This is a genomic window from Ruminococcus sp. Marseille-P6503 (genome assembly GCF_900604945.1).
Classification (GTDB): Bacteria; Bacillota; Clostridia; order Oscillospirales; family Ruminococcaceae; genus FB2012.
The window spans coordinates 1,036,249-1,093,919 of the sequence record NZ_UWPB01000002.1 but is presented as its reverse complement, the minus strand read 5'-3'; the positions used below and the strand labels follow the sequence as shown (position 1 = coordinate 1,093,919).

Sequence of the window (57,671 nt, the reverse complement as noted above, 5' to 3'; positions counted from 1 at the left end):
GTCCCATTTTCCCCTCCTATATCAGACAGAGATCGGCATATGCGCATTTTCTGCAAATACTTTTTTTATTCATTTCAGGCGGAAGCTTCAGACTGACCGTTTCCTTTATGTCAGCGATCACTCCTTCAAGCTTGATCATATCCGATTCTGAAAGCTCAACGTCTACATTTTTATGCAGCAGCGGATAATCTATCCTTGCGCAAAGACCGCTCAGTCCTTTTTTCTTCAGATAGTACAGATAATACTTAACCTGCCATATAGAAGCCTCTTCAATCGAACGGCTTTTCTTTACTTCGTGAAGCATATTTTTATCTCTGATAAAATCAATATTTATCACATTGTCTATATTTATATGCTTTTGTTCCCTGCTGTAGGAATTCTCGTCAAGTATTTTGCCAAGCACGACTGCGTCGTAATCCGCTTCCATCCGTATCTCATTTGAAAAATACCACAGCTTTCTTCTGCATACAAAATAATAATATATCATCATGCCGGAAATGTTTCTTTCCATTTCACTGTCCTCCGTCAGATTATCAGCTCGTCTATTGGGAAGCTGCTGTTCGCATTCTTTCCGTCGGCAAAAGCTTTGATAAGCCCCATGCCGGAGGAAGACGCTTCGTCGAAATCATAATCTCCATTATACAGATAAATACCGCTGTGCTTATAAAAAAGCTGATTCGATCTGTCATAATCAAGCCGATGATAGTAAGAAACGTTTACCGTATAGCTTAGTATTTCATCTCTTACCCTCTGCTTTTCTTCGCTGATTCTCCGCTTTTCCTCGTCTGTAACCTGATTCTTCAGCTTAACCGAAAGCTTTTCCCTCCATTCTGCAAGCCTGCCGCTTTTTTTAAGCCGTTCATATACCTCTCTGGGACAAAGAGTAATGGAATCAATGTTTCTTAACTTCTCCTTTACCTCCCTCTTATCTTCTTCATACCACGACAGATTTTCCAGAAACCTTATCTGTTCCTTTACGGTATTGTAATATCTGCTGTCCCTGCGGTTTTCATTGTAAACATAATCTATCATTTCCGACTTATCATCCCGCTGTTCACATTCGTAAAGAAGCGCGCATTTATTTCCGCCGAGCTTGCTTTTCACCGCTTCAAGGGACCAGTCATAAAGCTCCTCGTCAATAAACAGCTTAGTTCCGTTCCGGCTGTCCAGTATAAATACGTTAGCCTCGCCGGCGTCGTTCTCACGGGAACGGTAAACACGTCCCATGCGCTGTAGCAGCGAATCTATGGTGCACATTTCGGTGTAAAGCACATCAAAATCAATATCCAGGCTTGCCTCTACTATCTGGGTAGATATCCAGATACCGCATTGCCCGTTAACTTCTCCTGTGTTAGGCGCAAAACTGCATATATCCTTCTCAAGCGCTTTTCTGTCCTTAGCAAGAAACAAGCTGTGCAGCAGGCGGCAGCTGCAGGACGCCGTTTCACTCAGTATCTCAAAAACCTTTTGCGCCTTCGCAACGGTGTTTACGATAACAAGCACCTTCTTTGCGTTTCCCTCAGAGGCAATACGTTCGTAGTCGAACTCGCAGCCTTCCAGCAGCGATATGCTGTGCCTGTGGGTACAGCTTCCGTAAAAGGACGGCGACATTTCAAAGGATATCCTGTTTTCCTTAAAAAAATCCTTAAGGAGCAGCGGAAAGGTCGCCGTAGTAATTAGAAAACGTCCCCCAAGCTCTGTTATCTGCTTAAGCGCGTAGATTATAGTACCCAGCAGACGCGGTGAATAAGACTGTATCTCGTCTATTATAAGCTTTGAATATGAAAGCGTGGCAAGACTCATTTCACAGCCGTTGTATTTATATGCAAAAGTAAGCAGCTGGTCTATCGTGCATACCGTCAGGGGAGCGGTAAGCTTTTTTGCCTTCTGATGTAAAGTATCGGCGTCCTCTCCCCCGTCGACGCGGTTTGCAATGTAGTACGAACGCGCGTCAGAATGAAGCAAAGCGCAGGGAGCATATCCAATTTTAGTTTCAGCTATGATCCTCCTGTAAATCTCATTGATAGAAATTTTAAGCGGCAGCGTATAAAAACCCTTTTCTCCGTTGAGCCATAGCAAAGCTCCCTCCGTTTTACCGCTTCCGGTAGCGGCTGTTATGATAAGATTTTTATCACAGTTTTCCGCGGCATACCGCTGCAGACCGCGCTTCGAGCCGTAGCGTGTCTTAAGAAACCTGTCTGTCATCTGTGTAACAGTGCTGCCGTTATATTCCGCCGGCGCCTCAATATCTATTCCCGCAGAAGCGCAATAATCCGCCTTGTTAAGCAAGCCCTTAATTTTTATGTAGCGATTTGTAAAATTATCGTTCTGCGGTTTTCTCAGCGTGATATACTTAAGGTAAGGCTGCCGAGGACGCTTATAGCCGTTAAAGCTGTAGCCGGCGGCGTTTTCCCACAGGTTATCCGCAACATATTCCTCAATCTCGTCACTTTTGTATTCAAATTTTCCTCTGTCATGGTGAAACATAATTGCCATAAATATGGCATTTTTGTCCTGCTGATCCTTAAAGCGATTGATAAAATCATTTTTATTTATCATCGCGCAGCTTAAAAAGCCATGAGGAATGCTTTCCTCTCTGACCTGTTTTCCGCTTATCGCTCCTTTTATTTTATTCTGAAACTTTTTATCAAGCTTTCCCAGGTCATGACTTTCCGCAGCAAAATAAAGCATTTCCCATTCATAATCGCTCAGCGCTCCTTCATAGCGCTGTCTGAGCAGCTTACACTCGTCAAGCGTTTTCCGCGTATGCTCCTCCAGAGATTCCGGGGGATTTGATTTTGCATATATCATAAGCTCGTCCATACAAATTCAAAGCATATTTTTATAAAACAAGCGCACATTTTTTATACGGACGCTTGGCTTTATGCCGACACGCTCTCTGCCTCCTTTTGTTCTTAAATAAAACAAGCCGCCGTTTTTACGGCAGCTCTGAGTTTTATGCCGGAAAAACCGGTAATATATTTCCATTTATATTGTCGGTCAGAATTTCAGCGTCCTCCGCTATAAGGTTGTTTTTAGACATATGAATACATTCTACCTTCTTGATCCAGCGGCGGAAGCCGGAAGCATTTACTTCAAATACCTTGCTGAGCCTGTATCTTGAAGCATTCCAATCCTCCAGATCGGTTCCAAGGGACTGTTTTACCTCCACCGGCACATACATATCATACTGAAGCGTGAGGTTATTGTCAAGCATAACCTCGTTCAGCTCAGTTATCTCTGCCTCGTCCACCCTCAGCAGATCCTCATGTCTGCCAAGCGATAAATAGTTTTCCGGATAAAGCAGTCCGTTTTTTATTTCCTCCAGCCTGCTTTCGTCCTCGGGTATAATATGTATCAGCAGCTCCATGTCAACAAGCAGCTGAACCTGACCAAGACCTCTGTTTATTCCCACCAGCTTGCCGCCGGACTCCACGCTGAGCTGATGACGACCTGCTTCATATTTCATATTTCCGAACTCATATTTCGTATAAGCGTCGCTTACCGAGGAATAGTATCTTCCGGCAACCGATAGCTTCATCGGAACATAATCCTTATATCCGCAGGCGCTGTGAATCATGCCTATAACGGTGGAGTAAGGAGGCAGCGGATAGCTTTCCCTGATTATAAGACTGGTGGGCATACGGTAGTTAGCGGTTTGCTGATACGCCTTAAGCCTTATTGCTTTCATTATAATACTCCTTAACCTGCCGCGACAGCCTGTCAAACATTTCGGATATTGATATTGTTTCAAGATTTTCCTTGATAGCTGCGTCGTTTTTAAACACTCCGCTTACATAGCCTGCAATAGTTCCGTCCTCTCCAATACCGTTTTTAGTGTCTATGATGGTATCCAGATTGAGCGACTGTCCACGCAGTTTCAGCCGATTCTCAAAGAAAGGAGTTTTCCTGCTGTAAAGTCCTCCTATTGCAAATACGGGAGAAAGATTTTCGCTTCTGCCCCTTATATCTCGGTAAAGATACTGTACCGCCTTTAACAGCTGGCATACCCTTTCAGCTTTCTCCTCCTGAGAAATCTCTACATCCATTTTATCATCGACGCCGACCCTGTTAAGGTCTACCGTCAGAGTATAGGCATAGAAAGATTTGTGAATCTCGCTCTGAGCAATAGAGTTATTGACTCCTTCCTTTCTTTGGGCAAGACCCATATTGGTCAGAAAGTCAAGATCGGAAGAAAACGGCTCAAGCGAAACAGCGTTGCTTAATCTTGCAGCGGCGTTTCTAGTCAAAGCATTGTTTCCTTTTAGAGTTTTCATATAGCCGAAGAGATCGATCTCAGGATAATCAGCTATAGATGTATCGGGAGCAAACTGAATAACCGTTTTATCACCAGAACCGCTCGGCTCTATAGGAGTTTTGTCCCAGCCAAGCTGACTGACGATATTATATCTGAGCGCCTGACGGGAAATATATGTATATCCGTCGCCGCCTGCTCTGCTTATTTTTTTAAGCGACGCTATATTTCCCATTGCTTCTCCGTAATTAGCGCTGTTAGCCTCTACGATTACGCTTAACGTAAGTCCTTTATTCATTTGTTTTTTCCTCCTCTGATTTTTCATTAAAGCTGTTCAGCCCGCTTACAAAAGCATAGCCGTAATCCAGAAATCTGTCTTCATATTTGATAACATTGCAGAAGTCCGCCGGCATTGATTTTCCCTCAGACTGGTACTGACGCATTAGGCAGTCAAGAAAAATCTGCTTGTTTCTTCCCTTGAGAGCATTGATAAGCCTGTATGAAAGACTCCTTATTTTGTTCTCATTCCTGTCTGGACCTATCATAGCCATTCTCAGACTTTTACCGTCTCTGAATCCGTTATCAACTAAATTTTCTGCCATATTTATATCACCCTTTCTATGAATCCTTATTTGTATCCTGCTTAACGACAGCAAATAAGAATAGCTTCTTCCGTTTATTGTCCTGACCGGCACCGGCGTCTTATTTTCATTGAAAAGATAGCTGCTGTTATCATACATCAAGCCATACATATTCTCATGATTCATTATGCGTCTTAAAGCTTCGTCAAAAAGATTTAAATACTCATTGTTTTTTTTAAAACTGCGATTAATAAGGTTCTCCAGTTCACCCTGACATTCCTTAATACCTGCCAGAACATCCTTCGATAAAATATTCCGACTGAGCGTTTCTCCTTTTCTCCGCAAAACCTGAATATTCTGAATTTCATTTTCAGCCGCTTGCTGTTCCTTTTTATCAATGAATTTTCTGATTACCGCATAATATCCTTGGTTCCCGTCAAAATCGTTCAAATTAAAGTTATTGACCGATTCAAGATCGTTTATGCTGCTGTTTTTATTAATAAAATAACCCTCGTCTTTATATGCGGAGAATCCCAGAGGAATACAGCTATAGATTATACTACAGACAGGACACAAAACCAAATCGGGCTTGAAATTCCAATAAGGACTTGTTTTTTTATTCATATCAACACCCTGATTATTGATCCAGGCCATATTAAAACTATCTTTTCCCATCAAACTACAGCCGCACTGACAGCAACTCAGTTCGACCTTACGCCTTTTCCCTTCTTTAACGGCTTTTACATAAGTCCGCAGAGGCTTTACAAAAGTATCTTCATACGCTTTGACATATTCGCTCTTATTCTGGGTCTTATGAAGAAAGCTTATTCCGCCCCAGTAATACTGTACCTGCGTATAAATAATATCCTTTATAATAAAAACGTCTTTATATTCCGACATTTTATCTATGGCGGCAATCATTTCATCTCTGAGCTTCTCCGGCTCTTTCGTCTCTTTTATTCTTGCGAGCGACGTCAGAAAATCGTAGCTCTCTCCCCTGCCGCGTATTATTTCATACGCAGATTTATAGGAAGCGCTGCTCATTTTCTTTACAACCAATTCTTTGGCGTCAGCAACAGCACTGATAAACTTGTCCTGATTTGTTTTATCGAGATTTTCAAGCCTATCCCTGAAAGCCACAAGCTTGGAAAAAGCAGCGTCTTTTCCAAGGAAATATTTCAATCCCTCCAGGTAACATTCAGCAAAATTTTCATATATACTGTCGTCGAAGCTTAAACCTGTTCCGTTCTTAGATTCGTTTCCATCGTAATCCACTATCTTGAAATCCAACTTTGAATTTTTAAGAATCCTGTGAAATCCAAGCATTCCCGCATTAAATAATGCATCGTTGAGATAAACCGTAAAATTCAATTTATCGCCTCCTATCATTTCACAATGTTAAAGTACCCAAATCCTTCAGAACGTCTTGAGCCCACCCCCGCCTGATAAAGATACCTGATCAACTCCGGACAACCTTTCATGCAGAATAAGCCCAGCGCACCGGTTACATAGGTATCTTTGAATTTCACCACCGACTTTTTGTACTCCGGCATTGCAAAATCGAAGCCTTCAAGCAGCGATCTGTCAAATCCGGCTGAATCCAGCTGGCACAAAACGATTTCCTTAAGCTTAGGCAGAAACCTTTCATCATCAGGCAGATAATATTTATCCTTATTGGTACTGCGGTCGTGATCCCGAACCGCCAAAGGCATTGCCGTCTGGCAAATCATCTCACCCGCGCGCACATCCTTTTCATGCTCCATAAAAATATTCTTCAGCGTAAGCTTATTGTTCATAGGCAGCGGAAATTCCTTGTACCTCTGGCCGTTCAGCGCATTATACAGAATTACCATATCGGAAAGATCATAAGACGAAAGATACATCTCCACAGTCATTCCGTCAAGCAGAATTTTGTCTTTGACAAAGCTGCACCTTGGAAGCTTTACAGCAAAAGAAAAGCTTTTCTGCTTACATTCGCCGTAAAACTCTTTATAAAAACTTCCGCCGCTGTACTGTTTGAGAGCGCTTTTCAAAAAGCTTATCAAACACTCCCGATAATTAACTGTAAGTACATTATCCTCAAGCTGAAAAATCAGTTTATACCTCATTCTACCTCCTCCTTTCAAATCATATATTTTGTTGTTTCCCTAAATTATCATTATCTGTTTTTCTTTGTCATTTATGATTTAAGCAAAAGCAAAAAATAATGATAATACACATCATATTTTTATTTTACTTAAAGCATAATATAAATTTATGTATATAATAGCACATTTTCTCGGCAATTACAATAAATATTTTCAAAAAACGCTGTTTTTGTATGTAGAAAAATTACAAATTAATTTGGTTAATTTGCACAATTTGTATTTTTGCGACATTTTTCGACTTGTAATACTGACAGACATTTCAAATATAAACGTATTATACAAATAAACGCCAGTTGTTTTATTCAAAAAGACAATTGAACTGAATATAATTTTATGATATAATATCTAACAGTGTTAGATATTGATTTTTAAGTGATTTAACGGTGATTTATTATGGATTACAGCAAGCTGGTGCGGCAGTTGTTTGAGGTTCTGAGCATTTCATATTACGGCAAACCTGATTTAAATTTCAGCGAGTTTTTTCAGGGCGAGCTTAAAATGCTGAATTATCTGTCGTCAAACGGTTCTGACAATATTTCTCCGTCCGACCTGTGCCGGAACTTGTATATGACCAGCGCCCGGGTTGCCGCCGCTTTAAAGTCCGCCGAAAGAAAGGGTTATGTAAAACGGCGTATTTCCGACTCTGACAGGCGCGTTGTTATCGTCAGTCTAACCGAAGAAGGACGCCGCTATGCACAGCAGAAAAAAGACGGGCTTTCAAAAAAACTCTATCGTTTGCTGGAACAGCTGGGAGAAAAGGATTCAGCCGAATTGATCAGAATAATAAGACGGCTTACGGAAATCTCCGGAAGCCGTGATACTGAAGGTGAAGATATATTATGAATATGCATGATTTTTATATGGGAAAGGTTTTTGACGCCTATAATTATTTCGGCGCGCATAAAGAAAACGGAAAAATGGTTTTCAGAACCTTTGCTCCCGCCGCTTCCAAGGCGGCAGTTATAGGAGAATTTAACGGCTGGACGGAAGAGTTTATGACAAAAAACGGAGACGTCTTTGAGCTTTGCTCCGATGAGGCGGACTATAATCAGATGTACAAATACGTTATTTATTCCTCCAATGGCGAGCGCCGGGAGCACTGCGACCCATACGGCTTCGGCATGGAGCTTCGTCCGGCCTTTGCGTCAATTACAAGGAATCTGGACGAATACAGCTTTACTGATGATAAATGGCTTGCAAGCCGCGGCAAAAACTACGACCTTCCCATGAGCATATACGAGGTTCATTTAGGCTCGTGGAAAACCGATCCTGACAACGAAAACGGCTGGTATACCTACGATAAGATCGCGGATAAGCTTATAGAATACGCTTTAGAAAATCATTTTACTCATATTGAATTTCTTCCTCTGAGCGAGCATCCCGCAGACTGCTCATGGGGATACCAGAACACAGGATTTTTCGCGCCTACCTCGCGCTACGGAACAGCGGCTCAGCTTATGGAGCTGGTGGATAAATGCCATAACGCGGGAATAGGAGTGATAATGGATTTTGTTCCTGTGCATTTCGCGCTGGACGGCTACGCCCTTGCAAAATACGACGGAACCTGTCTTTACGAATACCCCAGCAGCGACGTTTCCGTAAGCGAATGGGGGACCTGCAACTTTATTCATTCTCGTCGGGAGGTCTGCTGCTTTATCCAATCTGCGGCGGATTACTGGCTGGAAAAATATCACTTTGACGGACTCCGCATGGACGCTATAAGCAGAGCGATATACTGGCAAGGGGATCCTGCCAGAGGAGTAAACGGCAATACAGTGGATTTTCTGAAAACCATGAACAGCGGACTCAGACGCCGTCACCCCAGCGCTATGCTTATAGCCGAGGATTCCACATCTTTTCCTAAAATCACCGCTCCGACAGAATACGGCGGCTTGGGCTTCGACTATAAATGGGATTTGGGCTTTATGAACGACACGCTTGACTATTTCCGCACCCCTCCTGCGCAGCGTCCGCAATGCTATCATAAGCTTACCTTTTCAATGGCGTATTTTTATAATGAGCTGTACATTCTTCCCTTTTCACACGATGAAAACGTACACGGAAAGGCTGCCGTAATCCAGAAAATGTGGGGAGATTATGAGGACAAATTCCGGCAGGCCCGCGCTTTTTATATGTATGTTTTTACTCACCCCGGCAAGAAGCTTAATTTTATGGGCGGCGAAATCGCTCAGTTCCGCGAGTGGGACGAAGCTAGGGAGCAGGACTGGGATCTGCTGAAATATCCTCTTCATGACAGCTTCCGCAAATACATGATAAAGCTGGGCGATCTTTATACCTCCCGTCCGTCACTGTACGACGGCGAATACAATGCGGCGTCTTTCAGATGGCTTATAGCCAACGGAGAGAAGCAATGCGTGTACGCCTATGAACGTATCTGCAAAGAAGAAACGACCGTTTGCTGTTTTAATTTCTCAGACATACCGCAGAAAATCTCTCTTTGCTTTGACAATCCCTGCTCGCTCAGCGAGCTGCTGAACAGCGACTGGGATATATACAGCGGAGAAAGCAGAACTCCTGAACGAATCTCAACGCTGACAAGCAGTCAAACGAGCGGAAAATATACTGTATCGCTGAACCTTCCTCCCTTCAGCGGCAGGATATTTTCAAAAGCTTTTCAGCGGACAGACAGCGGAAGGAATCCCGCAAAAGCTCAGACCGCCAAATAAAAAACGCGCTTTTTCCGAACTAACGCTGAAAAAGTACGTCTGTAACACTAAAAATCAATATTCACTAACAAAAGCCAAAGAAGCCTGACATATCTAACAGACTTCTTTGGCTTTGTATGTTTTCAAATTATTAACACAGGCTTGCTGCCGGTAATATTATCTTACAAAGACGTTCAGGTCTTTTGGGACATACGCGCTATATTCTCTTAAAATGCTGAATTATAAGCGTCAGCAGCACAAACGCCATGTTATAGCCGATAACAAGCGACGGCGTGATCTGTGAAAACGCTCCCAGCAAAGTCATTATAAGCGCGAGAACACCGCCCAGAACAGTCGCTCCCATCTGTACGGCGACTCCAAGACTGGAAATAAATTTCAGCTTTTTAGCTCCCGTTATAAGCATTGCAAAGGACGGAAAATGTCCCGAGCAGAGAATCGAGGACGAAACCTCCGGCACATATTCCGTTTCCTTTTCAAAATCCTTGTGGAAGCGGAAAGACAGAAGCTTCATGCTGGTCGGCATAACTCCGAAAAGCTCGGAAAGGAAGTTTACGCTGATAAATCCGTCAACCGTTCTTACAACGGCGATAATTCCCTCGTTCTCAAGCTCCTGAAGCCATCTGGTGACAGAAAGGCTTGCGTTTGCCCTGACCACAAAAAGAGTAGTTACGACGCCGGACACAGACAGATAAAGCACTATATTTCCCTTTGCGTATTCGGTTTCCTTCGCCTTGGTCGGTATACCCTCTATCGAATGGTTTTCCATCAGCTCTCTTGTGCCCAGCAGCACTCTCTTGTTTTCGATCCAGCCGGAAAGTCCCAGACCGTCCTCATAAATATAGCTTTCAACGGGATAAAGCATTTCAGTCTTTCCCCTTAGCATTTTATAAAAAGTAGGCTTGAGAACGCTTCCCGCCTGACAGGCAAGACTTGCCGCCATCAGTATACAGTCCTCTATCCTTGCGGAGCTTAAAAGCTTGAGATTAACAAAATCCACCATGCCGTTAGGAAAAAGCTGCTCCGCGTCAACCAGAACGGAATTGGTGTCGGCAAATTCCTCAACCGAGGAATAGCCGAGCATTACGCCGGAATACTGCAAAAACTTTTTCTGCGCCCTGCCCATAGGAACGTTTACCACCAGCATAAGCGCCAGCGACGAGCACATTGACACTGTACCGGACATTACCGCAAGCAGATTGAAAAACTTTTCAGCGCTTCCCGACGCTCCCTTTTCAAAGATAAGCGACAACAATCCGACCGCCAATCCGGCAAGCAGTATGAACGGAGCGGTTTTCTTGGCAAACGAATCTGATATATCCGACGAATAGGAATTTTTCATAAAATCCTTTACGAATTCCGTCTTTCTCATTGCCGCAAGCTCAGGAAAATCATTGAGCGCGCCCTTTGTAAGCTTGCCGGCTACGTCCTCGTTGTCAACGCTGACAAGTGCGTAGCGCTCGTAATCTCCGGCGGCAAAACGGAAATTGCGTTCCGTTCTCTTGACTATCATAAGCTTTCCGAGCGTGTTGAACAAAAGCCCCAGAATACCCGCCGAGGTATAAACGTGATAAAAATTTTCCCTCACAACAGACGGCTCAAAAAGCGTTATGATCCCTGATACTACAGATATCAGTATGCCTACAGCCGCAATGCTGTCGCAGTCCGCGTTCCGCTTGAACAGATTTTTCAGACCGCCGGACAGAACGGTATATGAAACGGCTATGGAAATAAGCCCCATCAGAGTGTTGGTGAAAAGATACGCGGACGGGCTCATAGTTTTATCAAATACTTTTACCAGCGGCAGAGAAAAATCATTGGCAAGAGTTATCAGAAGGCTGAACACGCCGGTAAACATCAGCACGCACATACGCATTACAAGATTGTTTTTCACCTGAAGTATGTCGCTGAGAACGGCGGGAGCCTCGTCAAAGCTTTCAAATTCCCTCTGAGCCGTATTGCCGCTTCTGCTGTCGGACGCAGCTTCACTCTCATCGGTTTTAAGCCGGAAGCTGTCGATTTTTTTCTTTCTTCTCTGTGAAAGTATCGCCGATTTTTCCTCATATGTAGCGTTATCAGGAATATCCGCAGCTTTATCAAACTCCTCGGTTTTGGGAATTATCTTTCCGGTGAGCCCCATATCTATATCCCTGACGTTAGGACGGCTTACGGGAGAAACATCCTCGTTCTTCTTTACCGTTCCCCGCTCCTTTTTTAGCTTCATAAGGCTTTCAATAACCTGAGCGTTTTCCTCGCTGCGTTTCATATTGCGTTCCTTTTCCGCCCTTATCGAAGCCTCAAGCTCTTTGATATTGACTCTTTCCTGCTCGCTCTTTCTGCCGAAAAGCTTTTTCGCAGGATTTTCAAAAGACTTTACCTCTTCGTCACGGATAACCGCGTTTGCCTGAACCGCGGCATTTTTGCCCTCGGCAGCCTGACTCTCCTTCGCGGTAAAAATGCTTTCCCGCTTCTCCGTTACGCTTTCCGCCAAAGGCGCTCCGGAGGTATGCAGAATTTCGTCATTTGTTTCTTCAACTATTTCGTCAACACTGATATCGTCATTTTCATTTCCGCTTCCGGCGGATTTATTGGAATACTCAGCCACTATATCTTCCAATGAAAATTTATCAGCCAAAATCCTCACTCCTTAATCTTTAACCTGATCAGCTCTGCGCTGTCTTACAATTTCATACATAAATATTCCCGCCGCTACCGAAGCGTTAAGAGATGTAATTTTCCCCGCCATCGGAAGCTTCAGCAGAAAATCGCATTTTTCCTTTAAAAGCCTGCCCATTCCGAAGCCCTCGGAGCCTATTACAAGTCCTGCTGGACCAGTCATGCTGACTCCGCTATAATCCTCTCCTCCGCCGTCTGTACCGTATATCCATACGCCGTTTTCCTTAAGCTTGTCCACAGCGGACGCGAGATTTGCCACCCTTGCCACCGGCAGCCAGCTTGCCGCCCCGGCAGAAGTCTTAAACACGGTATGATTAAGCGAGGCGCTCCTCCTCTTGGGAATAATGATCCCATGCGCGCCGGCAGCCTCAGCCGTTCTTATAATTGCTCCCAGATTATGCGGATCCTCTATTTCATCGCATATGATAACAAAGGGATCCTCGCCCCTTTCGGCGGCAATTCTGAGAATATCCTCGATCTCTACATACTCGGCGCAGGCGCCTACGGCGATAACTCCCTGATGAGATGAGCCGGAGCACATACCGTCAAGCTTCTGCTCGTTCACCTGCTTGACAGGTATTCCCTTTTCACCCGCCATTGAGCAAATTAGCGAAATTGACCCGCCCGCCTCCGAGCTGACAAATATCAGATCAATAAGCTTGCCGGCTTTTAAAGCCTCTATAACGGGATTTCTGCCTACGATAAGACTGCCTTCCCCGTCAAACCGGCGTCCTCCGGAATATTCCGCGGTTCTGCCTTTAAAACGCCTGTCAGGCTTTCTGTCAAAGCTGTTTTCTTTTTTATTCATATAACACTGCTTTCCTGTAAGAACAAATTATATTTAACTTTCAAAAGACATTATATCAAAGTAAATTATAACACAAAAATCCTCAAAAGCCAATAGCATTTGAGGATTTTTATTTTACTTTATACATTTTGAACAAAAATTCACCTGAAACTTTGACAAAACCATTCCGCATAAAGAGAAAAAAAGTCGCCGCAAGCCGATTGCCGACGTACAGCGTCTACAGCAGCAAAGCGGCAGCAGTAATTCCGACAGCCAAACCAAGCAAGCACAGCAGCACAACAACCGCCGCGGTTTTTGTATAATTCCAGCGTTTTCTTTTAGGATATACTGACGTAAAGACGCTGCAGCAGTTCATAGCCTGACCGCGAAGAATTTCACTGGGTAAATCTGACTTTTCACCCTTTACAAATAACAGTATTTTTTCAAAGTATTCATTATTTGTGCATTTAACTTCAATGATTTGTTTATTAATACCTCTCAGCATTTTTTATCAACACTCCATTTTACATATTTTTGGATTACAAAGCTATTATTGACACAAAAATTAAGTTTAAACCACAAGTTTTCAAATATTTGTTGAAAACTCTGTTGAAAACATAAATTCAGCCTTAAAAAGTGTTGATAAACCTGTTGAAAACGTTGAAAACTACGGCTTTTTATGGACTTGTCTTAATGTTGAAAAGCTTTGCAGTCTGAAAAACCGTACAAATCCGCAGCCGAATTTCTATTTTATGGAATAAAATTCAGTTACAAATGCAGACAAAATATTAACAAAGTAAAACGCAGTATTTTTCGCTTCCAGCTAATCTGAATTTTACGGCGGTTCACCGCTTTTATTAATTTGTTTTTACGAAACTTACGAAAATCAATTTAAGCTGTACAAAAAAACAGTCTTAAAATCGTTTAAGTATGCAATAGTCTCACGTTTTCAAAAGCTGTACATAAAAATGTACTTTTATTCGCGGCAGGCGAATAAACTGAAGCGTTACCTTTGTAACCGAAACGTAATTATCTGGAGGTAAGAAATTTTATCGACCTCTCTATGGAATCCTTTGAATTTCCCCAGTCGGCGTCCTTGCCGGTATTCCTGTAGTCGTACATCTTACAATAGTGCGACACGTCCTTTTCAAGGAGGTCAAGATATTTCTTTGTCAGCGCCGCGCAGTCGTCCGTAAACTGCTTCTGCCACCGCTTTTCCACATTTTCCGCCGCCATTCCGACCAGAAGATCGTAATGGGGCAGGCAAAGCATTTCCTGCTCCTGAAACAATGTGCGAAAATCCTTTTCCTTGGAATACATTTCAAAAAAAGTTACCATAAGCCTTGACATACCCCACTCTATCTTGGAGCACACAAAGCATTCGTTGTTTACAGCGGATACCTTCTTCTGCTTCGCGGTCTTACCCTCAAATATGCTTTTACGGTTAAAAATATGCTTTTGGATATCCTGAAGATGAGACTGCAGCATAAGCGCCAGCGACAGTCTGTTCTTGCAGGCGCGCATCTGTTCAAAGTGGGTTTTACAAAAGCCTAAACGGTTTGTTTCCATTCTCACATCGGGCTCCATCATCGCCGCGCCCATAATATACTCTACAGTACGCTGCTCCAGCATATCCCGCATACGGCATATGGGACAGCCGCACTTAGGCTCAAATATTTCGCTTACCGGAATGGTCAGAATACTTTCTCTCATGCTAATCCTCCGAACATTAAATTTATTGTACCGCTTTTTATGCGGAATCATATTGAAAAACGCCGTTATTCATAGTATAATAAATTTACAAGCATTTTTCAAGAGGTGGTTTGAAATTTATGGACTATAAAATCGACGGAAACGACATTCTGCTTGAACAGAAGGATTTTGATCTGGACGAAACCCTGGACTGCGGACAGGCGTTCCGATGGAAGAAAATCGGAACGGACTGCTACAGCGGATATTTTCTCAACACTCCTCTTATTATAAGCTGCGAGGACAGAGACAAGAATCTTTTTAGGCTGAAGAACACGTCGGAACAGAACTTTCTGGATAAATGGTACAATTATTTGGACTTATCTACAGATTACGGCGAACTTAAAAAGCGCTTTTCCGAAGACGAAACCATGTCCAAAGCCTGCTCATACGCCGGGGGAATACGGATACTCCGTCAGGATAAATGGGAGGCGCTTTCATCGTTTATAATATCACAGAACAACAATATTCCGAGAATAAAAGGAATTATAAACAGGCTCTGCGAGCATTACAGCGGATATCCCTCAGCTGAAATGATGAAGGACGAAACTCCTGAGAGTCTGGCTTTTCTGCGTTCGGGCTTCAGAGCGAAATATCTTGTCGACGCCGTTTCAAAAATCAACTCCGGAGAGCTTAACCTTGACGCGGTTTCCTCAATGCCGATAGACGAAGCGAGAGCGGCGCTTATGACGATAAAAGGCGTCGGCCCTAAGGTGGCGCAGTGCGCTCTGCTTTTCGGTATGTACCGCGTTGAGGCGTTTCCCGTCGACGTATGGGTAAAACGCGTCATGGAGCGCTGGTATCCCGAGGGTCTGCCGGATTGTGTAAAGGGATATGAAGGAATAGCCCAGCAATATCTTTTCCACTACATAAGAAACCTTGAAGAGTAAAGCCTGCGCTAAAAATCGCTTCAGCGCCTAACGCGGCAGATTTCATTTATTATTCAGCAGAAATCTTGAACTTTTCCGGCATTTTGTTTTGCGCCGGCTTCGTAACGGCTTTTTTCTTGCGCTTCCGATATTTTATATTCAGACAAACAACTCAATATATTGTGCCGCACTGCTTTTCGATAACGTTTTATATTCTGGATTTTGTGTAAAACGTAAAATAAGCGGCAATTTATTTGTGCAAAAAGTTGAATTACGGAAAAGCTTAAAAATTATTGTTCACAGCCGGAAAAAAATATGTTATAATAATCTTGTATGATATTCGGAAGGAAGGTTGAATATTATGGGCAGTAAAACTTCGGTAAAGCATTATAAATATAAAAATATTGCCGCCGCTATGGCAATATTGCTGATCGGTATTCTTGCGCTTTCCTCATCGTGCAGCTCCGGATCTGCGGACAATTCCAAAAACAAGCCCGCCGCTTCCGTAAGCTCTGTTGTGAAAAACGACGCTTCGTCATCAAAGCAAACATCGTCTGAGGTGTTCAAAGCTCCCGAACTGACCAAAAATTATAAATATGTTAGCGTTAAAAACAGCGAATCCTTAGGCAGCGGAAATCTTATCCTGCTTAATTCCACTTATAAGTACGAAGGCGGAGCTCCGGCTGATCTTGACGGCGTTTACGGTTATCTTTTCGATGGGACCGGAGCGCAGATAGGCTCTACCAGCAGCACTCAGGTCATGGGCAGGAAAGAAATGCTGAGAGCCTTTAACTCGCTTCTGTGCGGTTTTTACGACGAAACAGGTCTTAAGACCTTAATGGTGAACGATATGTATATAGGCTCTGATTCCGGCGAAGAAAGCAGCGGCGCAGACGAAAGCTCCGTTCAGACAGAAAAGCCCTGCTATGAGCACGATTCAGGGCTTGCCGTAGATCTTCAGCTGTATCTTGCAGAAGAAGGGACGTATCCCGCCTTTGACGGAACGGGCAGGTATTCCTGGGTAATTGAAAACTGCTGGAAATACGGGTTCGTGCAGAGATACACTCAGGATAAGGCGTCCGTTACAAGAGTCGAGCAGCTGGCTAATCATTTCAGGTATGTAGGTATTCCCCACGCCGAGATCATGCACCTTAACGGTCTTTGCCTTGAGGAATATATTGATTTCGTTAAACAGTACACCTTTGAAAAACCGTACAGCTTTGAAAGCTCGGAAGGAAGCTGCTACGCAATATACTACACTGAGATGAGCAGCGAAAAAAACACTAACTGTCCGATACCACTTGATGAAAACGACGGGGAATACGAATATGAAATATCGGGAGATAATATGAGCGGATATGTCATATGCGTAAAGCTTGTATCTGCTGAAGACGACGGCGGACAGAGCGATGACAGCTCATCAGCTGATAATTCCTCCGCCGACGATTCCGGCAGCCGGACCGAGTAAATTTTCTAAGGAGTGCAATATTTTGAATATGGAAACTATTGAGATCAAGGTTGATTATTCCGCGGCGGGACTGAGCGACGAGGGCTGTGCGCCGACGCTTGACTGCTATACGAATACATATAACGACGAAATGGGAAAAAGAAAGCGTCGGGCGGTTCTCATATGCCCCGGCGGCGGTTACGACTACTGCTCAGAACGCGAAGCCGAGCCTGTTGCCTTAAGATTTCTGGGCGCCGGCATCAACTCTTTCGTATTGAGGTATTCCTGCGTAAAAAAGAAATTTCCCACGGCAGCGCTGGAATGTGCCGCGGCTATAAGGCATATACGCGCCAACGCGGATAAATATGATATTGATCCCGATAAAATAGTCGTCGCCGGCTTTTCTGCGGGAGGACATCTTGCGGGAACGCTTGCCAACTTCTGGGACAGCGAGCTGCTTACAAAGCCTCTTGGCTGCAGCAAGGAGGATATTAAGGTAAACGGCTCTATGCTTTGCTATCCTGTGCTCACAAGCGACCCCAAGTACACTCATGAGGGTTCGATTGTAAATCTTCTGGGCGAGGAAGGATCGGATAAACTCAGAGAGCTTGTTTCTCTTGAAAACAGAGTCCACAGCGGCACGCCGCCTACCTTCCTGTGGCACTGCTCTGACGACGGCTGCGTTCCGGTAGAAAACTCGCTGTTTTATATGTCGGCTCTTTCGAGAAATCATATACCGTTTGAAAGCCATATTTACGAGTACGGCGGTCATGGTCTTGCGCTCTGCGACGCAACAACCGCTACCTGGGAAGGGCATTATCAGCCCGTCGCGGCGGAATGGGCTAAGCTGGCAATTGACTGGATACTGAGATTAAAGTAGGCTGAAACGGCATTTTGGAAAATTTTCTTAACAGAAACCAAGCTTCTGACATAATATAAATCATCAGATTATTTTTGGAGGGATTTATATGTCAGAAGTTTATTTTTTAGGTGCGATGACTTCCAACGGATTTTCCACTGAATTCGGAAAAGTCATCGAGGACAGCGATATGTTTACCTACATTCTAAAAGGCGGCGCCGGAACCGGAAAATCATCGCTTATGAAAAAAGCGGCAAACTATTTTGAAAAAACCGAGCACGTTGAAAGATATTACTGTTCCTCTGATCCCAACTCGCTGGACGCAGTAGTTCTAGGCAGCTCCAAGGTTGCGATTGTAGACGGAACCTCGCCTCACGTTTTCGATCCTCTGGTTCCCGGAGTATCTCAGAAAATAATCAATCTGGGAGATTACTGGAACGAAGAAATGCTTAAAGAAAACGGCAAAATGATTTCTGAAGTAACTGCCGCAAACAAATCAATGCTTGCAAGAGCCAAACGTTTCACCAACGCTGTTTCAAACATTTACTCCGATACATATCAGATAGGCTCTGATTGTATAATATCCGACAAGCTGGACTCGTTCATTGAACGCTTCAAGAAAAAAATACTCGGCAAAAAAGGAAGCGGAACCGGACTGAAAAAGTTCCGTCAGCTTACGGCTCTTACCGAATACGGATTTTACACCTTTACCGAAACGCTTGACGACTATTTTGATATTTACTATATGTCCGACGATTATTTTGCAGTTTCAAACTACCTTATTTCCGTTCTTGCCGACGAGGCGGCGGTAAGAGGCTACGACGTTACTATCTGTCCTAATCAGATGTTCAATAATACGGCTTATGAGCATATGCTTATTCCGGAGCTTGGCGTCGCCCTTGTAAGCGGCAGCTCGGTTACCGAGTATAACGCTGAATCCGGAAAGCCTCTGAATCTTACGCGATTCTATGACAAAAAGCTGATTTCGCAGCGCAAGATAAGGCTTAAAATGAACAAGGCGGCCTGCAAGGACCTGACGGACGAAGCGGTAAGAACTATAAAAACCGCGAAGGAAATACATGACGAGATAGAAAGATACTATATCTCCTCCATGGACTTTGACAAAATCAATTCCGTTACGGAAAATATCATCAGGGAAATAGAAAGCGAAAACAGCTGAAACCGTACGGCAGGCGGAATAACACAAGCGGAAAATAAAGCTGCCTCTGCCGAAAAGCGGTTTGAATAAAAAATACATCGGATCATATCGAAAGATCCGATGTATTTTTATGTAAAGCGTAAACGGCGGCAGATACGCGCCTTTCGCGTTTAAAATGTTCTTAGTTTACCACAGCTTTTCCGGATATACTTTTTCAGAAACGAGCTTCCTTATGGATTCACAGACTGCCCGCTTGTCCTCGGCGTACGTTACTCCAAACCACCTGTCGCAGCTTTCAAGCAGTCTGCAGCTTGCCTTTTTATTTTTCAGCAGCTTGTCAATAACCATTGGCAGCAGAAATTCAGCCTTCGGGTCATCGCCGTATTTATCAAGGAACCTGATAAATTCCGACTCCAGCACGTCAATAAACTCCGGCGGACAGCCCCACATATTCATGGAAACATAGCTGTTCTCGTCTATCTCCCGGCAGTTGTCCTTTCCTGCAATGACCTTTCCGTTTTCGCGTCTTATATTATAGGTCTCCTTTATCTCCTCAAGACAGCCGTCCTTGCCAACCCTGCATATCCCCCTTGTGACTGATCCGTTGTCGCTTAGGGTATTTTTAAGAATAAAGCCTGCCATGCTGAGTTCAAGAATATCGGAATCGCTGCAATGGATAAGATAGTCATGAAGCTTTGCAAAAGCCTCTTTCCCGTAATAATCGTCTGCATTAATAACGGCAAACGGCTCGTTCACCACACCCTTGCAGCATAAAACCGCGTGTCCCGTTCCCCAGGGCTTTACTCTACGCTTATTCCTGAATCTTTCCGGAACGTCTGAAGTTTCCTGAAAAACATACTGAACGTTTACAAATTCAGCGATCCTGTCGCCTATCATTTTACAGAAAGCCTCTTCAATATCCTTTCTGATAATAAATACTACCTTGTTGAAGCCGGATTTGACCGCGTCGTATACCGAATAATCCATGATTATTTCATTGTTAGGACCTACAGGCTCAAGCTGTTTTATGCCCCCGCCGAAACGGCTTCCCAAACCCGCCGCCATAATAACCAAAGTACAGTCTTTCATTAAAATATCCATGCCCGCATATGCGGACATATCCTCCTTTCCGTTATGTTCACAGCCCAGCTTCTGAGCTGAAAAACCAGTAGTATGTCAGTCGGCATTTCAGTAAAGCAAAAATAAGCTCTCAAATAAAACCGATTTTCTCAATATCTATATAATCAAGCGCTATCAAAGCATTGATTCAATTTCATAAAATTTATATTTTTATTATTGCATATCCCTTTTCGTTTGTCAATATTTCATTAAGCTTTATGCAACAAAAATACCGTCCAATATTCTTGGACGGTATTTCAAACTTACTGAAATCTCTGTCTGACTAAATCAGTAATTGTGATATACGGTATCGTCATAATAAGAAATATAGCTTATTACGCCTTCTTCTATGCAAAAGACAAAATAAATATCGTCCGAACCAAGCACAACGTTCGTATAATCGGTATCTTTCACCTTTAATCCGTCATAAGTCTTTTCAAGGTCTGAAACGGCATCTCCGGCAGTTATCCCGTCTATAGAGAGCCAGTTTCCCTGATAATCGGCAATGCTCGTTATATCGGCGTCCTTAACATCAATTTCAGTATCTCCGGTATTATATACATTTACAGAAAGACTGTAGTCCTCCGAATCAAACCAGTAACCGTCGCTTGCCTCAATAGTTTTTATGTCAGCAACAACGTCAGACTGTACTTCGGAGAACTTTGCAGGCAGGCTGAAAGCCTTGCCGTTCAGCTTTATATCACATTTGCTGAGATCATAGTCATAATCGTAATAAAGCTCACCGTAATCATTAGCCGAATAATCATCTTCATTATCGGAATCTATTTCGTAATCATAATAATCGTTATAGTCATAATCGTCATATACGGTACCGTCAGAGCCTAAGATCTCATTATAAAGCTCATCTCCCAAAGCCTCTTTGATACCAGCCAAAAACTCGTCGGTCTTGCAGGTAGCAGCATAAGACTCAAGTCCCGCTTCGTCAAGAGAGAATATATTATCAGAAGGAACGGTTATATCTGAAGCGTCGGTTTCCTGTCCGGTTACCGTCATGGTAAAATAGTTTTTTCCGCCTTCTTCAACATTCAGAGTAAGATCAAGCTTATCGGCAGTGCTGTTTGAAATCAGCTCAATGCTGGGTGAATATGAAACCCCAGCTTCATCATCATACCCCTTACCGTCAATGAGAAATGCTTCCTCAGAGTAAGATAATTCGCATTTTATTGAACCGGAAAACAGCTCTCCCTGAGCCTGAATATCCGTCATTGTCAGCGACATTCCCATTTCTTCGCTGCCGCTAACGTTAAGATCAAACTTTCCGTTTACCTTTCCGTCCTGCTCCTTTGCGGCGCCCTTAAGCGTAAAGCCTTCGCCGTCAGCCGTAAAATTCATGTCAACAGCATAAACCTCGTCTGTCTCGATCGAGATCATTTTTACATCAAGCTCATCATCAACTGAGGTGGCAAATCCTACGGCATTATCGCCGTCAAAATAAACGTCAACCGAAAGCAGAACCTCATCCATATCCACAGATTCCATTGAAGGAGCGATACTTCCTACGGCAGCATCGTAATCAGACTCGCTTACCCCCATTTTAACAAACAGGTTCTTCAGGAATTCGTCGCTCTTGGCCTTTTCGGTCATATCAACTACCATATCGTATACGACCTGACCGGTGATCTCATAGGTCTTTACGCTGTAATCATAGGCATTACCGTTGATATCGCCTGAAACGCTGCCGTTTTCCTTGCCCTCAGGACAATTTTCCTCAATGAGCTTGCAGTATTCCTCCAGATCGGCGGTCAAAGCCTCATAATCTACCTCGTCCAGAACATCAAGCAAAGAAGCAGAGGCAGAGCCTACAGACATTGCGGTCAGAGAGCCGGTTGCAGATTCAAGAGTATAATCGTCCATTGAAATTCCGCTTTCCGCCATCAGGTCGTCGATATCGTCAGCAGAAGCGCTGAGATAAGAATCGCTCAGCTCCGGACATTTTATGTAAACCGTCTGAGTTTCATTGTCGATAACCGTATTAAGCGACATAAGATTCTTGGAATCATACTTGAACGACATATCGGCAGCGGTTTTCTTTCCCTTCTGCTTCGTAGCCGTGCTTATACCTATCGGCTTGATCTCATAGCCGATATCATTGGTAATGCCCTCTCCGAATTTAAGCTCGGCGTCGGCGGCATACGAAAAATCAAGCTCGCCCTTCAAAGCCTTGCCCGCGATATCAATAGTTTCCCCGATATTGTCAGATACTCTTGAAATTCCGTTTTCTCCTGATTTCTCATTATTTTTCCCCTTATCGCCGCTTCTGTCAAAATAATAAAGCACGCCGGAGCCTACCACAGCAACCGCCAGAACACCGGAAAGCACAGGGGTTAAAAAAGATTTTTTCAGCATAGTGTCTCCTCCTTTAAAAAATACGATAATTGTCATAACTTAATAAATTGAATATAACACATTATTAACAAAATGTCAAGACGTCATATATTACAAATCAGAAACAAAATAAGTGCGGAAAACTGTTTATTTCCGCACTTTACAACATTTAAACCTTTAAAATGGTTCAGCCGAACTCATACCCTTTTTCCCTGACCGCGTCGATAAAATCGGGAAGCACTTCCGTATTGGTTGACGATACAGAGTGAAGCAGGTAGATCGCACCGTCGTGAACCGCTTCTGTCAGCTTGCCGAAGGCCTCCTCCTCAGAGGGCTGATTGTCAACGTCCCAGTCGGCATAGGCATAGCTCCAAAGCACCGTTTCATAGCCGCAGTCCTGAGTAACGGCAAGCGAAAGCTCGGAAAACTCTCCCATTGGAGGTCGGAATTCTGTCATCTCATAGCCGAACTCGTCTTTAATATACTTATGCAGCCCCTCGATCTCCTCGCGGCATTCTTCAGCGCTGAGCGACGGCATGGAATAGTGGCTTACCGAATGATTTCCCACAGTATGCCCCTCGTCAATCATACGTCTGATAAGCTCAGGATTTCTCTCGGCATAATCCTGAAGCACAAAAAACGTTGCCTTAACGTTTTTCTCCTTTAGGGTGTCAAGTATTTTCGAGGTATACCCGTTTTCATAGCCCTGGTCGAAGGTAAGATAAATCTTTCCCTTGTCCTCGGTAATCGCTTTGGCGTTGTATTTTCCGTAAGCGCTGTTAAAATCAAGCGCTCCTGTGGGACGGTTTGATTCGTCAAGCAGTACGCCCTGACCGTAGCCGTGCTTTTCGGTAGACAGCGATGAAAAATCCACAGCGCCTGCCTGCGCTCCCATGATTATCGGTTCAACAAGCGCCTCGGATGTTGCTTCAGGCACAGATTTGCTGTTCTCTATATTTTCTGACTTACCGCAGGAGGTTAAAGCTGCAGCGGCAGCCAGAGCAAGCAACAATACTTTTTTCATTTTCAAGCTCCTTTTCAAAAGATTTTAAATTAGTATTCCACTTGAATTCAAGACCTTGCAAAAAAAATATATGTAATTTCTGCATATCCGCTTTTCCAGATAAACAACAGAAATACGCTTGATAAAAAAATGATTCCATGATATAATAATTAAAAAGCACAATCATCTTTATTTGACAGGTCTGATGGATCTGTCAAAGCAGAATACAGCGGCTGAAACGGAGGAAATGAAATGCTTCACGGTTATCTTGACCTGCCGACCTTTACTTTTTTTGATTTTAAAAACATATGGACCGGCAGCGTTTTTCAGGAGTTTAACTATAGGATAATGTACAGGGAAAATAACGGCGCAGACGAGCTGTACGGAGTCGTCTGGCTCGGGAGAAAGTGCTATGATCTTATCAAGCCGGAAGAATACATATGCGAATTTCATGAGGAATACTCCGCCGAAGGGCTTGATTCGCTTATTCTCAAAATAAATGAAAAAGCGGAGGAATACCGAAAAAACGGCGGAAGGCTGTAAAACCGCGATCAGTAAAAAACAGAAGGTCTGTTTTACGTCGGATAAAACAGACCTTCTGTTCGTTATTTATATAAAACCGCTTTGCTCTTCAAGGCGCAAAAATATCCGCCGTCACTGCTGTGACAGCGGATACCGCTTTGTCCTGAACGGACTGGAGGCGCCACCCGGATTTGAACCGGGGATCAAGGTGTTGCAGACCTACGCCTTACCACTTGGCTATAGCGCCGTATATGGAGCGGATTACGAGGCTCGAACTCGCTACCTCCACCTTGGCAAGGTGGCGCTCTACCAGATGAGCTAAATCCGCGCATTTTTATAATTCCGATGGTGCCTCCGGACGGAATCGAACCATCGACACGGGGATTTTCAGTCCCCTGCTCTACCTACTGAGCTACAGAGGCAAATACATAAAGCACTCAGCAGCAAGGCTTTAATATAGTATATGCAGCAGTTACAAAAAAATGAATGGCGACCTGAATGGGGCTCGAACCCACGACCTCTAGCGTGACAGGCTAGCGTTCTAACCAACTGAACTACCAGGCCATTAAAGCGAATGAAAATCATTCGCTTTTGGTGGGAACAACAGGGCTCGAACCTGTGACCCTCTGCTTGTAAGGCAGATGCTCTCCCAGCTGAGCTATGCTCCCGAATTAATATCGCCTCATCAAGCGACGATATTAATTATACACTATCCTGTTGAGTTTGTCAATAGGTTTTATAAAAATTTTTATGATTTTATCTCATTCTGCGGTTATTTGCAGCACACAGCCAGCTCAACGGCTTATTTAATCTTCACAGCCGTATTTTCTCAGAATCTCCTCTCTTCCGCTTATGTCAAGCTTTCTGATTTTGTCTCTCAGCGGCAGGATCAACGACGGCGCAGCTGAAATTTCATCTATTCCAATAGCAAGAAAGACCTCGGTAAACGACATATCTCCGCCGAATTCTCCGCATATCCCGACCCACCTGCCATATCTGTGGGCGTTATCACAGGTAATTTTCATAAGCCTCAGCAAGGCGGTATGGTGATCAGGTCCATAGCTTTCCAGACGCAGATTATGTCTGTCCATAGCCAAAGTATACTGTTCTAGATCGTTGGTGCCTATGCTGAAAAAATCCGCCTCCTGAGCAAGCCGGTCGCTCATGATCGCCGCCGCGGGAGTTTCTATCATTACTCCAAGCTCAATATCGTTGCTGTAAGACTGATTTCTGGAATCAAGCTGACGTTTTGTTTCCTCTATCAAAGCCTTCGTGCGCCGTATTTCCTCGGCGTCGGTTATCATCGGCAGCATTATCGACAGCCTGCCGTATGCCGACGCTCTCAGAAGCGCTCTCAGCTGAGTTTTAAACATTTCGGGGCGTTCAAGACAAAGTCTTATGGACCTCAGTCCAAGCGCAGGATTCTGCTCCTTTTCAAGTCCGAAATAGCTTATGTTTTTATCTGCTCCGATATCCATTGTACGGATTATGACCCTTTTTCCGTCCATCTGTTCCAGCACTCTTCTGTAATTATAGAACTGATACTCCTCGTCAGGAAAATCATCGTTTTCCAGATACAGAAACTCGCTTCTGAACAGACCTATTCCTCCGGCGTCGTTTTCTATTACGCTGTCTATATCCGAAAGTCCGCCTATATTCGCAAACAGCTTTACCTCCGTTCCGTCGAGAGTGATATTCCTTTTTCCCTTCAGGCACTTCAGAAGCTCTTTCTTTTCAGCCTCATCGACCCGCTTCTTCTCAAGTTCCCCGCGCGTCCGGGAATCAGGCTCTATGTAAAGTATTCCGCTGTATCCGTCTACCACCGCCTCGCACCCGTTATAGCTTTCAAGCAAGCCGTTCCCTATTCCGATTATTGCCGGAATATTCATAGTCCTCGCCAGAATAGCCGTATGCGAATTTGAAGAACCGTAACAGGTGCAGAACGCCGCCACCTTGGATTTATCCAATCTCACTGTTTCAGAAGGAACAAGGTCGTCCGCGCAGATTATAGCTTTATCGCAGACGTTGAAGCCGCTTTCCGATTTATTCTGAATATGTCTTATCAGCCTGTCGCAGACATCCTTCAGATCGGCGGAACGCTCCTTAATATAGTCCGAATCCATTTCGCTGAACACCTGTGAAAAATCCCTTGCCGTCTTTGCGACCGCGTAATCGGCGTTATAATGCTCCTGCATGATAAGCTCTCTGACAGCTTTATTGAAATCTATATCGTTAATCAGCATCTGCTGTATCAGAAAAATCCCCGCGTCGTTTTTTCCCACGTCTCCGACCGCCGTATTATAAAGCTCCTTAAGCTGAGAAAGCGCGCACGATTTTGCATATTCATATCTCTGAAGCTCTATGTCGGGATTATCAATTTTTCTTTTCTCGACTACGCTTTCAGCTCTGGAGTAAAAAACGATTTTTCCGCTTACTATCCCGCCTAAAACCGATTTTCCCTTTAGTTTGATCATGCTCCGTTCACTCCTCTAAGCCGACCATGACAATTTATATATCCAATGTGAAACCTGCGCCTTGCGGCCTGTTCACAGGATATTATATGCACTGTTTGACAACAGTTTCCTCTTTCAACTCTTTAAATAACAACTTCAAGCTTATATTCTATATATATTATACCATTTTAATAAAACAATTCAAGAGATTTTTGTACAGTTTACACATTTTTAAAAAAACAAAAAAAAACTTTGTTCAAAAACATATTAAATATATTTTTACTGAATCCGTTGAAATTGTCGCAAAACGATAATTATTATTGAAATTTATTATGTTATGTGATATTCTACTATATGCACAAAAAACGAAAGGAGCTTATTAATGAATATAACGGAATATTCGCAGACATGGTTAAAGGAATACAAGGAAGGAATAGTAAGATCCTCCACGCTTGTAAACTACAGATATGCGATCGGCTATGCTGATATGGCGCTTCACGATACAGCTATAGAAGAAGCGGATATTACAGTGATAAAGGACGCTTTTGTAACGCTTAAAAATCTTGGGTATTCAAAAAATACGATCAAAATTGTCAAACGGGTGCTTTCTCAGGTTTTTGAACAGGCGGTTCAGGACAATATTATAGCTTACAATCCGGTTGCAAAGGCAGATATTCCCCATGACGCTCATGAACGCCGCATAGCTTCCTACAGCGAAAGCGAGCAGAGCTCTCTGATAAACGCCGCGCTGAAAGACAAGCAGGGCGACGCGGTTCTTTTCCTGCTTTTCACCGGACTGCGCCGCTGCGAGCTGCTTAATTTAAAATGGTCAGACTACAATGTAAAGGATCATCTCATATACATCCGCAGCTCAAAAACGGAAAACGGAATCCGCGAGGTGTTTCTTTCTCATCAGGCTGAACGGCTTATCAACACCCAGCCCCGAATGGAGCACGGCTATATTTTTTCCACCTCCAAAGGACGTCCGATCTCCGCGGGAAGTCTGAAAAAAACCTATATGCGTCTGCGGCGTGTTACCGGAAACAAAAAGATAACTCTTCACCGCTGCCGTCACACCTTCTGCTCAAAGCTCAGCGACAAGGGAGTAAGCCCCAAAATAATCGCAGAGCTAGCCGGACATTCAAATGTCAGCTTTACAATGCAAAGGTATGTTCACCCGTCGCGCGAGCAGAAAATGAAAGCGGTAAGCCTGCTGGACTGAATGGGCAAAATATCCTGTCAGATTGATATATGCCTGCATATTGATTTTATATCCGAGCCTGACAAGAGTGCAAAAATTAAACCGGCGGAATTTTCCGAATCTGAAAATTCCGCCGGAGCTTTTAATTATTTTACGGTTTCAACCTTGATAAGATTTGTTGTTCCGCTCATTCCCAAAGGCACTCCCGCCGTAACCACTACCAAATCGCCGTGTTTAAGGTATCCCTTTTGAAGCGATACATCAATTGCATGATCAATCAGCTCGTCGGTATTAGTTTTCTCATCTATGATTCCCGGACGTATGCCCCATGACATATTCATCTGACGGCAGGTGGTCTCGTCAGTCGTAAGACCTATTATCGGACAGTCGGGACGGTATTTTGAAAGCATTCTTGCAGTCGTACCGCCCTTTGTTACCGTAAGAATAGCTGCCGCCTTCAGGTCATGAGCAGTTGTAACGGTCGCATGGGAAATTGCCTCTGTAACTGTAGAGCTCTGAGAATCTCCCCTCTTCTTAAAGCGACCGACATAGTCGATGTCCTTTTCGGTCGTTTCAGCAATAAGCGCCATAGTTTTTACCGCTTCCATCGGATAAGCTCCGGCCGCGGTTTCACCCGAAAGCATTATGGCGGAGGTTCCGTCGTAAATAGCGTTGGCAACGTCGGTTATCTCGGCTCTGGTAGGGCGCGGATTGGTTATCATCGACTCCAGCATCTGAGTCGCCGTTATAACCTGCTTTCCCGCGTTATAAGCCTTATGAATAAGCTCCTTCTGAATAGCGGGTATTTTCTCAAAGGGTATTTCAACTCCCATATCCCCTCTGGCGACCATAATTCCGTCAGCGGCGTCAAGGATTTCGTCGATGTTCTCAACGCCCTCGGAATTTTCGATCTTAGCAATGATTCTCGGGTTATACCAACCGAGGCTCTGGGTAAATTTTCTAAGATAGATAACGTCCGCTCCGGTCCTTACAAAGGAAGCGGCGATAAAATCAAAGCCCATCTTTGCCCCGAATTCCAGATCCGCCATATCCGCGTCTGATATATAAGGCATGGAAAGCTTGACCCCGGGAACGTTTATTCCCTTATGATCCGACAGCTTTCCGCCGTGAATGACTTCGCACACTATATCCGTATCGGATACCGACTTTACCGCAAGCTCTATAACTCCGTCGTTTATAAGGATTTTAGAGCCTACGTTCACGTCCTTGGGAAGATGCTCGAACGTGATAGAAGCGATCTGCTCGGTACCTTCAACATCTCTGGTAGTAAGCGTAAAATCCTCTCCGCTTTTTATAACGACCGGCTTGTGATCCTTAAAGTCACGCAGCCGTATTTCCGGCCCCTTGGTATCCAGAAGCGTCGCAACGTTCAAGCCAAGCTCGTCGCTCAGTCTGCGCACGACCTCAAAACGCTTTTTGTGAACTTCATGATCCGAATGTGAGAAGTTAAATCTGGCTACGTCCATTCCTGATTTCATAAGCTCACGCATAACGTTTTCATCGTCGGTAGCAGGACCTATAGTGCAAACGATCTTAGTTTTTCTCATTTTATTCCCAACTTTCAATATATAATATTTACATTTATTATAACCCACATTCAGGACTTAGTCAATAGAAACAACGCCATTGAAAAGTAAAATTTACATCATGTCAGCTATTCCTTACCGACGTATTATTTTACATATTCGCCTCAGCTTTGCCTGCCGGACGTATGCTTTTTGATAGAACTCAGCAACGGCATCGCTTAAATAAACATTCCCATTATCTTTGTTTCAAAATCGTCCTTTCTGACCTGCTCTCCGTCTATTTCAATTGATTTTATATCAACGCCCAAAACCGCTTTGAATTTGATCTCATATTCCTCATTCCGTAAATTCTCGCCGGTATATGTTGCGGTAAAGGTAAAAGGATTATAGGACCAGCTTCCCGACTCAAAATATTCGTCTATTACCTCCCCGTAATTTTCACGGGTCATTTTCATATCCAGCGAAAAATCATAGGACGAATGTCTTATTCTGAAAACCTGAACCGCGAATATAACGGCATAGACCGCAAGCACTATAAGCGCCGCCTTTAAAAACTTCCATAAAACTCCTAGCCTTGAGCCTTGCTTCTTATGTCCTCTTTCCTGCGTATGCGCCGGCTGAGATATTTTTCTGCCCTCGCCGGATACCTTTGCCGAGCAGGGCTGAGCCTGGGCGGCAGGAGGCGTGCGGCGTTTGGGATGCTCATAGACCCGCTTGGGCGCCGGCTGATAAGCCGCGGCTCCCTCCCGTTTTTGTTCAGCCGGAACTATCCTGCCGCAATTGGGACAGATTTTCATCCCCTCGTCTATTCTGGCATGGCAGGACTGACATATTCTACCCATAGTGAAATTACCTCGTTATATGTATCTTATGACCGCAACTACCCTGCCGAGGATTGAAACCTCGTCGGCTATAATAGGCTCCATGGCGTCGTTTTCAGGCTGAAGCCTGTAATGCCCGTTTTCTTTGTAAAACCTCTTGACGGTAGCGCTCTCTCCGTCTACAAGACACACGGCAATATCTCCGTTATCAACTACGGAAGCCTGCTCCGCTATTACTATATCCCCATCGAGGATAGCGGCGTTTATCATGGAATCTCCTCTTACCTTAAGCGCGAACAGGGGATTCGCATATCTTTTAGCAGGCTGAAAGCTTATATAATCCGTAACGTCCTCGACCGCAGTAATAGGCATTCCGGCGGTAACCGTTCCTACCAGAGGCACCATCGTGCCCTGTCTGCCTACAAGCTTTAAAGCCCGGTTCTGGTTTGCTCCCTTTTCGAGAAAGCCCTTTTCTGTAAGAGAAGCGATATACCTGTGAGCGGTCGAAGTGGATTTGAAACCAAACTGCGCGCATATTTCCCTGACAGTAGGCGGATATCCCTCCTCAAGACGCTGTTTAACAAACTCAAATACTTTTCTTTCGTTTTCCGTTAACTTCATAAATGCCGTTCCTTTCCAGCGGCGTTTCCGCTTTTCGTTTAAATTTCCCGGTCAACAGCCCGCAAATTCGGGATTGCGAGATATTGCCGCATTTTTCTTATGACCTGCGTTCGCCGAGTCTTGCCGCAAGTCTTTTTGCTACTTTGTACACGTCGCCGCAGCCGAGAGTTATTACAAGGTCTCCCTCCCCGACGTTTTCCGCAAGATAATCGACAACCTGACCGAAATTAAAATCCTTCTGCTGAGAAGTCTGACTGTCTGCTGCTTCGTGTGAAGTATTAAACCAGACTGCCCCTTCAATTTTCGAGGCAAGGTCCTCTGTATATATCCCGTAGGTATTTTTCTCTCTGCTTCCCATGATATCGGTTATTACCGCCTTATCCGCAATAGACAGCGCCGTTACGAAATCATTAAGCAAAAGCCTGGTTCTTGAGAAGGTGAAAGGCTGAAACACAGCCCAGACTCTTTTAAAATCAAGAGCCTTGGCCGCCTTTAACGTACAGCTTATCTCCTGCGGATGATGAGCGTAATCGTCAACGACAGTAACGCCGTTTATTTCGCATATTTTTTCAAAACGCCTTATGGCGCCCATAAAGGTTTTCAGCCCCTCGGCGATACCCTCGTACGATACCATGCAGTATCTTGCCGCGGCTATGGCTGCAAGCGCGTTCAGAACATTATGATCCCCGGGAACATGGATTTCATATTCTCCCTGCTTAACTCCCCTGACGTAAAGCTCAAAACGGGTGCATAGTCCCTTTCTTTCTGTAATAGCGGCAGAATAATCGTTGCCGCGTCCGAAGCCGAAGGTTATGATCTCCTTTTCCAAGCCCTCCAGCGACTGCATGGTATTTTCATCGTCGCCGTTGGCAACGACTGCTTTTTCAGCTTTTCGGGCAAACTCCCTGAAGGATTTTTTTATGTTGTCAAGATTTTCAAAATACTCCAGATGATCCTCGTCGACGTTTAATATCACCGCGATATCAGGATAAAGCTTAAGGAAATGATCCTCAAACTCGCACGCCTCGCAAACCATGATATCGCTCTTTCCGCAGCGGCCTGACCCTCCGATGCTCGGCAGCTTACCTCCTATCACGCAGGACAGATCTACTCCTTCGCACATAAAAATCTGCGTGAGCATTGACGAGGTGGTGGTTTTTCCGTGAGTTCCGGAAACGCATACGGCGCTGTTATACCAGCCTGTCACAAGGCCCAGCAGCTCGGCGCGTTCGCATACATAGGCTCCGCTGTTTTCAGCCGCGATAAGCTCGGGATTGTCGCTCATTATCGCGGCGGTATAAACTATAAGCTCAGCGTCCTTAATATTCTCCGCGCGCTGTCCGAGATAAACAGTTATACCCATTTTTCGTACAGCCTCAAGGGTTTCCGTTTCGTTATTGTCAGAGCCGCTGATACTATAGCCCTTGGCGTGAAGTATCTGAACCAGCGGATACATACCCGAGCCGCCTATGCCTATAAAATGCACGCGGCGTACTGAATTAAGTATTTCATCGGTAATCATTATCATAACGTCCGTCAGAACATCGAATCCAGCGGACTTGCCTCCGTTTCATTAAATAATCGTTCAGCTACGGCTGATTTTTCATTGAAAATAAGAATATACGTTTTTATATTTCTATTATAGTACATTTCTCAGAAAAAATAAACCCTTTTTTGAATATTTTTTTGTTTTCGGGCAAAAATTTTTTCTGTAAGCGTTTTTACTTCATTTATATTATTTCAAAACAATTAAGCAGCAGGAAAGGACAAAGTTATGGAAATCACAGAAATTAAAGTCAGAAAGCTTATATCCGACGGAAAATTAAGAGGAATAATAAGCGTAACCGTCGACGGAGTTCTGGCGATCCACGACATCAAGGTCGTGCAGGGAGAGGAACGACTGTTTGTAGCAATGCCAAGCCGGCGCGACGATTCGGGAATGTTCCGGGATATCGTTCACCCTATTACCTCAGAAACAAGAGAAAGCATAGAACAGCAGATTCTCTCCGCCTACAGAATGGAGCTTGACCGTCAGTCGGCGGAAAGCATCTCGGAAGGACATCAAACGATCCAATAGCATATTGCCGGAATATACCGGCAGCAGAATAAAACGGGCGCCGGGAATTTCGCTTCCGTGCACAAGTGCGGGAGCAGAAAAACAGGACGCCCGTTTTTTATTTACATAGTCTGTCCGCATATTAAATGTACAAAGGTCCTTATCGGATTCTGCATTTAATACGGCAGAGCGTTGATCTAAAGCTTTGCCAAAGCTGCAAATTTATCCTTGAGAGCGGGATAAATCTCTCTGTAAAGCTGATAGTACTTTTCATACTCAGGCACATTTTCAGCGACCGGCTGCTGGATCTTATCCGTCTTTACGACAGCATGACAAGCCTCGGGAACGCTCGAATAAACGCCTGCTCCGGTAAGCGCCAGCAGAGCAACGCCGAGCGCGGGCCCTTCCTTAGAAGCCGCCGTCTTGACAGGACAGCCGTACAGGTCGGCAAGCATTGATCTCCACAGAGGAGAGGTTCCTCCGCCGCCGCAGGCCATCATATCCGAAACATTTATGTTCATTTCCCTGAACACCTCAACGCAGTCGCGGAGAGAATAGGAAACTCCCTCTAAGACCGCTCTCAGCATATCCTTTTTGGTGTGCATTGCCGAAAGCCCGAAAAATACTCCCCTGGCGTCGGGGTCAAGATGAGGAGTCCTCTCTCCCATAAGGTAGGGCAGATAGAGCAGTCTGTTTGCGCCGACAGGAACCGTCATGGCTTCCTTATCCATAAGATAGTACTCGTCTACGCCCATATATCCGGCAGTTTCCTTTTCCGCGTTGCAGAAATTATCTCTGAACCATTTAAGCGAAAGTCCCGCGCCCTGAGTTACTCCCATAACGTGCCATGCGCCGGGAACAGCGGCGCAGCAGGTATGTACTCTGCCCTTAGGATCAATTGAAATGTTCGAGGTATGAGCAAAAACAACCCCCGACGTTCCGATGGTGGTAAACGCCTTTCCGTCCTCGCATACTCCCGTACCTATTGCCGCCGCGGCGTTATCTCCCGCTCCGCCGACTACGATTGTGCCTTCGCACAGCCCCAGCTCGTCAGCCATTTTTTTAGTAAGACCGCCTGTAACCTCGCAGGATTCATAAACCCTGCCGAGCATAGACATATCAATTCCTAACGCATTGCACACTTCCTCAGACCAGCAGCGGTTAGCAACGTCAAGAAGCTGCATACCGGAAGCGTCGGAAACCTCGGTAGCGTACTCGCCGGTAAGAATAAATCTCAGGTAATCCTTAGGCAGCAGAATATGACGGCATTTTTCATAGATTTCAGGCTCGTTGTTCTTTACCCAGAGTATCTTTGCCGCCGTCCAGCCGGTAAGAGCGGGATTGGCTGTTATCTCGATAAGCTTTTTTTCTCCGAGCTTTTCGTTCATTTCCGCTACCTCTGCGGCAGTCCTCTGATCGCACCAGATTATAGATCTTCTCAGCACCCTGTTTTCCGCGTCCAGCATGACCAGACCATGCATCTGACCGGAAATTCCGATTCCCTTTACATCCCGCCTGTCAACGCCGCTTGCGGACATGACCGCCTTGATAGTTCCGATCATGGCGTCAGCCCAATCGGCAGGCTCCTGCTCGGCATAGCCGTTTTTCGGCTGATACATAGGATATTCGATAGTCTTAGAAGCGATCACCGATCCCGACTCGTCGAAAAGAACCGTTTTAGTACCGCTTGTTCCGCAGTCTACTCCAATTACATAAGCCATATTTACAAACTCCTTCTTATATTTTCCGTCCGTCTGTGAAAAAACGACAAACGTTTTTATCTTAAACGATTACATTTATTATACCGCAAATTTTGCAGCGCCGCAATACCCTGAAACGTCAGTCTTATTTTAGCAGCGAAAAATCCTCTGCTCCGTGCTTGCAGACCGGACATACAAAATCAGCCGGCAGCCTGCCCTCATAGATATATCCGCAGATATTGCATACCCAGCGTTCCTTGCCGTCGTCCTTTTTGACCGCCGGCTTGGGCTTGACGGCGGCGTGATAATACGAATAGGTCATCGGCGGTCTGTCAGACAGAACTCTGCAGTCGGTAACGTCGGCGATAAACATGGTATGAGTTCCCAGCTCCACCGTCTGAACCACCTTGCAGCAGAAATAAGCGCAGGTGTTTTCAGCAACGTAAGGTATGTTGTTTTCAGCCCTTATCGACGTAAAACGGTAAAATTTATTTTCCCATCTTCCGCTTGCAAATCCGAAATGTCTGAACAGTGAAAAATCAGCGCTTTCGTCAATAACCGAAACGTTGAATTCACCGCTCTGCCTGATCATATAATTCGTATAATTGCTTTTGTTTACCGTTATGCACACCCGATTGGGATTGCTGGTAACCTGAGAAAGCGTATTTATAATACACCCGTTTGCAAAACCGCCGTTCCGCGCGGTCAGGACGTAAAGTCCGTACGATATTTTAAACATTGCCGTGATATCCATATGATTCCCTCCCAGTTAAATATCTTCCTTCTCAAGAACGAAAAACGCGTCTCCGTTATCCGTCTTAAAATCCTTAATAGTCCAGCCAGCCTCCAGCAGACGGTTAAGCTGCTCCACACGCTGAAATCTGTCCATTTCAGGAGCCGACACATTTCCGCGGTTTTCATATCTGTCGTTATTCCTTGAAACGTAAAAAACCTTCTGCAAAAGCTCACCTCCCAAAAAGTATTGACTATTCCCCACAATCATTATACGATATTTTTCACAAAACGGCAAGCCCTTAATACAAATTTTATATATTTTTTTCACAAACAAAAGCTTTGAACCGTCTTGTAAAAGCCAGCCGCATATGCTATAATGAATAAAACTAATTACGGCAAATGCAGAAATGACGAAATCAGGATCTTCGAGGGAAGAAACGTTTGGCTTTGCAGCGATGAATACGGCGTTATCGGCAATTCCGGACTGCAAAGCGTCGTAACATGGATTTCGTACTTTCCGATGAAAGAACGAAGCACGTTATCGACGAAATAATTTCTCTGCTGTAGACCGAAAGGAGCAACTTAATTAATGGCAAAGGCAAAAAGCGTATACGTCTGTTCGCAATGCGGCTACGAGTCGTCTAAATGGAACGGAAAGTGCCCCAGCTGCGGAGAATGGAATACCTTTGAGGAAACCTTTCCCGCCGCGGCAAGAGGCGGCTTTTCGTCAAAATCCGCTTCACGCTCGTCGAGAGATCTGTCCGGAAGCATTCACGGCATCGGCGACGTTGACGCAAGCTTTGACGAGATAAGATATAAAACCGGACTCAGCGAGCTTGACAGAGTGCTGGGAGGAGGGCTAGTTAAGGGAAGTCTTGTGCTTCTGGGCGGAGAGCCGGGCATAGGAAAGTCTACCATGCTGCTTCAGATCTGTCAGCAGTTAGGCAGCGAGCATACAATTTTATATGTTTCCGGCGAGGAATCGGCAAGGCAGATAAAGCTGCGGGCCCAGCGTCTGGGAGTTGACAGCGAAAATCTTTATCTTCTGGCGGAAACCGACTGCGAAGCGATATGCGACGTTATAATAAAGGAAAAGCCGGAAATCGTAATAATCGACTCCATCCAGACCATGAGCATAAGCTCTCTGACCTCAGCTCAGGGCTCGGTTACACAGGTAAGGGAATGTACGAATCTTTTTATGCGGACGGCAAAGTCAGAGGAAATACCCTTTTTTATCGTAGGTCACGTCAATAAGGACGGCGCCATAGCCGGACCCAAGGTAATGGAGCATATCGTAGACTGCGTTCTGTATTTCGAGGGACAGCGCAATCTTTCCTATCGTATCCTGAGGGCTGTGAAAAACCGCTTCGGCTCTACCAACGAGATAGGCGTATTTGAAATGATAGACAAGGGTCTGGCGGAAGTAGACAACCCGTCAATGATGCTGCTTTCCGGCAGACCGACCGACGTTTCAGGCTGCTGCGTCGCCTGTATAATGGAAGGCTCCCGCCCGATAATGGCCGAGGTTCAGGCGCTGGTGACAAAAAGCGGATTTTCAGTTCCCCGCAGAACAGCCACGGGCTTCGATTATAACCGCATGGCAATTATAATCGCCGTGCTTGAAAAGCGTCTGGGATTTTTCTTCGGGGGTCTTGACGTATACATAAATATCGTGGGCGGACTAAGACTTGACGAGCCTGCCGCCGATCTGTCCATCGCTCTCGCGCTCTACTCAAGCCTTCGGGATAAGGTCGTAAGCGACAAAACCATCGCTTTCGGCGAGATCGGGCTGGGCGGCGAGCTCAGAGGCATTTCCCATGTTTCGCAGAGAATTTCAGAGGCTCAGCGCATGGGCTTTGAAAAATGCATACTTCCCGCGCAGGCGCTGAAAGGAATAAATCTTCAAAGCTACAGTATGCAGATAATCGGCGCGCGGTCTGTGCGGGACGCCTTTAACGCTGTATAGCTGTACGTTTTATTGTACTGAAAGGAAATGACCATGGAAAGATTCATACTTGCCCTCGATCAGGGAACGACCTCCTCAAGAGCTGTGCTTTTTAACGAAAAAGGCGAAATACGCGCAATAGACCAGCTTGAATACCCTCAGATATTTACGGAAAACGGCTGGGTTGAGCATGATCCTTTCTGTATTCTTGATACACAGCTTCAAGCGGCGAAAAACGTCATTGCAGGCTCAGGCGTTTCCCCTGAAAGCATTGCCGGCATAGGCATAACCAATCAGCGTGAAACTACCGTTATATGGGACAAAAACACAGGTATGCCGGTATATAACGCCATTGTCTGGCAGTGCAGACGCACCGCTGAAATATGCGCAGGATATAAAAAGCAGGGACTGGAAAAATTCTTTCAGGACAAGACAGGACTGCTTATCGACCCGTACTTTTCAGCCACCAAGATCAAATGGATACTTGACAACGTAGACGGAGCGCGCGGAAAGGCTGAAAACGGTGAACTGCTTTTCGGAACCGTAGACAGCTGGCTTATATGGAATCTGACCGGCGGCGCCGTTCACTGTACCGATTATACCAACGCTTCCAGAACCATGCTCTTCAATATCCACACTCTGGAATGGGACAAGGAAATAATGGGACTGCTCGGGATCCCTATGCAGCTTATGCCGGAGGTCGTGCCTTCAAGCGGCAGGATAGGCGTCTGCCGTAAGGATATTTTCGGCGCGGAAATACCGATAACAGGCTGCGCCGGAGATCAGCAGGCAGCGCTGTTCGGACAGTGCTGTTTTATCGAAGGCGACGTTAAAAACACCTACGGAACCGGTGGCTTCCTGCTGATGAACACCGGAAAAAATCCGGTAAGCTCCTCTCACGGACTGCTGACGACCGTTGCCTGGGGGATAAACGGCGAAGTTACATACGCTCTTGAAGGGTCGGTATTTATTTCGGGAGCGGTCGTAAAATGGCTGAGGGACGAGCTGGGAATAATAAAAACCGCCGCCGAAACGGAAGAAATCGCCCGCAGCGTGGAAACTACCGGAGGAGTTTATGTCGTCCCCGCTTTTACAGGTCTGGGAGCACCTTACTGGGATCCTTCAGCGAGAGGGGCGATAGTCGGGCTTACCAGAGGCTCCGGAAAAGCTCACATAGTCCGCGCCTGCCTTGAGGCGATCGCATATCAGACGGTAGACGTGCTTCGCGCCATGGAGGAGGACACAAAATCCCTGAACGCAATCAAAGCCGACGGAGGAGCCTGCGCCAACAATTTTCTCATGCAGTTTCAGGCGGATATTCTGGGCAGGACGGTCGCACGTCCCAAAAACGTCGAATCTACCGCAACGGGCGCGGCGTATCTCGCAGGTCTTGCTTCCGGCGTGTGGAGCAGTAAGGACGAGCTGCTGGCTTTGTCCGGTCAGCTTGACGAATTCCGTCCTTCAATGGACGGCAGTACAAGAAAAAATCTGCTTAACGGATGGAAAACAGCTGTAAACAGAGTAAGACAAGGATAGTTGTAAACTTTCTGTAAAAAACACCTTTGTAAAATTACTTTCCTTGACTTTAACGCTCAGATATGTTATGATAAATAAGCCGCTTGTTTCCGGCACTAAAGACGCAGTGAAACAGCCTGCGCACCGGACGCAGCGAGTTTTTTATGAAAAGGCAGGTGCATTTAAAGATGTACGCAGTAATTGAAACAGGCGGAAAGCAGTATCAGGTAAACGTCGGCGACGTTGTTTTTATTGAGAAGCTTAACGCGGACGCAGAGGATACTGTTACTTTCGATAAGGTAATGGCAGTAGGCAAGGACGACGGAATCAGCGTAGGCGCTCCTTATGTTGAAGGCGCGACGGTTTCCGCTAAGGTTCTTAAGAACGGAAAGTCCAAAAAGATCACAGTTTTCACTTATAAGCCCAAGAAAGGCGAAAAGAGAAAAATGGGTCACAGACAGCCCTACACAAAGGTTCAGATCGAAGCTATCAACGCGTAAGCATGATCTGCGCCGATTTTTACAGAAGCAGTTCCGACAGACTCACAGGATTCCGCGTTACGGGTCATGCGGGAATGGCGGATTACGGACATGATATTGTGTGCGCAAGCGTGTCCTCGGCTGTTATGATGGCAGCGAACACGGTTACCGAAGCATTTAAGGTGAACGCCGAGGTAAGCGTGGAAGAAAACGAAATTGTTCTCAGACTGGTTTCAGACGACAAGGAATACGGCGACAGAGTCCTGCTCGGGCTTCTGACTCATCTTTATTTCCTTTCGGACGAGTATCAGGACTGTATCAGGGTCAGGGTTATCGACGCATAACCGCCCTATGAATTACATGACGGAGGTGTAATTACAATGATCAGAATTTCCATGCAGTTTTTTGCACATAAAAAGGGAATGGGTTCCACCAAGAACGGCCGTGATTCCGAGGCTAAAAGACTTGGAGTCAAAAGAGCTGACGGACAGTTTGTTCTTTCCGGCAACATTTTAGTACGCCAGAGAGGAACTCACATTCATCCGGGCGAGAACGTAGGCCGCGGTTCGGACGATACTCTGTTTGCTATGGCGGACGGAATCGTAAGATTTGAAAGAATGGGCAGAGACCGTAAGAAGGTTTCGGTTTATCCGCAGGCTTAATTCCAGATAAGTAAAGCACGGGACGTCTTGAAACCGCTTTTTAAGTCGGTTCGGCGCCCCGTTTTTTCACATCATCGCACCGTTCGGCGCGGCTATGCAGGAGCATAAAAGGAGGCTTGGATATAATGTTTGTCGACGAAGCGAAAATTTATATAAAAGCGGGCGACGGAGGAGACGGCTGCGTTTCCTTTCACCGTGAAAAATATATAGCCGCAGGCGGTCCTGACGGAGGCGACGGCGGCAAGGGCGGCGATATTGTTTTCAAGGTTGACGACAACATCTCCAACCTTATAGATTTCAGATACAAGAAAAAATACACAGCCGAAAAAGGACAGAACGGCTCGTCCAAAAACTGTACCGGCAGAAACGCTCCCGACCTTGTGATAAAGGTACCAAGAGGAACCGTTGTAAGAGAAGCCGCTACAGGCAGAATACTTGCGGATATGTCCTGCGACGAGCCGGTCGTGATCGCAAGGGGAGGCAAAGGCGGACGGGGAAACGCCCATTTTGCCACGCCTACCAGACAAATCCCCAAATTCGCCAAGCCAGGCTTCCGCGGCGACGAATATGAGGTCGTACTGGAGCTGAAGCTTATAGCCGACGTAGGACTTGTAGGCTTCCCCAACGTGGGAAAATCAACGCTTATTTCAGTCGTTTCCGCCGCCAGACCTAAAATCGCCAACTACCACTTCACTACCCTGACTCCCGTTCTGGGCGTGGTAAAGATAGAAGAGGGAAAATCCTTTGTAATGGCTGATATTCCCGGGCTTATAGAGGGAGCCAGCGAAGGAATAGGCTTGGGTCATGAATTTCTGCGTCATGTAGAGCGGTGCAGGCTTATAGTTCATGTGGTAGACGTTTCCGGAATCGAAGGGCGCGATCCCATTGAGGACTTCAACGCTATCAACCGGGAGCTTGCCAATTTTTCGGAGGAGTTTGCCGAAGCGCCTCAGATCGTAGCGGCTAACAAATCTGATATGGCTGAGCCTGAGCAGATAAAAAGCTTCAGGGAATATGTTGAAAAAACAGGACTTCCCTTCTATGAGATCTCAGCGGCAACAACAGCAGGAACTAAAGAGCTTGTATACGGAGTATGGGAAAGGCTTCAGCAGCTTCCGCCCGTCAAGCAGTTTGAGGCTCAGCCGCTTACTCAGGAGGAGCTTGACGACAAGCTGCTTTCAAAAAAGGATTTCAAGGTCACGACCGAGGACGGTATCTATTTCGTGGAGGCGGACTGGCTATGGGACGTACTCCGCTCCGTCAATATGGACGATTACTCGTCGCTTCAGTATTTCCAAAGGGTTCTCAGAGCAAGCGGTATAATAGACAGACTGCTTGAAATGGGGATCAGGGAAGGAGATACGGTTTCGATCTTTGACTTTGAGTTTGAGTTTGTAAACTAGCGGAAATTCCAGGCAGAACGGGTTTTGGTCACCCACATAACAGATAAAAGAGGTGCTTATAAATTGACATCACGGGAAGCAAAGCAATTTTCTCCCCTTGCCCTCGCTTTCATGGGGGACGCGGTATTTGAACAGCTTTGCCGCGAAAGGCTCATGCTTACGGCTAATATGCCCGCCAAAAAGCTGCATGAAATGGCGGTAAAAAAGGTATGCGCCGAATTTCAGGCAAGCGCGGTAAAATATCTGCTTGAAAATTCCCTGCTGTCCGAGGAAGAGCTTGATATTCTTAAAAGAGGCAGAAATTCAAACGGAGTAAACGCCCCGAAGCACTCGACGGTGAGCGAATACAGAGCGGCTACCGGACTTGAAAGCCTTTTCGGTTTTCTGCATCTGTGCGGCAGACACGAAAGAGCAGCCGAGCTTTTTGATATCGTATGGAACGCCGGAGAAGAACAGGCATAAACGCTTCAATAAATTGCACAGATAAGACGGGTTTTGCCGGACAGATATTTACAGCTAAACATACTGCTTGACATCAGACAGAGCATGAAAAAAACATATAAGGAGTTGAATATAAAATGTCAGGACATTCAAAATGGGCTAACATTAAGAGAAAAAAAGAAGCTACCGACAGCGCGAAGGCTAAAATCTTCACCAAAATCGGCCGTGAGATGACAGTTGTGGTAAAGGAGGGCGGTCCCGACCCCGCCAACAATTCCAAGCTGCGCGATCTTATCGCCAAGGCTAAGGCCAACAACGTCCCCAACGACAACATTGACAGAATAATTAAAAAAGCCGCCGGCGACGGAGAGAAAAACAACTATGAGGAAATGGTATACGAAGGCTATGGTCCCAGCGGCGTCGCCGTTATTGTGGAATGTCTTACCGACAACAAGAACCGTACCGCAGGCGATATCCGTCACTATTTTGACAAGTTCGGCGGAAATCTCGGAACAAGCGGCTGCGTTTCGTTCATGTTCTCAACTCAGGGAACGATAATTCTTGAAAACAACGGAGCCGACGAGGACAAGATAATGGAGGACTGCATGGAGGCAGGCGCGGACGATTTCAGCATTGAAAACGACGTTATTGAAATAACCTGCAAGCCGTCTGACGTTCACACTATAAATGAAGCGCTTACAGCCATGGGCTACAAGGTGCTGTCCGCTGAAACCGAAAAGGTTCCGTCAAGCTACACTGCTCTTACCGATGAGGAAGCGATCAGGAAAATGAATCTTCTGCTTGAACATCTTGAGGATAACGACGATGTTCAGAACGTATATCACAACTGGGATATGCCTGAGGAGCCGGATGAGGATTAAAGCTTTCCCGAAATAAATCTTATGGCGCAAATATTCCTGCCCGCCGCAGACGGTACGGGCAGAGCGTTTATTTAAAACAAGATCCTGCCGGTAATCAGACCGACAGGATCTTTTATTTGTCCAAACGAATATCCGGCTTCCTTACTGCCTTTCATCAATAGGGATATAGTCCCGCTCTGTTCTTACCGCTTTATATGCGGGGCGGATTATTCTCTTACCCGTAACAAGCTCCTCAAACCTGTGAGCGCACCAGCCTGCCATTCTCGATACGGCAAACAGCGGAGTGAACAGATCCTGCGGTATACCCAGCATTCTGTAAACAAGTCCTGAATACATATCTACATTGGCGCACATAACCTTGTCTACGCCCTTTTCCTCCGCAAAAAGCTTAGGAGTTATTCTTTCTATCGTTTCAAGCAGACGGAATTCCCTTTCAAACTCGGTACCCTCAGCAAGCTTTTTAGCGTTAGCTTTAAGTATAACAGCTCTCGGATCGGAAAGGGTATATACGGCATGGCCCATTCCATAGATAAGACCTGTTTTATCGTACGCTTCCTTTCTCAGTATCTTTCTTAAAAAGTCCGCGACCTCTCCTTCGTCGTCCCAGTTCTTTACGTTTTCCTTTATACATTCCTGCATCTGGTCTACCTTGATGTTCGCTCCGCCGTGACGGGGACCTTTAAGAGAGCCTATAGCCGCGGCATATGCCGAATAAGGGTCAGTTCCGGAAGAGGTCAGCACCCTGCATGAAAATGTAGAGTTGTTTCCGCCGCCGTGCTCCGCATGAAGGATAAGCATAAGATCCAGCAGCTTGGCTTCCTCATCGGTGAACTTTCTGTCAGGTCTGAGAGCCGACAAAATCATCTCCGCGGTTGAATGCGACGCTATAAGCGGATGCATTATCATGCTTTGTCCGTCAAAGGTCCTTCTTTTTACCTGATACGCCGAAACCATGATATTAGGCAGCTTTGAAATAATGGATATAGCGGTCGCCATTTCATATTCAGGACTGCAATTTTCAGGATTTTCGTCATAAGAATATAGCGCAAGAATAGAACGCGCCATTTTGTTCATTATGTTCTTGGACGGAGCCTTAAGTATCATATCCTCAAAAAAGCTCGGTGGAAGCGCCCTGTTTTCAGCCATAATATCCCTGAACGCCGCAAGCTCCTGCCTGTTGGGAAGATTTCCCATAAGCAGAAGATAAACTACCTCTTCATAACCGAAGCGGTTTTCATTAACGGCATTGCTTACAATATCGTTTAAATTATAGCCGCGGTAGATCAGCTGACCGTCAATAGGAGATTTCTCCCCTTCGTTTACAACGTATCCGTGTACGTTGCATATATTGGTAAGTCCTGCTATAACTCCGGTTCCGTCGGAATTTCTCAGTCCTCTCTTTACCACATACTTATCATAATATTTAGGATCGATAGAATTATTTTCAACAAACTGCTTATAAAGCAGATTTCTCGCCGAATCGCTTATCATTATTTTTCATCTCATTTCGTATAGAATTAACTCAGCCGACGCAAGCTTAACATATTTATTTTACTACATTTAATGACAATTGTCAAGCAAAACGCATAAATGCGCAGCAATTGCCGCTTTTACCGCCCGCCGGCATATCCTTCCGCGCGCTTCTTTCTGTCATATCTTTTAAATCGCAGAATACAATTAACTATACGGACAATCTGTCAATGTAACTGCGAAAACGAAAGGAGAGCCTATAAAATGCTTGAGGTTCTGGAAAAAAAGGCACTGAACGAAGCCGCGCCGGATAAGCCGAAAGGACTGCCGCAGCAGGAGGCTGAAAGACTGCTTAAAATCAACGGAGAAAACCGGCTTGCCGCAAAAAAGAAAAACAGCGCGCTGAAAATATTCGCCAATCAGTTTCACGACATAATGGTGATGATCCTGCTTGCGGCTACGGTAATATCCGTCGCCCTCGGCGAATACACCGACGCAATACCTATAATGATAATCGTTATCGTAAACGCGCTTCTGGGCTTCATACAGGAATACCGCTGTGAAAAAACCCTGGAGAAGCTGGAGGAAATGACCGCGCCTGCCGCCAGAGTATATCGCGACGGAAAGCTGGAAACTATTCCGGCCTCACAGCTTGTTCCCGGAGATACGATAACAGTGGAGGCCGGCGACAGAATTCCTGCCGACGGAATAATCGTTTCATGCAGAAGCTTCACCTGCGACGAATCCATTCTTACCGGAGAAGCGGTTCCCGTAGAAAAAAGACCTCACACCGGCGAAAGAGAATTTACCTCGCTTAATCTGCCGTACATAGCTTATATGGGTACGGTCTGCACCAAGGGCAACGCGGTAATTGAAATCACGGCGACCGGAGGGCTTACCCAGATGGGCAGAGTATCTCAGATGCTGGAGGACATTGAACCCGACCCTACTCCCCTGCAGAAAAAGCTGGGTGAGCTCGGCAGAACGCTTGCCGTTATCTGTCTTGGCGTGTGCGCGCTTGTATTTGCCGCCGGAGTAATAAGAGGCGAGCCTGTATTCGATATGCTTATGACGGGAATATCCATCGCAATAGCCGCTATTCCCGAAGGGCTTCCCGCCGCCGTTACGATCGCGCTGGCAATTGCCGTGCGCAAAATGCTCAAAAGAAACGCTCTTGTACACAGGCTTCATTCTGTCGAAACCCTCGGCTGCGCTACTGTTATCTGCACCGATAAAACCGGAACAGTAACGATGAACAGAATGGCGGTAAAAAAAGTATTTACCGCCGGATATATGTCGGGGGAATATTCCCTGGCGAACGAAAGCGATTCCCAGGGGCTTTTCACCGCCTCCGGACAAAGACTCATGGCTTGGGACAATCAGGTTTTAAGCGAGCTTTTTATCTGCGGCATGGCTTGCAACAACGCCCGTATGGCAAAAGCTTCCCCGTCATCGGAGCGCAACCGGCAGGGAAACGTATTTACAAAATTTTCCGCCGAGGGCGATCCGACGGAAGCCGCTATACTTTCAGCCTGCGCCAGATGCGGTATAGACGTTTCCGGTTTTCAGCTGAAGCGTATAGACGAACAGCCCTTTGACAGTGAAACCCGATATATGTCGGTAACCTGCACCGACGCGGCCGGTGAAAAATATATATACAAAAAAGGCGCCCCAGATGTTATTTTAAGAGAATGCGAGTACATAATCGCCGATTCCGAGGGAAGCCTCGAAAGACTTACCCCGCGGGAAAAGGCGGCAATGCTGCGCAAGAACGATGAAATGGCGTCAGGCGGACTGAGAGTTATGGCGTTTTCAAAAATATACCGCGGAAAAACCATCTTTCTCGGTCTGATGGGACTTGCCGATCCCCCCCGTCCCGAAGCTAAGAAGGCGGTAAGGGAATGTGAAAAGGCAGGCATTAAAACGGTTATGATAACGGGCGACCACAAGCTTACCGCCTGCGCCGTAGCAAGGGAAACGGGTATAATGCGCGAAGGCAACCTGGCTTTGACCGGAGATGAGCTTGACAGAATGTCCGACGACCAGCTTGCCGAGGCAGCGGAAAAAACCGCCGTATTCGCCCGGGTAACTCCCGCTCACAAGCTGAGGATAATAAAGGCGTTCAAGGATAAGGGGCATGTATGCGCTATGACGGGAGACGGCGTCAACGACGCTCCGGCGGTAAAGGAAGCCTCCATCGGCGTATCTATGGGTATATCAGGAACCGACGTAACAAAGCAGGCTGCCGACTGCATATTGCTTGACGATAACTTCGCGACGCTTGTAAGTGCAGTGGAAGAGGGCAGAACGATATATCAGAACATCAGAAAATTTGTGCGCTACCTTATTTCCTGTAACATAGGCGAGGTTCTGACAATGCTGGGCGGAATAATAATGGGACTTCCCATGGTGCTCATTCCCTCTCAGATACTGCTTGTAAACCTTGTTACCGACGGACTTCCGGCTGTGGCTCTCGGAGTTGAACCGTCAGAAAAATCCGTAATGAGAAAACCTCCGAGAAAGGAAAGCGACAGCTTTTTCAGCGGCGGACTTCTGTCAAGAATAATCATTCGCGGGATCCTGATAGGCTTGTGCACCCTTGCCGCGTTTACATTCCTGCTCAAAACCGGCTGTACGCTTGACGCCGCAAGAACGGGCGCTCTTATAACGCTTATACTTTCCCAGTTAATTCATGTGTTTGAATGTAAAAGCGAGGAGAAAAATCTTTTTTCAGTACCCTATTTTTCAAACCCGTTTCTTATATTCTCGGTTATAGTTTCTCTGCTGTGCCTTGGCGCGTGTATGTTTGTGCCCTTCCTGAGTAAAATATTTGCCATTGCCCCTCTGGGGCTTACGGGCTGGCTCATCTCCATAGGCTTTTCCGCCGCTATACCTATTGCCGCTGGCATAGCCGGAAAGCTTTCCTCAAAAGCCCGCAGAAAATAAAAATCAAACTCAATAAGACCGTTTCACTGCCGCTCCGGCTGCTGAAACGGTCTTTTTTTAAGCAAAGCACGCAGCGAACATACTCCGGCTTTGACGGTATATGCTGAAAAATTATTTTTCGGGCGACAATGTGCAAGTATATATATGCAGCATATTAAAATTGGAATAGTTATATTATAATAAGGCATTTTTACTTGACACGCAGCAATAATTGTGTCGCGCATTTTATCTGTCCAAAAAATCAGCTTTATTTTTTATCATAAAAATAAAACGTTTTTTCCGATTTTTTTACTGAGTCCGCTTAAAATATTTATACAAGCCGTTTTATATGTCATGGTTTTAAACTTTACACTAAAATTTCTGCCGTTTTTATCAGTAAAGCTAAAAACCATTACATATTGCATTGATGCTTCGTTAGTCTGTTCAGGGTTATTTTTCCTACAAGCTTCTTTGTGCAGTGTATACAAAACAAGAACGCTTTTTTTGGCACTTATCTACTTGACAATAAAGTCGGAATACTATATACTTGTTTATGGCGATTTAAAGACCACAAGATATTGTGGTGTCTTTTCAAAGCAACTTACGGCTGTTTTTAAAGTGACAGTTTAAAAACATATAAATGACCAACTATTACAAAACAGCTTTTATGTTATTTAGCGTATATTTGATAATCTGCAATATATGTATGGAGGTAGGAGAAAAATGATAATTAAAATCAAAAAAAGAGACGGAAGAAACGTTACGTTCAATATCGAAAAAATAGCCAACGCTATTTTTAAAGCTGCCCAGTCGGTAGGCGGAAGCAACTATGAGGAAGCGCTGGAGCTTGCCGGTAAGGTAGCGGATATGCTTATGGAAATGAATCTTACCTCTCCTACCGTTGAGGAAATTCAGGACTGCGTTGAAAAGGTTCTTATTGAAGAGGGACACGCCGCTACCGCAAAAGCGTATATACTTTATCGTTCCACAAGAACCAGAGCCAGGGAAATGAACACCCGCCTTATGAAGGTTTACGAGGATCTTACCTTCAAGCCTGCCAAGGATATGGACCTGAAGCGCGAAAACGCAAACATAGACGGCGATACCGCAATGGGAACAATGCTCAAATACGGCTCTGCCGGGGCAAAGGAATTCTACGAAATGTATGTGCTTGACCCCAAGCACGCCAAAGCCCACGCCGAGGGAGATATTCATATTCACGATTTGGATTTCTATACGCTTACCACGACCTGTACTCAGATCGACCTTACCAAGCTTTTCAACAAGGGCTTTTCCACCGGACACGGATACCTCAGAACCCCCAATGATATTTCAAGCTATGCCGCGCTTGCCTGTATCGCTATTCAGTCCAACCAAAACGACCAGCACGGCGGACAGTCTATCCCAAAGTTTGATTACGATATGGCTGAGGGCGTAAAGAAAACCTTCCGGCACCGTTACCGCGATAATATTCACAGAGCCCTTTCCCTTATGGCGGGCGTGACCGACAGCTATGAGATTTCAAAAAAGCTTGCAGAAAAGCTGTGTTCCGAAAAGGGTCTCGTTCCTGCGCTTTCCAACGACAACGGATACCAGGAGGCTGAAGCAGAGCTGCTTTCCGCTTTTACCGACGCCGCAACGGTAAAGAAAATCCAGAGCTTTGCCTTTAAGGCGTCCGTAAAGGAAACCGACAGAGCTACCTATCAGGCGATGGAGGCTCTCATACACAATCTTAATACCATGAATTCAAGAGCGGGAGCTCAGACTCCGTTTTCGTCGATAAATTACGGCACTGATACCTCTATTGAAGGCAGAATGGTAATCAAAAACGTTCTGCTGGCGCAGGAGGCCGGTCTTGGAAACGGCGAGACGCCTATTTTCCCTATACATATTTTCAAGGTCAAGGACGGCGTCAATTACAATCCTACCGACCCGAACTACGATCTGTTCAAGCTTGCCTGCAGAGTTTCGGCAAAAAGACTTTTCCCCAACTTCTCGTTTATAGACGCGCCCTTCAATCTCCAGTATTATAAGCCGGGCAATCCCGATACCGAGATCGCGTATATGGGCTGCCGCACCAGAGTTATAGGCAACGCCTACGATCCTTCCAGAGAGATCGTAACGGGAAGGGGAAACCTTTCTTTTACCTCCATCAACCTTCCCCGTCTTGCGATAAAGGCTCAGGGAAATATAGGAGCTTTCTTTGACAGCCTTGACGAAATGATGGATATGTGCATTGAACAGCTTATGCACCGTTTCAGAATCCAGTGCTCCAAAAAGGTAAAAAATTATCCATTCCTTATGGGACAGGGGGTTTGGATCGATTCCGAAAAGCTCAGCGTTAACGACGAGGTCGCCGAGGTACTCAAGCACGGTACTCTTTCCGTCGGCTTTATCGGGCTGGCAGAAACGCTTAAAACCCTGATAGGAAAGCACCACGGAGAATCGGAGGAGGCAAGAGAGCTCGGACTTGAAATAGTTACCCATATGCGCGAGCGCATGGACGAGGAAACAAAGCGCACCGGACTTAATTTTTCGCTGCTTGCAACTCCCGCGGAAGGACTTTCCGGCAGATTTGTCAGAATGGATAAGAAACGCTACGGCGAGATCGCCGGCGTTACAGACAGAGATTATTATACAAACTCTTTCCACGTTCCGGTTTACTACAACATCAGCGCCTTTGAAAAAATCAAAATTGAAGCCCCCTATCACGCTCTTACCAACGCGGGACATATCAGCTATATCGAGCTTGACGGAGACCCCTCCACAAATCTTACCGCGTTTGAAAAGGTTATCCGCTGCATGAAGGAGCAGGGTATCGGCTACGGAGCTATCAATCACCCTGTAGACCGTGATCCGGTATGCGGATACACCGGAATTATAGGCGACAAATGCCCCATGTGCGGCAGAAGCGAGGCGGAGCATTCCAGAGTATATACGGAAAGGATTCCGCGAATTAAGGGCTGCTGCTGATAAATTCTGATCAGGATACAAAAAACGGACGAATTAACAGGTTAATTCGTCCGTTATTCATCAGCAAGATACTACGCAATAATACGAAAGGAACAAAAAATGGAACTAAAAATAGCAGGCTTTGCAGAAGATTCTATTGTAGACGGTCCGGGAATCAGATTTACAGTATTCACCCAAGGCTGTCCCCACGGCTGTCCCGGCTGCCATAATCCCCAGACTCATGATTTTAACGGGGGCTGTACGGCCGATACTGACGAAATCTATAAAAAGGTGACCTCCAATCCGATGCTGGACGGTATAACGCTGAGCGGAGGCGAGCCCTTCTGCCAGTGTAAGCCTCTGGCGGAGCTGGCAAGAAAAATTCACGCCTTCAGGGAATTTCCCTTAAACGTTATCGCCTATACCGGCTATACGTTTGAATATCTGCTTGAAAATTCAACCGATGAAAACGGTTATAAGGAGCTGCTTAAGGAAGTGGATTTTCTTATAGACGGTCCGTTTATACTCGCGCAGAAAAGCTTTGACCTGCACTTCCGCGGCAGCGCCAATCAAAGATATATCGACGTGCAAAAATCCCTGAAGCAGGGCAAGGCGGTTACAGTCAGCGACATATAGAAGGTCAAAAGGCTAAGCCTCGGAAGAATCGTCATAGGTGTAATCGTGAGTTACGATCTCCTCCCCTCTCTCCTTTTCCAGAGTTTCTTCAAGCCCCGTATTCATCATATAAGCGCAGAAGGTTATCAGAACTATAAACAGGCTTACAATAAGCAATATGTCTATTCTGTATCTGAATTTTCCGGCTTTCTTTTTTTCGTTTCCGCTCACTAAATCAGCGCCTTTCAAGCATATTTTCAACATCAGCTGTAATTTTATTAAAAATCAGTAACAAAAACCAGCCGTTTTCCTTACTATATATTATAGCTTATTTATCCTGTGCTTGCAATAGAAAATTTTATTTTTCCACAGTTTTATTATTTGACCTGTACCCCTCTAAAATTTAATTTTATACTATTGCAAAGCAGGGAAAATTGATGTATAATATATATTATTGCCTGTATTTTAGTTTTACTATTTCAGAAATGAGGAATTGATATGTGCGGTTTTGTTGGCTTTACAAATAAAATAAACGACGCTTCCATCGTCCTTGGAAAAATGATGGACAGAATCAAGCACCGCGGTCCCGATTCCGACGGTAAATATGTCGATGAGCAGGTCGCTATGGGCTTTCGCAGACTTTCTATTATCGACCTCTCAGATAAGGGCAGCCAGCCTATTTTCAATGAGGATAAGTCGGTCGTGATAACCTTTAACGGCGAGATATACAACTATCAGGAGCTGAGAGAGGAGCTGCTTGAAAAGGGACACAGCTTTTACACCCATACTGATACCGAAGTGCTCGTTCACGGCTATGAGGAATGGGGCGTTGATATGCTCAACAGGCTGAGAGGTATGTTCGGCTTTGTTATTTTTGATAAAAATAAGGATCAGATCTTCGGCGCAAGGGATTTCTTCGGAATCAAGCCCGTATACTATGCAAAAATGGGTGAAACTCTGATGTGGGGAAGCGAGATAAAAAGCTTTCTCGACCATCCGGATTTCAGAAAGGAGCTTAATGAAGCCGCTCTGGAGAATTACCTGACATTTCAGTATTCTCCCACTTCCGAAACCTTTTTCAAGAACGTATATAAGCTTCCTGCCGCTCACTACTTTATTTATAAGGACGGTAAAATGGAGGTTAAACGCTATTGGGAGGTCAAGTTTACTCCGGACAGCAAGCCTGATCTTGACGAATGGGTAAACAGAATAACCGAAACTTTCAAAAACTCCGTAGAGGCTCACAAAATAGCCGACGTTGAAGTAGGCTCATTCCTTTCAAGCGGCGTTGATTCAAGCTATGTAGCCGCCGTTGCAGACGTTGACAAGACCTTTACCGTAGGGTTCGGCGAAGATGAGAAATACAACGAGATAGGCTATGCCAAGGAATTTTCCAAGTATATACATAAGGAAAACAACTCAAAAGTTATTACGCCTGAAGAATACTGGGGCAATTTCGCCAAAATACAGTATCATATGGACGAACCTCTTGCCGATCCCGCGGCTGTCGCTCTCTTTTTTGTCTGCCAGCTTGCCTCTCAGAAGGTCAAGGTAGTTCTCAGCGGCGAGGGAGCGGACGAAATATTCGGCGGATATAATATTTATCACAACCCTGCCGATATGGCAGCCTACAATAAAATACCAAAGCCTGTCAGACGGGGAATAGGCGCGCTTGCTCAGCATCTTCCGCATAAGCACGGTATAAACTTCCTCATCAGAGGCTCTCAGGATCTTCAGGAACGCTTTATAGGAAACGCTTTTATCTTCACTGAAAAGGAGCGTAAGGAGCTTCTCAGTATAAAAACCGACGCTCCGGCTCCTCAGGCTATCACCAAGCCTTTCTATGACAAATGCAGTAACAATGACGAGGTCACTCAGATGCAGTATCTCGATCTGCACTTGTGGATGACCGGCGACATTCTTCTTAAAGCTGACAAAATGAGCATGGCTCATTCCCTGGAGCTTAGAGTTCCTTTCCTTGACAAGGAGGTAATGGCTCTCGCGGAACAGATACCTGCCAAGCACCGCGTAACAAAGGAAAACACCAAATACGCAATGAGGATCGCCGCGCTTAAAGCCTGTCCTCCCCAGACCGCAAACAAGAAAAAGCTGGGCTTCCCTGTTCCGATAAGGGTATGGCTCAAGGAAGATAAATATTACAATATCGTCAGGGAGAAGTTTACCTCTGCAAACGCCGCGAAATTCTTCAGAACCGATAAGCTTGTACAGCTGCTTGACGATCACAGAGCCGGTCATTACGACTATTCCAGAAAAATCTGGACGGTATTTACTTTCCTTGTCTGGTATGACGTATACTTCGGCAGCGAAACTGTAGGGATAAAATAATATTGCAGACCCGGCGAATAACAATAGAATAATACAAACAAGAGCGTGTACGCAAAGTCAGAACTTAGGACTATGCGGGCACGCTCTTTAATTCGGAGCAAAGCCAGATATGGGCTTGCGGGTCATCGGCGCTGGGTTATAATTCAAGGCAATACCGTACAGCTATCGTGCGGTGTTGCCTTAATTATGCTTCTTTCACAGTTTTACGCAGCTTTGAATAAAAAATCAGACCTATGTGATCTAAATTTTCAGTGATATTCACTTTCCTGTACTTATTTCTCGTTTTAGATACGCAATTACGTCCTCAAGGCTTTCAAAGCATTTTTCAGACATTGCAAGCATTTCTCCGTCAGGAGCAACAAGATCGGGAACAAGCAGAGGAATCATACCGGCAAGATGAGCGGAAATTACACCGTTTTTGCTGTCCTCCACCGCCGCGGCTTCCGACGGCTCCACGCCAAGCCGCTTGCAGGCGGTTCTGTATATTTCAGGATCAGGCTTGCTGCGAGCTATCATATCTCCGCCTATTATTACTTTGAAATACTTAATAAGCCCCGCCCGTTCCAAATGCTCTATAATCCTGTGATACTTCGTTGAAGAAGCCAGTCCTACGGTAAAATCTATGCTGTGTAAATATTCAAGTATCTCCACAGCTCCCCGCTTTACAGGAAGCCCGTCCCGCTGTATTTTATCCTTTACCCAGGCTTCAATAAATTTATGATATTCCTCCACTGGAAAAGCTTCGCCGTATGTATTTTTAAGCAAAGCTACAGTATCGGTCACGCTCAGACCTATGCACTTTTTCGCGGTTTCCGCAATACCTGAAATATTTTTCCGCGCGCCGAGAACCTTCCACGCGTCAAGATACATTTTTTCAGTATCAAATAAAACGCCGTCCATATCGAACACTACCGCTTTGATCCTGCCCATAAAAGCTTCTCCTTACTACCTGAAATACATATAAAGCGTACACTTTATCATTCCGTTGTAAAGCTTGCGCTTTTTATCCGCCTTTTTACCGAAAAACTTTTCAAAATCCTCATGGGGCGAAATTATATAGCACGCTTTGTCCTTCGACGGCGATAAAACGCTGCCAAGTCTTTTGTAAAGCTCCTCCGCCTCCCTGATTTCCAGCATTCTCTCTCCGTAAGGAGGATTGCACAGCGTAATCGAGCCCTCCGGCTGAACAAACCTTGAAATATCCTGCCGAGTTATCTCAAGCTTGGAGCCTACCCCGGCCTTTTTAGCATTTTCCGCAGTCAGCACCGCCGCCTCTTCGTCGATGTCAAATCCGAAGCCGTGAAATTTTCCCTGTCTGTCTATCGCGTCCATAGCGTCGCTGCGCTCCCGGCGCCAGACGTCCTGAGGTATCTGCTCCCAATCCTGAGCGGCAAACTTTCTTCTCAGCCCGGGCGCAACATTCAACGCTTTATAAGCCGCCTCTATAAGAAAGGTTCCGGAACCGCACATGGGGTCGCATACTACAGAATCCGCCCTTACTCTGGCAAGGTCTATTATTCCCGCGGCAAGCGTCTCCTTCATAGGCGCGGCATTGCTGTTTCTGCGGTATCCTCTCTTATGCAGACCCGCGCCGCTTGTATCAAGATACAGCGTGCATATGTCCTTATAAAGAGAAAACTGAAGCTGATGCACCGCCCCGCTTTCATCAAACCAGCTTAGTCCGTATTTTGCTTTAAGCCTCTCAGCCGCCGCTTTCTTTATGATTTTCTGACAGTCGGGAACGCTGTGAAGCTGAGAATTCAAAGAATGACCCTTAACGGGAAAGGCGTCGCTTTTACCGATAAAATCCTCCAACGGCAGCGCCTTTACCCCCTGAAAAAGCTGCTCAAAGCTTTTTGCCTCAAAGCTGCCAAGCTCTATAAGCACTCTTTCGGCAGTGGAAAGCCTCAGATTCGCCCTTGCCAGTATATCAAAGCCTCCGTCAAAGGATATCTTTCCGTCGGAAACATTCAGATTTTCTCCGCCTATTTTATTTATCTCATACTTCAGCACGCTTTCCAGACCAAAATGACAGGGACAGCAAAGTCTGATTTTATTCATATTGCAGAATCCTTTCTTTTCACAGCAAAGCCTCCGCCGGATTTCCGAAACGGAGGCCTATTCTCATTTTTCAGATTTATCCGAAAACCGCAGAAGCTTTCGCGCGGCGTCATGCTTTGTCAAAAAGCTGCTTTTTCTGTTATCGGTAAAATCTATCAATGACCGCCTGAACAGTATTCAGGCACGTTCGTCTGCTTATAGTATCCTGTAGCCGTGCTTGAGCAGCCGTTGCCTGCAAGCTTTCCGGTTTTGGTACAATACTTTGCCTCTACCACGGTATCGGGCATTTCAAAATCCTTATTCTCTTCAGCTTCGGCTATATCTCCGAAAATATTCTTCCAGATAGCGCCGATATTCTGATATTCGTTTGTCGGAATCTTTTTCTGCTCGTCATAGCCTATCCATACTCCGCTTACATAATCAGGAGTACAGCCGACGAACGATAAATCCTTCCATTCGGACGAAGTACCGGTTTTTCCCGCTACAGTCGTATTGTTAAGCTTGGCATAGCGGCCGGTTCCCTCCTGCTGGGTAATAACCGTCTGCATCATCTTATTCATGACATAAGCAGTAGACTCGCTTATAGCCTGCTTATAGCCCTCGTTTTTCTCATAGATAACGTTACCCTCGGCGTCCTCTATCCTGGAGATATAAGTTACCTCGTACTTTTTGCCGCCGTTTCCGAAAATCATATACGACCCGACAAGCTCCTCAAGCTTGGTACCGTTTGTCAGACCTCCGACCGTTACCGGCGAATAGTTTACGTCAGAATCGGTAAGCGTAGTAAAGTCAAGCTTTTCTTTAAGGAAATTATAGGAATACGCCGGCGTCATCTGCTCAATAAGCTGAGCCGGACAGGTATTCAGCGATTTCATAAGCATCTGCCATGTAAAGTAATTATTATACGACCAGTTTTCGCTGTCGCCGGTTTCCGAATAGTTTACCGGCCACTTTACATTTTCGCCCTCTTCCTTGATCGTAATAGGCTCGTCTTTAAAAAACGTCGACCAGGTCATAAGATCCTGTTCAAGCGCCGGCGCATATGAAGCGACAGGCTTTATACACGATCCGGGTGATCTTTGCGCGTCGGTAGCGTTATTCCAGATACGGGACTCGGTTTTTTCGTTTCGGCCTCCTACCACAGCAAGCACATTGCCTTCGTAATCCATAGCAATAAAGCCCGAAAGCAGCTGGTCATCATCAAGGTAATAGTTCTGGAAATTTGACGCGTCCTGCATTTCCTTTTCTACCTTGTTCTGCATATCAATATCAACGGTAGTATATACAGTATATCCGCCGTTATAAAGCCTTGTCTGTGCGACAGACGTATCAACGCCCGATTTATCCGCAATAATATCTATTGCTTCCTCTATCGCCTCGTCCATGAAATAGGAGGTAGGACCCTGGTCCTTTGTTTCGTCCTCATAAACCGTCGCGCTTGAAAAGTCAGGATCTCCGGTAACGGTAATTTCTTCATTAAGCGCCTGCTCATATTCGTCGTCAGAGATAGCTCCGTTTTCCAGCATATGGTCAAGGCAGTATTTCTGTCTTATTTTATATCGCTCCGGATTGTCATAAGGGTTATAGTTAGCCGGCGATGTCGTCATGCCTGCCAGAACTGCGGCCTCAGCAAGCGTAAGCTCTGAAACGTCCTTGCTGAAATAGAAATTTGCCGCCGCCTGCACTCCTATAATATCGTGCTCCCATGTATTGAGTGATATGATATTTAGGTAGCTTTGAAGAATATCCTCTTTGGTATAGGTTTTCTCAACATTGATAGCCCTGAAAATCTCTCTTATCTTACGCTCTACTCCGGCAGTTCCGTAAGCTTCGTTATCTCCGGTCACATTCTTTATAGTCTGCTGCGTTATTGTGGAGCCGCCCTGATGCATTCCTGTAAGAGTCCTGATAATAGCGGCAAATGTTCTCTTGAAATCCACGCCGTCATGAGAATAAAAACGCTCGTCCTCAGTATATACAAAGGCGTCCTGAACATACTGCGGAATATCCTCAAGATCCGCCCACTGAACCTTTTTATTCTGATTTTTCAGAGCGTAGTAAAGCAGGTATTCCTGCGAATCCTCATCATTTTCATCATAATCCGGATTTTTATACAGAAATCTTGAAATATTGCTTGAAATCACGCCCTTGTCAAGATTTACAGTATCGTCGGAGTCGGCGAAATTAAGCACGTATATGGTAAGAGCAGTGACAAAAATCGAGCCCGTAATAATAACGATAAGAACAAAGGAAAGCACCAGCGTTCCGAATATCTTCAGCGCTTTGACCGCGGGATGGGTTTTCTTCTTATTCTTTTTAATTTTTTTAGAAGCCGTCTTTTTTATTTCTTCCATAATGCAAACCTTTCATAGTAAACTCTGACTATGCGCCGCATAAATCAACTCAACCGGCCGCCGTCAGAATTCATTTGCCGTTAGATATAGGACATCGTCCGTCATTATATTCTGCAGAAAGTCCGGCAATATTCGGCTCAGCAGTCTTTGTTTAATTCCGGACTTTTTTATATTATACCATATAAAAATAAAAAAGTAAAGGGGACGAAACTTCGCCCCCGTGAGTTTTAAGAAATTTTTAAGGCAAAAAGCTTATTCCTCAGCTTCAGCCTCATCGGCAGCCTC

50 protein-coding genes and 5 tRNA genes (2 of these 55 only partly in view) are annotated in these 57,671 nt (G+C 45.4%); 22 read left to right on the top strand and 33 right to left on the bottom strand.

Annotated elements, in window-relative coordinates:
- From cas1b to cas6, 7 genes are all read right to left on the bottom strand, one after another.
- A protein-coding gene (gene cas1b, locus EIH25_RS11220; protein WP_124101121.1) for a type I-B CRISPR-associated endonuclease Cas1b crosses the window boundary here: on the bottom strand, window positions 1-7 show its beginning. The gene continues 986 nt to the left of window position 1, outside the view; only the first 7 of its 993 coding nucleotides appear in the window; it begins with the start codon at window positions 5-7; the stop codon falls past the left edge of the window.
- Between the two features lie 9 nt (window positions 8-16).
- A complete protein-coding gene (gene cas4, locus EIH25_RS11215; RefSeq protein WP_124101120.1) occupies window positions 17-511 on the bottom strand; it encodes a CRISPR-associated protein Cas4 in 495 nt (164 codons plus the stop codon).
- A gap of 14 nt (window positions 512-525) precedes the next feature.
- Entirely contained in the window at window positions 526-2,811 is a 2,286-nt protein-coding gene (gene cas3 / locus EIH25_RS11210) for a CRISPR-associated helicase Cas3' (RefSeq protein ID WP_164489229.1), read from the bottom strand.
- 145 nt (window positions 2,812-2,956) lie between these two features.
- On the bottom strand, window positions 2,957-3,691 hold the full coding sequence (gene cas5, locus EIH25_RS11205) for a CRISPR-associated protein Cas5 (protein WP_124101118.1): 735 nt from the start codon (window positions 3,689-3,691) through the stop codon (window positions 2,957-2,959).
- Entirely contained in the window at window positions 3,672-4,553 is an 882-nt protein-coding gene (gene cas7i / locus EIH25_RS11200) for a type I-B CRISPR-associated protein Cas7/Cst2/DevR (protein ID WP_206425709.1), read from the bottom strand. The genes cas5 and cas7i overlap by 20 nt, the downstream gene beginning before the upstream one ends.
- The gene (gene cas8a1 / locus EIH25_RS11195) at window positions 4,546-6,207 is read right to left on the bottom strand and encodes a type I-B CRISPR-associated protein Cas8b1/Cst1 (RefSeq protein WP_164489228.1); all 1,662 of its coding nucleotides are present in this window, start codon (window positions 6,205-6,207) and stop codon (window positions 4,546-4,548) included. Before cas8a1 ends, cas7i begins: the two co-directional genes overlap by 8 nt.
- Before the next feature lie 14 nt (window positions 6,208-6,221).
- A complete protein-coding gene (gene cas6 / locus EIH25_RS11190; protein ID WP_124101115.1) occupies window positions 6,222-6,944 on the bottom strand; it encodes a CRISPR-associated endoribonuclease Cas6 in 723 nt (240 codons plus the stop codon).
- A 432-nt stretch (window positions 6,945-7,376) separates the two neighbouring features.
- Between cas6 and EIH25_RS11185 the strand changes: the two genes are divergently transcribed.
- Both EIH25_RS11185 and glgB read left to right on the top strand, forming a co-directional pair.
- Window positions 7,377-7,826 carry a MarR family transcriptional regulator gene (locus EIH25_RS11185; protein ID WP_124101114.1) on the top strand — a complete coding sequence of 150 codons (450 nt, stop codon included), beginning with the start codon at window positions 7,377-7,379 and terminating at the stop codon, window positions 7,824-7,826.
- On the top strand, window positions 7,823-9,670 hold the full coding sequence (glgB, locus tag EIH25_RS11180) for a 1,4-alpha-glucan branching protein GlgB (RefSeq protein WP_124101113.1): 1,848 nt from the start codon (window positions 7,823-7,825) through the stop codon (window positions 9,668-9,670). Before EIH25_RS11185 ends, glgB begins: the two co-directional genes overlap by 4 nt.
- 196 nt (window positions 9,671-9,866) lie before the next feature.
- Here the strand turns inward: glgB and EIH25_RS11175 are convergent, their stop codons facing one another.
- The 4 genes from EIH25_RS11175 to EIH25_RS11160 form a co-directional block, all read right to left on the bottom strand.
- On the bottom strand, window positions 9,867-12,302 hold the full coding sequence (locus EIH25_RS11175; protein ID WP_124101112.1) for a hypothetical protein: 2,436 nt from the start codon (window positions 12,300-12,302) through the stop codon (window positions 9,867-9,869).
- Window positions 12,303-12,314: 12 nt separating this feature from the next.
- Window positions 12,315-13,151, bottom strand: coding sequence for a 23S rRNA (guanosine(2251)-2'-O)-methyltransferase RlmB (gene rlmB / locus EIH25_RS11170; protein ID WP_124101111.1), 837 nt, complete (start codon window positions 13,149-13,151; stop codon window positions 12,315-12,317).
- A 217-nt stretch (window positions 13,152-13,368) separates the two neighbouring features.
- A complete protein-coding gene (locus EIH25_RS11165) occupies window positions 13,369-13,635 on the bottom strand; it encodes a hypothetical protein (RefSeq protein WP_124101110.1) in 267 nt (88 codons plus the stop codon).
- Window positions 13,636-14,159: 524 nt separating this feature from the next.
- Window positions 14,160-14,843 (bottom strand): DUF6062 family protein, encoded by a 684-nt coding sequence (locus tag EIH25_RS11160; protein ID WP_124101109.1) that lies wholly within the window; start codon window positions 14,841-14,843, stop codon window positions 14,160-14,162.
- A 119-nt stretch (window positions 14,844-14,962) separates the two neighbouring features.
- On the opposite strand from EIH25_RS11160, the gene EIH25_RS11155 reads away from it, so the two are divergent.
- From EIH25_RS11155 to EIH25_RS11140, 4 genes are all read left to right on the top strand, one after another.
- On the top strand, window positions 14,963-15,769 hold the full coding sequence (locus tag EIH25_RS11155) for a DNA glycosylase (RefSeq protein WP_124101108.1): 807 nt from the start codon (window positions 14,963-14,965) through the stop codon (window positions 15,767-15,769).
- Between the two features lie 340 nt (window positions 15,770-16,109).
- Window positions 16,110-17,216: a D-alanyl-D-alanine carboxypeptidase family protein gene (locus EIH25_RS11150; protein ID WP_124101107.1), complete on the top strand. Its 1,107-nt coding sequence runs from the start codon at window positions 16,110-16,112 to the stop codon at window positions 17,214-17,216.
- 28 nt (window positions 17,217-17,244) lie between these two features.
- Window positions 17,245-18,075 carry an alpha/beta hydrolase gene (locus tag EIH25_RS11145; protein WP_243113183.1) on the top strand — a complete coding sequence of 277 codons (831 nt, stop codon included), beginning with the start codon at window positions 17,245-17,247 and terminating at the stop codon, window positions 18,073-18,075.
- 88 nt (window positions 18,076-18,163) lie between these two features.
- Window positions 18,164-19,234, top strand: a complete 1,071-nt coding sequence (locus EIH25_RS11140; protein ID WP_124101105.1) for an ATPase — start codon at window positions 18,164-18,166, stop codon at window positions 19,232-19,234.
- Between the two features lie 165 nt (window positions 19,235-19,399).
- On the opposite strand, the gene EIH25_RS11135 is transcribed toward EIH25_RS11140, so the two are convergent.
- The 3 genes from EIH25_RS11135 to EIH25_RS11125 form a co-directional block, all read right to left on the bottom strand.
- Window positions 19,400-20,302: a sugar phosphate nucleotidyltransferase gene (locus tag EIH25_RS11135; RefSeq protein WP_124101342.1), complete on the bottom strand. Its 903-nt coding sequence runs from the start codon at window positions 20,300-20,302 to the stop codon at window positions 19,400-19,402.
- Window positions 20,303-20,620: 318 nt separating this feature from the next.
- Window positions 20,621-22,699: a DUF6583 family protein gene (locus EIH25_RS11130; protein WP_124101104.1), complete on the bottom strand. Its 2,079-nt coding sequence runs from the start codon at window positions 22,697-22,699 to the stop codon at window positions 20,621-20,623.
- A 166-nt stretch (window positions 22,700-22,865) separates the two neighbouring features.
- Window positions 22,866-23,702 (bottom strand): polysaccharide deacetylase family protein, encoded by an 837-nt coding sequence (locus tag EIH25_RS11125; RefSeq protein ID WP_124101103.1) that lies wholly within the window; start codon window positions 23,700-23,702, stop codon window positions 22,866-22,868.
- A 231-nt stretch (window positions 23,703-23,933) separates the two neighbouring features.
- Here EIH25_RS11125 and EIH25_RS11120 point away from each other — a divergent pair, with 231 nt between their 5' ends.
- On the top strand, window positions 23,934-24,224 hold the full coding sequence (locus EIH25_RS11120; protein ID WP_124101102.1) for a hypothetical protein: 291 nt from the start codon (window positions 23,934-23,936) through the stop codon (window positions 24,222-24,224).
- Between the two features lie 152 nt (window positions 24,225-24,376).
- On the opposite strand, the gene EIH25_RS11115 is transcribed toward EIH25_RS11120, so the two are convergent.
- From EIH25_RS11115 to ptsP, 6 genes are all read right to left on the bottom strand, one after another.
- A tRNA-Cys gene (locus EIH25_RS11115) sits at window positions 24,377-24,450 on the bottom strand.
- Between the two features lie 5 nt (window positions 24,451-24,455).
- Window positions 24,456-24,531: transfer RNA gene (locus tag EIH25_RS11110), tRNA-Gly, on the bottom strand.
- Window positions 24,532-24,549: 18 nt separating this feature from the next.
- A tRNA-Phe gene (locus EIH25_RS11105) sits at window positions 24,550-24,625 on the bottom strand.
- A 65-nt stretch (window positions 24,626-24,690) separates the two neighbouring features.
- Window positions 24,691-24,767, bottom strand: a tRNA-Asp gene (locus EIH25_RS11100).
- 28 nt (window positions 24,768-24,795) lie between these two features.
- A tRNA-Val gene (locus tag EIH25_RS11095) sits at window positions 24,796-24,871 on the bottom strand.
- Window positions 24,872-25,009: 138 nt separating this feature from the next.
- Window positions 25,010-26,677 (bottom strand): phosphoenolpyruvate--protein phosphotransferase, encoded by a 1,668-nt coding sequence (gene ptsP / locus EIH25_RS11090; protein ID WP_124101101.1) that lies wholly within the window; start codon window positions 26,675-26,677, stop codon window positions 25,010-25,012.
- A 361-nt stretch (window positions 26,678-27,038) separates the two neighbouring features.
- On the opposite strand from ptsP, the gene EIH25_RS11085 reads away from it, so the two are divergent.
- Complete coding sequence (locus EIH25_RS11085; RefSeq protein ID WP_124101100.1) at window positions 27,039-27,878, top strand: site-specific integrase; 840 nt, start codon at window positions 27,039-27,041, stop codon at window positions 27,876-27,878.
- A 125-nt stretch (window positions 27,879-28,003) separates the two neighbouring features.
- Here the strand turns inward: EIH25_RS11085 and pyk are convergent, their stop codons facing one another.
- From pyk to murC, 4 genes are all read right to left on the bottom strand, one after another.
- On the bottom strand, window positions 28,004-29,425 hold the full coding sequence (gene pyk / locus EIH25_RS11080; RefSeq protein ID WP_124101099.1) for a pyruvate kinase: 1,422 nt from the start codon (window positions 29,423-29,425) through the stop codon (window positions 28,004-28,006).
- A gap of 197 nt (window positions 29,426-29,622) precedes the next feature.
- Complete coding sequence (locus EIH25_RS11075) at window positions 29,623-30,246, bottom strand: zinc ribbon domain-containing protein (RefSeq protein ID WP_124101098.1); 624 nt, start codon at window positions 30,244-30,246, stop codon at window positions 29,623-29,625.
- A gap of 15 nt (window positions 30,247-30,261) precedes the next feature.
- Window positions 30,262-30,846 carry a transcriptional repressor LexA gene (gene lexA / locus EIH25_RS11070; RefSeq protein ID WP_124101097.1) on the bottom strand — a complete coding sequence of 195 codons (585 nt, stop codon included), beginning with the start codon at window positions 30,844-30,846 and terminating at the stop codon, window positions 30,262-30,264.
- 97 nt (window positions 30,847-30,943) lie between these two features.
- Window positions 30,944-32,368, bottom strand: a complete 1,425-nt coding sequence (gene murC, locus EIH25_RS11065) for a UDP-N-acetylmuramate--L-alanine ligase (protein ID WP_124101096.1) — start codon at window positions 32,366-32,368, stop codon at window positions 30,944-30,946.
- A 252-nt stretch (window positions 32,369-32,620) separates the two neighbouring features.
- Here murC and spoVG point away from each other — a divergent pair, with 252 nt between their 5' ends.
- Window positions 32,621-32,923: a septation regulator SpoVG gene (gene spoVG, locus EIH25_RS11060; protein ID WP_124101095.1), complete on the top strand. Its 303-nt coding sequence runs from the start codon at window positions 32,621-32,623 to the stop codon at window positions 32,921-32,923.
- Window positions 32,924-33,099: 176 nt separating this feature from the next.
- Here the strand turns inward: spoVG and xylB are convergent, their stop codons facing one another.
- The 3 genes from xylB to EIH25_RS11045 all read right to left on the bottom strand — a co-directional run bounded on the left by xylB (window position 33,100) and on the right by EIH25_RS11045 (window position 35,563).
- Window positions 33,100-34,623, bottom strand: coding sequence for a xylulokinase (xylB, locus tag EIH25_RS11055; RefSeq protein WP_124101094.1), 1,524 nt, complete (start codon window positions 34,621-34,623; stop codon window positions 33,100-33,102).
- Window positions 34,624-34,747: 124 nt separating this feature from the next.
- Window positions 34,748-35,356 carry a flavin reductase gene (locus tag EIH25_RS11050; protein ID WP_124101093.1) on the bottom strand — a complete coding sequence of 203 codons (609 nt, stop codon included), beginning with the start codon at window positions 35,354-35,356 and terminating at the stop codon, window positions 34,748-34,750.
- A gap of 15 nt (window positions 35,357-35,371) precedes the next feature.
- On the bottom strand, window positions 35,372-35,563 hold the full coding sequence (locus tag EIH25_RS11045; RefSeq protein ID WP_124101092.1) for a hypothetical protein: 192 nt from the start codon (window positions 35,561-35,563) through the stop codon (window positions 35,372-35,374).
- Window positions 35,564-35,713: 150 nt separating this feature from the next.
- Here EIH25_RS11045 and EIH25_RS12500 point away from each other — a divergent pair, with 150 nt between their 5' ends.
- The 9 genes from EIH25_RS12500 to EIH25_RS11005 all read left to right on the top strand — a co-directional run bounded on the left by EIH25_RS12500 (window position 35,714) and on the right by EIH25_RS11005 (window position 42,663).
- Window positions 35,714-35,890 carry a hypothetical protein gene (locus EIH25_RS12500; protein WP_164489227.1) on the top strand — a complete coding sequence of 59 codons (177 nt, stop codon included), beginning with the start codon at window positions 35,714-35,716 and terminating at the stop codon, window positions 35,888-35,890.
- 36 nt (window positions 35,891-35,926) lie between these two features.
- Complete coding sequence (radA, locus tag EIH25_RS11040) at window positions 35,927-37,303, top strand: DNA repair protein RadA (protein WP_124101091.1); 1,377 nt, start codon at window positions 35,927-35,929, stop codon at window positions 37,301-37,303.
- Window positions 37,304-37,336: 33 nt separating this feature from the next.
- Window positions 37,337-38,818 carry a glycerol kinase GlpK gene (glpK, locus tag EIH25_RS11035; RefSeq protein ID WP_124101090.1) on the top strand — a complete coding sequence of 494 codons (1,482 nt, stop codon included), beginning with the start codon at window positions 37,337-37,339 and terminating at the stop codon, window positions 38,816-38,818.
- A gap of 167 nt (window positions 38,819-38,985) precedes the next feature.
- Window positions 38,986-39,297, top strand: a complete 312-nt coding sequence (rplU, locus tag EIH25_RS11030) for a 50S ribosomal protein L21 (protein WP_124101341.1) — start codon at window positions 38,986-38,988, stop codon at window positions 39,295-39,297.
- 2 nt (window positions 39,298-39,299) lie between these two features.
- The gene (locus EIH25_RS11025) at window positions 39,300-39,620 is read left to right on the top strand and encodes a ribosomal-processing cysteine protease Prp (protein ID WP_124101089.1); all 321 of its coding nucleotides are present in this window, start codon (window positions 39,300-39,302) and stop codon (window positions 39,618-39,620) included.
- A 36-nt stretch (window positions 39,621-39,656) separates the two neighbouring features.
- Complete coding sequence (rpmA, locus tag EIH25_RS11020) at window positions 39,657-39,938, top strand: 50S ribosomal protein L27 (RefSeq protein WP_124101088.1); 282 nt, start codon at window positions 39,657-39,659, stop codon at window positions 39,936-39,938.
- A 125-nt stretch (window positions 39,939-40,063) separates the two neighbouring features.
- Window positions 40,064-41,341 carry a GTPase ObgE gene (gene obgE / locus EIH25_RS11015; protein ID WP_124101087.1) on the top strand — a complete coding sequence of 426 codons (1,278 nt, stop codon included), beginning with the start codon at window positions 40,064-40,066 and terminating at the stop codon, window positions 41,339-41,341.
- A gap of 63 nt (window positions 41,342-41,404) precedes the next feature.
- Window positions 41,405-41,803 (top strand): ribonuclease III domain-containing protein, encoded by a 399-nt coding sequence (locus EIH25_RS11010; RefSeq protein WP_243113158.1) that lies wholly within the window; start codon window positions 41,405-41,407, stop codon window positions 41,801-41,803.
- A gap of 116 nt (window positions 41,804-41,919) precedes the next feature.
- Window positions 41,920-42,663: a YebC/PmpR family DNA-binding transcriptional regulator gene (locus EIH25_RS11005; RefSeq protein WP_124101086.1), complete on the top strand. Its 744-nt coding sequence runs from the start codon at window positions 41,920-41,922 to the stop codon at window positions 42,661-42,663.
- A gap of 141 nt (window positions 42,664-42,804) precedes the next feature.
- Here EIH25_RS11005 and EIH25_RS11000 read toward each other — a convergent pair whose 3' ends face one another.
- Window positions 42,805-44,154, bottom strand: a complete 1,350-nt coding sequence (locus EIH25_RS11000; RefSeq protein ID WP_124101085.1) for a citrate/2-methylcitrate synthase — start codon at window positions 44,152-44,154, stop codon at window positions 42,805-42,807.
- A 243-nt stretch (window positions 44,155-44,397) separates the two neighbouring features.
- Here EIH25_RS11000 and EIH25_RS10995 point away from each other — a divergent pair, with 243 nt between their 5' ends.
- The 3 genes from EIH25_RS10995 (at window position 44,398) to nrdG (ending at window position 50,646) form a co-directional block, all read left to right on the top strand.
- Entirely contained in the window at window positions 44,398-47,079 is a 2,682-nt protein-coding gene (locus EIH25_RS10995; protein ID WP_124101084.1) for a cation-translocating P-type ATPase, read from the top strand.
- 702 nt (window positions 47,080-47,781) lie between these two features.
- Window positions 47,782-50,031: an anaerobic ribonucleoside triphosphate reductase gene (locus EIH25_RS10990; protein ID WP_124101083.1), complete on the top strand. Its 2,250-nt coding sequence runs from the start codon at window positions 47,782-47,784 to the stop codon at window positions 50,029-50,031.
- 99 nt (window positions 50,032-50,130) lie between these two features.
- Window positions 50,131-50,646: an anaerobic ribonucleoside-triphosphate reductase activating protein gene (nrdG, locus tag EIH25_RS10985; RefSeq protein WP_124101082.1), complete on the top strand. Its 516-nt coding sequence runs from the start codon at window positions 50,131-50,133 to the stop codon at window positions 50,644-50,646.
- A gap of 12 nt (window positions 50,647-50,658) precedes the next feature.
- Here the strand turns inward: nrdG and EIH25_RS10980 are convergent, their stop codons facing one another.
- The gene (locus EIH25_RS10980; protein WP_124101081.1) at window positions 50,659-50,856 is read right to left on the bottom strand and encodes a hypothetical protein; all 198 of its coding nucleotides are present in this window, start codon (window positions 50,854-50,856) and stop codon (window positions 50,659-50,661) included.
- Between the two features lie 267 nt (window positions 50,857-51,123).
- On the opposite strand from EIH25_RS10980, the gene asnB reads away from it, so the two are divergent.
- Complete coding sequence (gene asnB / locus EIH25_RS10975; protein ID WP_124101080.1) at window positions 51,124-52,971, top strand: asparagine synthase (glutamine-hydrolyzing); 1,848 nt, start codon at window positions 51,124-51,126, stop codon at window positions 52,969-52,971.
- 258 nt (window positions 52,972-53,229) lie between these two features.
- Here the strand turns inward: asnB and EIH25_RS10970 are convergent, their stop codons facing one another.
- The 4 genes from EIH25_RS10970 to EIH25_RS10955 form a co-directional block, all read right to left on the bottom strand.
- Complete coding sequence (locus tag EIH25_RS10970; protein ID WP_124101079.1) at window positions 53,230-53,901, bottom strand: HAD family phosphatase; 672 nt, start codon at window positions 53,899-53,901, stop codon at window positions 53,230-53,232.
- Between the two features lie 15 nt (window positions 53,902-53,916).
- The gene (locus EIH25_RS10965) at window positions 53,917-55,032 is read right to left on the bottom strand and encodes a class I SAM-dependent RNA methyltransferase (RefSeq protein WP_124101078.1); all 1,116 of its coding nucleotides are present in this window, start codon (window positions 55,030-55,032) and stop codon (window positions 53,917-53,919) included.
- 155 nt (window positions 55,033-55,187) lie between these two features.
- Window positions 55,188-57,386 carry a transglycosylase domain-containing protein gene (locus tag EIH25_RS10960; protein ID WP_124101077.1) on the bottom strand — a complete coding sequence of 733 codons (2,199 nt, stop codon included), beginning with the start codon at window positions 57,384-57,386 and terminating at the stop codon, window positions 55,188-55,190.
- A 252-nt stretch (window positions 57,387-57,638) separates the two neighbouring features.
- Window positions 57,639-57,671 carry the end of a bifunctional 4-hydroxy-3-methylbut-2-enyl diphosphate reductase/30S ribosomal protein S1 gene (locus EIH25_RS10955; RefSeq protein WP_124101076.1) on the bottom strand. It continues 1,929 nt past the right edge of the window, so 33 of the gene's 1,962 nt are visible here — the last part of the coding sequence; the start codon falls outside the window, past its right edge; the stop codon is at window positions 57,639-57,641.

Coding starts and splice junctions, on each gene's coding strand:
- cas4 (WP_124101120.1), bottom strand. CDS start 511: ATGGAAAGAAACATTTCCGGCATGATGATATATTATTATTTTGTATGC.
- cas3 (WP_164489229.1), bottom strand. CDS start 2,811: ATGATATATGCAAAATCAAATCCCCCGGAATCTCTGGAGGAGCATACG.
- cas5 (WP_124101118.1), bottom strand. CDS start 3,691: ATGAAAGCAATAAGGCTTAAGGCGTATCAGCAAACCGCTAACTACCGT.
- cas7i (WP_206425709.1), bottom strand. CDS start 4,553: ATGAATAAAGGACTTACGTTAAGCGTAATCGTAGAGGCTAACAGCGCT.
- cas6 (WP_124101115.1), bottom strand. CDS start 6,944: ATGAGGTATAAACTGATTTTTCAGCTTGAGGATAATGTACTTACAGTT.
- EIH25_RS11185 (WP_124101114.1), top strand. CDS start 7,377: ATGGATTACAGCAAGCTGGTGCGGCAGTTGTTTGAGGTTCTGAGCATT.
- glgB (WP_124101113.1), top strand. CDS start 7,823: ATGAATATGCATGATTTTTATATGGGAAAGGTTTTTGACGCCTATAAT.
- rlmB (WP_124101111.1), bottom strand. CDS start 13,151: ATGAATAAAAAAGAAAACAGCTTTGACAGAAAGCCTGACAGGCGTTTT.
- EIH25_RS11165 (WP_124101110.1), bottom strand. CDS start 13,635: ATGCTGAGAGGTATTAATAAACAAATCATTGAAGTTAAATGCACAAAT.
- EIH25_RS11160 (WP_124101109.1), bottom strand. CDS start 14,843: ATGAGAGAAAGTATTCTGACCATTCCGGTAAGCGAAATATTTGAGCCT.
- EIH25_RS11155 (WP_124101108.1), top strand. CDS start 14,963: ATGGACTATAAAATCGACGGAAACGACATTCTGCTTGAACAGAAGGAT.
- EIH25_RS11150 (WP_124101107.1), top strand. CDS start 16,110: ATGGGCAGTAAAACTTCGGTAAAGCATTATAAATATAAAAATATTGCC.
- EIH25_RS11145 (WP_243113183.1), top strand. CDS start 17,245: ATGGAAACTATTGAGATCAAGGTTGATTATTCCGCGGCGGGACTGAGC.
- EIH25_RS11140 (WP_124101105.1), top strand. CDS start 18,164: ATGTCAGAAGTTTATTTTTTAGGTGCGATGACTTCCAACGGATTTTCC.
- EIH25_RS11135 (WP_124101342.1), bottom strand. CDS start 20,302: ATGAAAGACTGTACTTTGGTTATTATGGCGGCGGGTTTGGGAAGCCGT.
- EIH25_RS11130 (WP_124101104.1), bottom strand. CDS start 22,699: ATGCTGAAAAAATCTTTTTTAACCCCTGTGCTTTCCGGTGTTCTGGCG.
- EIH25_RS11125 (WP_124101103.1), bottom strand. CDS start 23,702: ATGAAAAAAGTATTGTTGCTTGCTCTGGCTGCCGCTGCAGCTTTAACC.
- EIH25_RS11120 (WP_124101102.1), top strand. CDS start 23,934: ATGCTTCACGGTTATCTTGACCTGCCGACCTTTACTTTTTTTGATTTT.
- ptsP (WP_124101101.1), bottom strand. CDS start 26,677: ATGATCAAACTAAAGGGAAAATCGGTTTTAGGCGGGATAGTAAGCGGA.
- EIH25_RS11085 (WP_124101100.1), top strand. CDS start 27,039: ATGAATATAACGGAATATTCGCAGACATGGTTAAAGGAATACAAGGAA.
- pyk (WP_124101099.1), bottom strand. CDS start 29,425: ATGAGAAAAACTAAGATCGTTTGCACTATAGGTCCTGCTACCGACGAT.
- EIH25_RS11075 (WP_124101098.1), bottom strand. CDS start 30,246: ATGGGTAGAATATGTCAGTCCTGCCATGCCAGAATAGACGAGGGGATG.
- lexA (WP_124101097.1), bottom strand. CDS start 30,846: ATGAAGTTAACGGAAAACGAAAGAAAAGTATTTGAGTTTGTTAAACAG.
- murC (WP_124101096.1), bottom strand. CDS start 32,368: ATGATTACCGATGAAATACTTAATTCAGTACGCCGCGTGCATTTTATA.
- spoVG (WP_124101095.1), top strand. CDS start 32,621: ATGGAAATCACAGAAATTAAAGTCAGAAAGCTTATATCCGACGGAAAA.
- xylB (WP_124101094.1), bottom strand. CDS start 34,623: ATGGCTTATGTAATTGGAGTAGACTGCGGAACAAGCGGTACTAAAACG.
- EIH25_RS11050 (WP_124101093.1), bottom strand. CDS start 35,356: ATGGATATCACGGCAATGTTTAAAATATCGTACGGACTTTACGTCCTG.
- EIH25_RS12500 (WP_164489227.1), top strand. CDS start 35,714: ATGAATAAAACTAATTACGGCAAATGCAGAAATGACGAAATCAGGATC.
- radA (WP_124101091.1), top strand. CDS start 35,927: ATGGCAAAGGCAAAAAGCGTATACGTCTGTTCGCAATGCGGCTACGAG.
- glpK (WP_124101090.1), top strand. CDS start 37,337: ATGGAAAGATTCATACTTGCCCTCGATCAGGGAACGACCTCCTCAAGA.
- rplU (WP_124101341.1), top strand. CDS start 38,986: ATGTACGCAGTAATTGAAACAGGCGGAAAGCAGTATCAGGTAAACGTC.
- EIH25_RS11025 (WP_124101089.1), top strand. CDS start 39,300: ATGATCTGCGCCGATTTTTACAGAAGCAGTTCCGACAGACTCACAGGA.
- rpmA (WP_124101088.1), top strand. CDS start 39,657: ATGATCAGAATTTCCATGCAGTTTTTTGCACATAAAAAGGGAATGGGT.
- obgE (WP_124101087.1), top strand. CDS start 40,064: ATGTTTGTCGACGAAGCGAAAATTTATATAAAAGCGGGCGACGGAGGA.
- EIH25_RS11005 (WP_124101086.1), top strand. CDS start 41,920: ATGTCAGGACATTCAAAATGGGCTAACATTAAGAGAAAAAAAGAAGCT.
- EIH25_RS11000 (WP_124101085.1), bottom strand. CDS start 44,154: ATGATAAGCGATTCGGCGAGAAATCTGCTTTATAAGCAGTTTGTTGAA.
- EIH25_RS10995 (WP_124101084.1), top strand. CDS start 44,398: ATGCTTGAGGTTCTGGAAAAAAAGGCACTGAACGAAGCCGCGCCGGAT.
- EIH25_RS10990 (WP_124101083.1), top strand. CDS start 47,782: ATGATAATTAAAATCAAAAAAAGAGACGGAAGAAACGTTACGTTCAAT.
- nrdG (WP_124101082.1), top strand. CDS start 50,131: ATGGAACTAAAAATAGCAGGCTTTGCAGAAGATTCTATTGTAGACGGT.
- asnB (WP_124101080.1), top strand. CDS start 51,124: ATGTGCGGTTTTGTTGGCTTTACAAATAAAATAAACGACGCTTCCATC.
- EIH25_RS10970 (WP_124101079.1), bottom strand. CDS start 53,901: ATGGGCAGGATCAAAGCGGTAGTGTTCGATATGGACGGCGTTTTATTT.
- EIH25_RS10965 (WP_124101078.1), bottom strand. CDS start 55,032: ATGAATAAAATCAGACTTTGCTGTCCCTGTCATTTTGGTCTGGAAAGC.
- EIH25_RS10960 (WP_124101077.1), bottom strand. CDS start 57,386: ATGGAAGAAATAAAAAAGACGGCTTCTAAAAAAATTAAAAAGAATAAG.